Source organism: Paractinoplanes hotanensis (genome assembly GCF_023717965.1).
GTDB lineage: Bacteria > Actinomycetota > Actinomycetes > Mycobacteriales > Micromonosporaceae > Actinoplanes > Actinoplanes polyasparticus.
Map to the genome: position 1 here is coordinate 57672 of NZ_JAMQOL010000038.1, position 57671 is coordinate 115342.

The window sequence follows — 57671 nt, forward strand, 5'->3', positions numbered from 1 at the left end:
CCTGGTTCTCGACGCAGCGCTCGAAGTCCTCCTTGGCGATCACCTCCGCGATGAAGGCGCCGCCCTCGTTGACGATGAAACCCCAGATGCCGCCCTCGACGAGCTTGGCTGCGTCCTCGTACGTCCGCCGGTCTGCTTCCCCGAGGTGGGGAAGAACCTGATCGCCGGGTGGCCCGGGATCCTGAGTCGGGTACGCCAGCAGACGCACCTGGTAACGCCGGACGTCCTCCTCGGCCGCGAAGGCTGCCTTCTGGGCGTCGATGGCGTGCTGCAACGCCTGCTCGGCGGAGACCGCCGCGTTGTCCGCGGACTTCCGGGCAGCCGCCGCGGCCCGCTGCGCCTCCGCCGCCCAGGTCTCCGCGGTGGTCGCGTAGGTCCGCGCCGAGGCGGCGTCGCTCTCAGCGGCCCGCGCGTCGGTGGCGGCCCGGTTCGCGTCGGTCCGGGCGTCAGCGGCCGATCTTCCGGCGATGGCGGCATCGGCCGCCGCCGCTGAGGCCGCGTCCCGAGCCAGCCTGGCGTCGGCCTTGGCCTGGGCGTCGGCCTCGGCTGCACCAGCCGCTGCCGCCCGCGCGGCGGCGCCTTCCCGCGCCGCCTCGGCGGCCGACTTCTTGGCCTCAGCAGCGGAGGCTGCCGCGGCCGAGGCCGATCGGGCCGCGGCGGCGGCGGCCTCGAACGCCTCCTTCACGTCCTCGTTCGCATCGACAGCGGCCTGCGCCGCCCGGTCCGCCGCCGTCAGCGCCTCGTCCGCCCGCCGCTGGGCCGCGGCGGCCTGCTCGGCGCCGATCACCCGCGCCTCGGCCGCCACCGCGACGACGAAGTCGGCGTCGAGGTCGGCCGTCGTGAACGGACTGACCATGCCCAGGGCTGCGTTGTACGGCTCGGCTATGCCGGCCGACGACGCCCGGGCCGCCGTGGCCGCCGACACCGCGATGTCGGCCTGGGCCGACGCCGCGACCGCCTCGGTGGTGGCCGCCTCCGCCTCCTGCTGGGTGCGCTGCGCGGCCCACAGCGCCTGCACCGCTTCGGCCTGCGCCTGCTCGGCCAGGCGGACCGCGGCCCGGGCGGCCTCGGCCGCCTTCGTCTGCTGCGCGGTGGCTTCGGCGGCCCGCGCATCGGCCTGCAGCCGGGCCTGGTGCGTGGCCGCGGCCTCGGCCTCGGCCTTCCCGGCCGCGGCGTCGGCCCGGCGGGCCGACGCTCCGGCCTCCTCGGCGGCGGCCCAGGCCCGGTCAGCGGCCCGCGCCGCCTCGGTCGACGCGGCGCGGGCGTTGGCCGCGGCCCCGGTGGCCGTGTTGGCCGCCGCCCGCGCGGTCCGGGCCGCGGCCACCGCCGTCTCGGCGTCCCGAGCCGCCTGATCCGCCTGCCGGCGGGCTTCCGTCGCGGCGTCGCCGCTGAGACCGGCGGCCACCTGGGCGAGAACCTGAGCCCGGGTGACCTGGGCCTGTGACTTGTGTTCGGCGGCGTAGGCGGCGTCCCGGGCCGCCTTGGCCGCCCGCTCCTTCGCTTTCGCGGTCTGTTCGGCCGCGGCGGCGGCCGCGGCGGCCTGCTGGTCCCGCTGGGCGGCGGCCGCGGCGATCTCGTTCTGAGTCTGGGCCGTGCGGCGCGCGGCGGCGGCCACGGCGGCCTGGTCCGCGGCCTTCTTGCGCTGGTCGGCCGCGGTCTGGCGTTCCTGCTCGGCGATCACCCGCTGGTCCCGGGCGATCTCCGCCTCGGCCTGGGCGGTGACCCGGTGCTGCCGGGTGCGTTCGGCCGCCGCGCGGGCCTGGGCCTCGGCCGCCTGGGCCTGCTCCCGGGCCGTCCTGGCCCGGGCGGCGGCGGTCTTGGCCGCTTGCGCCTGGGCCGTCGCCGCGGCGGCCAGTCCGGCCGCCGCGGCGGCGTGCTCGCGGGCGTGCTCCTTCCACGTGGCGGCTCGCCGCTCGTGCGCCTCGGCCCGGTCGGCTGCGGTCTGCGCGTTGTTGGTGGCGATGGTGGCGTCGACCGCGTGGGCCGCGGTCGTGGCCGCACCGACCGCCGCGACGGCGGCCTGGTGCATGCCCCGGACGATCAGCGACCACTCGGCGCCGTAGTCCAGGCCGGTCTCGACCAGCGTGTCTGCCGCCGTGACGGCGGCCGCGGCCGCCGCCTGAGCGCGCTGGGCTGCCTGCTGGGCCGCGGTGAGCTGCGCTGCCGTCTCGTTCCGGGCCGCGGTGAGCTGGGTGCCCTTCTCGGTGCTGGTGCCGCCGCCGGCCAGAATCCGCTCGGCCGAGCGGGCCGCGTTGGCCGCACCGGCCATCGCGTTGGCCGCGCGCTGCAGTTCGCGAACCGCGTTGCCGTGGGCCACCAACAGGTGCCGGCGGGCCTCGGCCGCTCGGGCCGCCCGCTGAGCCAGGTCGGTCAGCTCCTCGGCGGCCTTGGTGCGAGCCTCCAGATCGGCCAGGTACTGCTCGCGAGCGGCCGCGTCGGCCTGGGCCGCGGTCAGGTAACCGCCGTTCCAGAACGCGGCCACGGCGCTGTCGTCACCGGCCAGCGCGGCTCCGGCCGCTCGCTTCATCTCCGAGCCGTCGGCCGCGGCGGCCGCCACGGCGACCAGCCGCTCGCGTAGCACCCGGCGCCGGTCGCTCTCGGCTGTGGCGGTCTGCCCGTCCCGCGTACGGGCAATGTCGGCGCCGTAGGCGAGGAAGGCCGCGCGGTCGCCGTCGGTGCCCTTCAGCACCCGGGTGACCTCGGCATTGAAGTAGCCGCCGGGCGTCCCGGTGCCGGCCAGGGCCCGGATCGCCTCGGTGTTGCGCTGCGCCGTCGCCTTCTGCCGGTCCTGGATCTGCTTCTCGAGCGGCTTGTGCGTCTCGTACAGGTAACGCTCGATCGCCCCGGGCTCGGTCGAGGCCAAGGCGGCTGTCGCGGCCGCACGGAGTTCCGGCTCCGGGTTGAGCTCGGCGATGTCGGCCACGAGGTCGCGCAGGAACGCGTTGTCGGGGAAGGTGACGCCGGTCGTGCCGTCCCACTGGCCGGTCTCCAGCGGCGGCACCTCGAGGGCCGCCTCGGCCGGGGTCCGAGCCGGCGCGGCCGTCGCCGGTGCGGCCGGTGCCACCAGCAGTCCGGTGGCGATCAGGAGGGCGGCGCCGAACGCGCCGAGGTGGCGTCTCATGCCGCACCGCCGGTTGTCCGCTGCTGGCCGGCGAGCGCCTCGGCCAGCAGATCCGACCAGTACGCGGCCTGGGCGGCAGCCTGCTCGCGCTCAGTCGCCCACGACTCGGCCGTCGTGCCGGCGCTGCCGAGGATGACGTTCCAGTTCAGCCCGGTGGCGCCGCCGGCCGCGGCAGCGACCTCGTGCCAGCCGGCGGCCTGCTCCTCGGCCACCCGCTGAGCGTCGGCCCACACCACCCGGGGTGATGCGGTCTGAGCGGCCACCTCACCCCAGGCCCGGGCGGCCACCGCGCGGGCCTGCTCGGCGGCCTCACCCGCCAGCTCCCGGGCCTGTGCCTCGGCGGTCTGGGCCGCGGTGAGCAGACCGGCGACGCCGGCCCGCCAGCGCATGTCCTCGTCGGTCACCCGGATCCGGAACGCCTCCAGGTCGAGCGCGGCCGCGTTGGACCAGTCGTAGGCGAAGAACTCGACCAGGTCGGCGTCGGTGGCGGCCGGCCGCAGGGCGTACGTGGCCGCGGCCCGCACCTGGGGGCCGGGGTCGGTGTCGCGCAGCAGCACCACGAAGTCGCGGTCGAACTGCTCGAGCGCGGCTGCCTGCGTGCCGGTGGCCTCGCGGGCCTGGCGGTCACGGGCCTTGGCCGCGGCGTATCCGGTGCGGGCGAACGCCTCCCGGGCCGCCGCGCCCCCGTCGAGGGCGTACTGCGCGGCCGCGTGGACTTCCGGCGCGAATTCGGCGGTGTGCGTGGCCAGGACGCGCAGACAGAAGTCGGTGTTGCGGGCGTCATTCAGGGCGGCGCGCTTCTTGGCGTACGGAAAACCGGATTCGATGAAACGGGTGACTGCCGCCTCCACATTGGTGCTGACGAGTGCGCCCCAGGCGGCCGCGCGCACCGACGATTGCGGGTAGTAGAGGGTGACTGTGCGGGTCATCGACCAGTTCGCCGAGTGCTGGTCGACGGCCGCCGCGGGTGCCGCGAGGCCCGTACTCAGCACGAGGGCCGCCGTCACGATCAGAATTCGCATTCTCGGTTTCATCGCACTCTCCACAGCAGACGACGAGATGGCGGCGACAGCCAAACATCGATGCCCGCGCGAATTCCGGAAATGGCCGGAAGCGGCCATCGGGCCCGTTCCGGCGCTGGACCGGAAATGTATCGGCGTCGTTATAACCGAACTCGCCGACTCCAGGAGGAATGATGAGATCGTCGAGAACGAGACGAATGGCGGCCGCCGTGGTCGCCTCGATGACAGCTCTGGTCACCGCCGTGGTCATCGGGACCACCACCACGGCGGCGAGCGCAGCCGACGGGCTCGAGTCCTCGCTGGAGGACCGGGTCCGTGCGGCCGCCGTGGTGGGCGAGGTCGCCCCGGACGACTGGCTGGTGCTGGGGGAGCGCGACTTCGTCTTCAAGATCTGGGAGTACGCCCAGGACCTGTCCGAGGTCCGCGGCGCGGCCGAGCTGGCCCTGGTCAACTGCACCACCGCGTCGTTCGTGCAGTGCACGGTGTTCATCGAGTCGGGCATCCACGACGCCAAGGCCCGCGACGTGGCCGACCAGGTGCGCGACGCGACCGCCGCCCGCGAGGCGCGGCAGATCCGGCAGCAGGCGCTGATGATGCTGGAGATCGCGGTGACGCCGGAGCTTCTGCTGCTGCCCGACCGCGACTTCGTGTTCGCCGTCTACCAGCGTGCCACCGGCGAGCGGGTGCGGGCGGCGGCGCTGACCGCGTTCGGCGGCACCGCCCAGCAGCAGCGCGACTTCATCACCACCGGCGTCGTCCAGGCCCGCGAGCAGGACCGCATCGCTGAGATCGAGGCCGACCAGGAGCGCACCGAGGCCGAGCGGCAGGCGCTCATCGGGCGCGAGGCCCGCAAGCGGGCGGCGGCCGTGCTCGGGTTCGTGGCGACCGAGGCCCAGTTGGTGATCAGCGACGAGAACTTCGTTCGCTGGGTGTGGAACACGGCGGCCGAGCCGACCGAGGTCTACGCGGCTGCCATGGCCGCGTTGCGCAGTGCCGACCCGGCCGCGTGGAAGACGTTCATCCACGCCGGGATCCACGAGGCCGACCATCGCGACCTGGAAGCCGCCTTGCGCAAGAAGGGCGAACAGGACCGGCGCCGAGTCAGCGCGATCGAGGCAGCGGCCGAGGCGGCGGGGAAGACCAACCTGGCCCGGGCCGCTCGCGCCGCGCTGGCCGGTTCGGACACCGACGTGGACTACTTCCTGCGGGTCGGCCAGTACCAGGTCTCCGACAACGAATGCGCGAACCCGGTGCTGGGCACTGATACGTCTGGGTGGGGCACGCTGAGCAGCAGCCTGACCGCGACCCGGCGGGCCGCCACCGGGCACCCGGCCGCGCAGTGGGAGTTCGCCGTGGCCAACGGCAGCGCGACCACGGCTGGCATCTACCTGCCCCAGCAGCGGGTGCTGCCCGGGTCGGTCTGGGATGTCGGTACCGACGTGCGGACGCCGGACGACCCGGCCCGGGCCCGGATGGAGATCGACTGGTACAACGCCGCGAACACCTACCTGGGTCACACCAACGGCGGGTACCTGCCGGTCGGCGGCACTGCCGCCTTCACCCGGATCTCCGGGCGGTTCACGGTTCCGGCCGCCGCGGTCCGCGCCAACGTGTTGCTGCGGGCCACCGATCTGGCCACCGGCGGTCTGTTCGCCACCACGGCCTGCGCCTACAAGAGCAATCCGACCCCGGACGTGCAGGTGACCGGCGTACCCGGGAACGGGACCGGAACGCTCAGCTGGACCACGACCCGCACCGACATCGTGGACTGGAACGTCGGGCGGGACGGCACGGACACCCGCAACAACGGGCCGTGGGCGACCGACGTGGCGGCCGGCGTGCGCAGCCAGCAGTTCAACCTGCTGCGCAACGACGCGACGTACTCGTTCATCCTGATTCCGCGCACTGCGGCCGGCCCGCTGACCCCGGTGAGTGTGAGCGTCACGCCCAGCCTCAACCCGCCGCCGGTCGACGGGGGCGGTGGAACCGGCGACGGCGTCGAGGCGGCGGTCCGCAACGGGTGGGGCACGCCGCTGGCCCAGTACAGCGACGAGTTCGGTTACACCGGGCGGCCGGATCCGGCCAAGTGGAGCGACGCCGACGAGTGCTGGTCCAACCCGCACGCGTCCGGCGGTCAGCGCTGCGCCAGCGCCACCACGGTCGACGGCAGCAAGCTGGTGATGACCGGCGCCGCCAACGGCACGACGGGCTGGCTGCAGAACGATCGGAAGACCAAGTACGGCCGGTGGGAGGCCCGGGTCCGGTCGCGCAACACCGCTTCGAGCAACGGCCGGACGTACCACCCGCTGCTCATCGTCTGGCCGGACGGCGACAAGTGGCCCGAGGAGGGTGAGTACGACTTCCTGGAGAACAGCGCGCCCGGTGCGGCCTGTGCCGTCGCCTTCCTGCACTATCCGGTGACCAGCGGAAAGACGCAGCAGGAGAAGGCCGAGGAGCGCAACTGCGGGGCGCCGCTGAGCGAGTGGCACAACGTCGCATTCGAGTGGACGGCCGACCACGTGCGTGGCTTCATCGACGGGGTCGAGTGGTTCCGTTACTCGGGCGGGGCGAGCGGGACCCGCAAGGCCATGCAGGCGATGGCGTCCGGACATCTGACGATCCAGCTGGACAACTTCGACGGCACGAACATGACCCCGGCGGTTTACGAGGCCGACTGGGTCCGCGTCTACTCGGTGTGAGTCCTGGCCTCGGCTCTTCAGGCGAGGTGGCGGGTATCGAGGATGACCACGGAAAGGCGCACCCGACCTGCAAAAATGTGGCTGTCCAGACCGCGTCCATTGCAGAACTTGGTGCGTCTTTCTGGTCTCGGTGAGCAGGCGCCGGAGACTGATGCTGCTGCGGACCCGACTCTGGCGGACGGCCGGCTAGTGATGGCGTTTCAGGCGTGGGTGAATGTGGAGCCGGCCGCTTCACGCTTTCCAGTCGGCCCGTGGTGCCTGCAAACGACGGCCAAGGGGGCGGGGCGGCTCGGTGCGCCCCGGTTGCGGGTGGTCCGGGCGAGTGGGCGGGTCAGGAGTCGCGACGTCGCTGCGAAGGGCGGCAGCAGCGACGACGAACACCCTCGGGCGGTTACTCGAGGGTGTTCGCGCAGGTTCCGGAAAGCCTGGTCGTGGTCAGTTGCCGGCTGAGAGCAGCACGGCGGCGCTTGCTCCGGCCAGATAGCCGGAGGCGACCGCGGCCGCCATGGACGGCGGGACGGAGGTGGCCGCGTCACCGGCAGCGAAGAGACCAGGGACCCCGGTCCGGAACATCCGGTCGACGGCTATCGCCTCCGCTCCAAGGTGGTCGCCCGACATCGTGACCGTCGCACCGAGGTCCTGCGCCAGGGTCGACCGCTGGTACAGAAAGGCCTTGACCAGCATGGCGGAGACCGCGAGATCCGCGCCGTCGGCGAAGACGACGGCGCTCAGGCGGGAACCTTCGCCCGTGAGCTGAGCCAGCGGTCGGACATCCCACTTGACTCCGGCGCCGGCCAGCTGGGTCTGCTCGGCCTCGGACAGATCAGAGCCATTGGTCAGCAAGGTGATGTCACCCGTGTAGGCACGCAGGTTCAGGGCGCCATGCACTCCGACAGCTCCGGACGCCAGCACAGCCGTGGGCCGGTCTCGCATCTCCCAGCCATGGCAGAACGGGCAATGGAACACGTCTCGGCCCCACCGTTCGGACAGGCCGGGGATCCGGGGGTGCCGGTAGTCCATGCCTGGTGCGAGCAGGGCAGTGCGTGCGGACTCCGAGCGGCCATCGGCGAGGGTGACCGAGAAGGTGCCGTCCTCGTGACGCTCGGCCCGCTCGACGTGCCCGTTGATGATCTCGGCCGACGGGTATCCGGCGAGTTCCGCGCGGCCCGTCGAGTAGTAGTCGGCGGGCGGCCGGCCATCGTGCCCGAGCAGACCACCGATGGTGGGAGCGCTCAGGTTGCTCTGTTGTCCGGAATCCACCACCAGGATCGAGCGGCGCGCTCGGGCGAGCGTCAGACTGGCGCTGAGGCCTGCCGAACCGGCCCCGATGACAAGGCAATCTCTCATCGCTCCACTGAACCGCTGTTCCGGTCGTCCGGAAATGCTGCGATGCCGCACGATCTTGCGCGCCGGTAGCATGGCTCCGGTGGACGCGATGAGTCAGGCGATCGCGGCGTTGCGGGTGGGCCGCGGCACCGTGCGGCGTTTCCGGCAGTCCGGCACCTGGGGTCTGAGCTACACCGGGCTCACCGGTAGTGGCTTCCACCTGGTCCTGCACGGCACCGGCTGGCTGCTCCCGGAGGCGGGGCCGGCGATCGAACTCTCGGCGGGCGACGTTGTGCTCATCACCTCCGGCGCCGACCACGGACTCGCTTCCGAGCCACGACCACTACGCGGACTCGCGCCGGTCGAGTTGGGCGATCTCGAGCCCGATCCCGCACCGGCCGACTTCGAATTCCTCTGCGGGGCCTACCGCCTGCCGCCTGGCCTCGGGGTGCACCCGTACCTGACGGTTCTGCCCGATCCGATCGTGGTCCGCCCCCTCCACGGGGACGACTCCGTGGCTGCTCTCCTCGATCGGCAACAGTCGGCGGGCCTGGTGGTCGAGGCCACCCGCCACGCCTTGCTGGACCTCGTGCTGGCGGACGCCTTGCGCCGGTGGCTGGCGACGGCGGAATGGCCCGCGACCCGTGACCCGAAGGTCACCGCGGCCATCAGCGCCATCGACGCCAGTCCGGACACCCGCTGGACGGTCCAGGATCTGAGCCGTGCGGCCGGCATGTCCCGCGCCACGTTCACCCGGCGCTTCACGTCGGCCGTCGGCCACCCCCCGGCGTCGTATCTGCTGGCCCACCGTCTGAGGCGTGCTGCCCTGCTGCTCCGGGAGACCGACGCGCCCGTCGCCGCGATCGCTCGCCGTACGGGATACCTCACCGAGGCTGCGCTGGCTCACGCTTTCCGCCGCGAATTCGGCATCGCCCCCGGCGCCTTCCGCCGCGCACAACGAGGCGCTGACGCCGAGCCCGCGAAGGAGCTGATGTGATCATGATGTGGCCGCTGGTCGCCATGCCGCCGGCCGTGCTCACTGTGCGCCGTTGGATGGCCGGCATGCACACCGCCATGGACGGCCACAACAGAAGGGAAAGGCCGGCCGACGTGTCACACCGGCCGGCCTCCGTACGACCCTCATCTTTGGACAGCGCCGCCGGGCATCATGGGGTCGATCGGCCGGATCGCGCCGCGGCACGAATCATCCGGTAGGCCGGCCACGGAATCGCGGGGCGGGTGAGGCCCCGGCGATCCAGATAGCGGTTGGTCGTACCGCGCAGGTTGCGCATGGTCCGGAGCAGATCGGCCGGGCCGCCGCCCAGCCGCCCGGCTGGTTCGATCAACCGAGACGGGCGCAGCAGCCCCTCGTCGTCCAGCGAACCCACGACCACCGCGTTATGGATGTTGTCGAGCCGGTCGTCGTGTCGATGCACGAGAAGGCTGCCCGGACCAGTCATGTCTGGGAACCGCGCCGGCGCGGCGACCTGATAGCCGTTCGCCGTGCTGGTCACCGTGGTGCGCATGAGCGTGGGCGCCCCGCTGGCGTCACAGGCGGCGAGCACCGCCGTCGGATAGGCGGACAGGACCGAGGAGCCGATGATGCCGTTGTCCTGCGGCGCTGCCGGTTCCGGCAGTTCGTTGACGGTGACTTCGGTCGGCGTCACCTTGATGAGCAGACGCATGAAGTAGAAATCGATGAACCGGTTGACCGGCCAGTCGAGGTACCGCTGGCTGCCGGGCTGCCGGCTCAGTATCATCGACCAGAATCGGCCCAGATCCCCGGTTGGTTCGGTGTGAATCTGGGCAGCGCAGGTGGCCGTTCCCCGCACGAGAATCTGCGACGGCCGGTCCAGAGCACTGGCCGTCGGGTCCGAGAACAGCAGCGCCACCCGCTCGTCGCGACGGACGTTGAACGCCTTCTGGGGGTACCCGAGCGACGTGGTCAGCAGGAAGTCGCCATCGGCGGTGCGGATGCCGGACGTGGGCCACGCGATCGGCGTGCCGTCTTTGCCGAGAGTAGCGAACTCACACGTGCGGTAAGCATCGATGATCTGGGGGAGCATGATCGACGAACATAGCCGAGCCAGGGCTCAGCATGATCGTCGGCGGACACGAATCTCGAAACTCTGCGCTGGCCGTCAATGAATTTCCCTTACGGACAACGTGGTGAGTCCAGGTTTGGCCGGACCCGCGGCTGAGCCCCGTGCAGTGATTTCTCGTCCTAGGGTCATGATCGACGTTGCCTGACGGCCCGTCGGAGCTCTCTGCTCGATCTGATCAAGGCGAGGACCTTCCGTGAACCGGGTTGGCCCTCCCTCCGTTGTGGGGGTGGAGCCTCGCCCGCAGTCCCTTCTGGAGGATCCGTGCTGCTGCAAAGGATCGTGTCTCGGAGCCGTCCGTGGGTGGCGCTCGTCGCCGTTCTCGGCCTGATCCTCGCCGTCCCCTGCCCGGCGCAGGCCGCGACCGGAAGCTTCCGGAATCCGATCGGCACCGGTCCTGACCCGACGATGACGTACTTCGACGGCGCCTACTACCTGGCGATGACCGAGGGTGACGCGATCCGCATCAGGCGCGCACCGAGCGTGGCCGGTCTGCTGACCGCTTCAGCGGTGCAGGTCTGGAGCGACAGCAACCCGTCACGCAATCAGCACCTGTGGGCTCCGGAGCTGTTCCATAGCGGCGGCCGCTGGTACCTCTACTACACCGCGGACGACGGGGTGGACGAGAACCATCGGCTCTACGTGCTGGAGTCCGACGGTGACGACCCACTCGGTCCCTATCGCTTCAAGGCCCGGCTGGTCCCGCCCAACCGCGACGTGTTCGCCATCGACCCGGGCATCATGCAGCACAACGGCCGGCTCTACCTGACATGGAGCGGCCGGAACGAGTTCCAGCACAACGGCATCAGCATCGCGCCGATGTCCGATCCGTGGACGGTGTCGGGCAACGCGGTCAGCATCGACGCGGATGGTCACTGCCCCGAGGTGCGGGAAGGCCCGGCGTTCCTCCACAGCGGCGGCCGCACGTGGATGACCTACTCGGTCTGTGACACCGGCAAGCCCGACTACGGCATCTGGATGATGAGCGTGGCGTCCGGCGCTGACCCGCTGAATCGGGCGAACTGGACCCAGCACGACGGCAATCGCTTTCCCCGGCAGGATGCGCGTGGGGTTTTCGGCCCCGGCCATCACGGGTTTTTCGCCAGCCCGGACGGCAGCGAGACGTGGATCGTCTACCACGCCAAGACCACCAGTGTCTTCACCTACACCAACCGCACCACGCGCGTTCAACGCATTTCCTTCCAGGCTGACGGAACTCCTGACCTGGGCGCGCCGCTGGCCGTCGGCGCGACCCACGATCTGCCGTCCGGTGACCCCGGCCCGTCACCGACCTGGATCAACGACACCACCGTGAGCTACGCCGGCATCTGGAACGCGGACACCAGTTGCGCCGCCCAGTGCTTCTTCGGCGACCAGCACTGGAGCGACGAGACCGGGGCGACCGCGACATACACCTTCACCGGGACCCGGATCACCCTGCTGTCCGTCCGCGATCCAGCCAGTGGCATTGCGGCGATCAGCATCGACAACGGCGCCGAGCGGCGCGTCGACCTCTACGGTGCCCTCCGCGTCGGTGAGGTCGTCAACTATCGCTCGCCACAGCTCTCATACGGCACTCACACCCTCCGGGTCCGTGTCACCGGAGCCAAGAACGCGGCTGCCACGGGCCCGCGCATCACCATTGATCGCGCCGAAGTGTCCAGCGCCTGAGTAAAGGGGTGGGGTCCCCGCCTGCGCCAACGGACAACCGGCGGCACGGAAAGTCAACGGGTGTGTCCAACGCCCGGCTGAGCAGGGAAACCGTAAGAAGTTGATAAGCACGGAGCAGGCGGTCCGATCAGTTGATTGGAATAGCCTGCGATACGCAGGCACCGAATCGATGCGGCCCCTTCATCCAGGTCGCGCGAGTGCCATTTGCCATGATTCGAAACACGTCTTGGGGTTGAGAACGGTCATGACTGTCGATGGTGCCGAACAGCCGCGCTCGACGGCTGACGAGAGGGCCACTGCGTCAGCGTGGCGCCGGCGCGCAGGGCGGGTGGTGGCGTGGCTGAACGCACCGGTGCCCCCGCCGCCTGAGGTGCTGCGCCGGGGCCCGCTGCGGGAGGACGCCTTTCCGTCGCGACTGAGGACGACACGGTTGAGCAGTCAGCTGGGGATCGCGCTCGCCGTGAGCTTCGGCGTGTGCTTCCTGACCGGTCTGATCAGTCACTTCGTCCAGCATCCGGGGACGTGGTTCTGGTGGCCGTCGCGGCCGGTGTGGCTTTATCAGGCGACCCAGGGCATCCACGTGGCGACCGGGCTGGCGACGATTCCGCTCCTGGGCGGCAAGCTGTGGTCGGTCTACCCGCGGCTGTTCGCGTGGCCGCCATTCCGCTCCAAGGCGGAGCTCGCTGAGCGGGCCGGGGTCGCAGTGCTCGTCGCCTCGTCGTTGTTCCTGTTGTTCAGCGGAATCCTGAACGTCGCGCGGTGGTACGGGCCGATGCCGTTCTTCTTCACCACCGCCCACTATCGTGTGGCCTGGCTGGCCGTGGGCGCTCTGATCGTGCACATCGCCGTGAAACTGCCGGTCATCCGGGACGCGTTGAACCGGCCGGTGCGTGACGGCCTGCAGATGTCGCGACGCGGTCTGCTCGCCGCGGTAGGCGCCGCGGCCGGTGTGATCACCCTCTCGACCGTGGGGCAGACCGTCGCGCCGTTGTCGCCGATCTCGGTGCTCGCTCCACGCCGTCCGGAGAACGGCCCTCAGGGGCTGCCGGTGAACACCACGGCCGCGTCGGCGGGAGTGCGCGACGCGGCGCTGAGCCCGGACTATCGGCTGGTCGTCGTCGGACCGGAACGCCAGGTCGCGCTGACCTTGGACGAACTGCGAGCGCTGCCACAGCACGCAGCGGTGCTGCCGATCTCCTGCGTCGAGGGGTGGAGCGCCGTGGGCACATGGTCCGGTGTGCGTCTCAAAGACCTGGCCGAGTTGGTCGGCGTCGACCCGGAACACGCGGAGGCAGAAGTGGAATCGCTACAGGCCGTGAGCCGTTATCGCACTTCAACCGTGGCCGGCCCGCACCTCCGTGATCCACTGACCCTGATCGCGCTGCGGTTACGGGGCGAGGATCTGCACCCCGATCACGGGTACCCGGCACGGCTGATCGCTCCCAACCGCCCCGGCGTCATGCAGACGAAGTGGGTCGGCAAGGTCACAGTACGGGACGTGCGATGAGACGAATCCTGATCGCGATCGGCGTGGCAATGATGGCCTACGCGGCATTCGGCGCGGTGATCGACGACGTGAACCTGGTCGGGGTTCCCATCTTCCTGGCCGCCGTCCTGGTACTGAACGACGGCATCATCCTTCCGCTGGTGATCGCGACGGGTGCGCTCGTCCAACGGGTGGCTCCGCGGGCTTGGCAGGGCTGGGCGCGGGCGGCCGCGATCATCAGCGTCAGCGTGACGATCGTGGCTCTTCCGCTCGTGCTCGGCTTCGGTCGCTCGGCGGCCAACCCGTCGGTGCTGCCCCGTTCGTACGGACGGGGCCTGCTTCTCGTCCTCACCCTGATCTGGTTGGCAGCCCTGGCGCGCGGTTTGGCGCGGCGAGGCAACCCGGCGAGGACGGCCGGCGTGCTGACCGGCCTGGGTGTCGGTGTGGCTGTCGCCGTGATCGAGCAGGCGCAGGGCGGCATGGCCGCAGCCACCGCAGATCTGACGCCGGGCAGCGCCGCAACCATCACGGTGACGGTCATCGGCGGTGGTCTGATCGGGTCCGTCCTGAGATATCGGCCGGGCCGCCTGCTCAGCCTGGTCACGACCGGTGTGCTGGCCGGACTGTTGTGGTGGGCGGTCGAATGGCTGACGGTCCTGCCCCTGCTGTCCGGCAACCAGGTGTCCTGGTCGCTCGGCGACGCTCAAGCGTCGTTCGGTTTCCTGGTCGGCACCATGATCCAGGGCGGCGTGACCGCCGGGCTGATTGCCGCCGTGAGTGTGCTCCGGCCCGTACGGGCGGCGGCCGCACCGGCGGCGCCGGAGGAGAACAGGCCACGGGTGGTGATCGTCGGTGGGGGATTCGCCGGGGTCGCCGTGGCCCGCCGGCTGCAACGACGCCGCTCGGCCCGGGCCGATGCGCCGGATGTCCTGCTCATCAGCGACAGCAACTACCAGTTGTTCACTCCGATGCTCGCCGGGGTGGCCGCCGGGACCCTCAGCCAGCAGCACATCGGAGCACCGCTACGGGCCGGCCTGCGGAGCACCAGGATCTTGCATGCCACCGTGGAGTCGGTGGACATGAGCGGACGTCAGATCACCGTTCAGCCCGAAGCCGGCGCGGCCGTCACGATGGGATACGACCATCTGGTACTCGCGGTGGGTTCGGTTCCGGACTACCGCGGCTTGGCCGGACTCGATCGGAATGCCTTCACCCTGAAGTCGCTGACCGACGCGACGCGCCTCCGTGAGCATGTTCTGCGACAACTGGAGCTGGCAGACGGCGAGCGCGACGGCGTCCGGCGGCGCCGGCTGCTGACGGTGATGGTGGCCGGGGGTGGCTTCGCCGGGACGGAACTTATCGCGGAGCTCCGTGACCTGGTTCACTCGGTTCGCCGGTTCTTCCCGCGGCTGGACCCCGAGGAACTGCGTTTCGTGCTGCTCCACAGCCAGGACCGCATCCTCCCGGAACTCGACGAGCGGCTGGCCGCCCACGCGCTGGACCGCCTGCGGGCCAAGGGCATCGAGGTCCGGCTCAACTCTCGGCTCACCGGGGTCGATGCCGACCAGGCCACTCTGGACGACGGCACGACGATCGCCACGAGCACGGTGGTGTGGACAGCCGGCAACTCCCCGAGCCCGTTGGTCCGTGAGCTCGGGTTCGACCTCGAACGAGGAGCCATTGCCTGCGAGGCCACGATGCAGGTGCGGGGGCGGAGCGAGGTGTGGGCACTCGGCGACTGTGCCGCCGTGCCCGACCTCGCCCGGCCGGGAGAATACCTGCCGCCGACGGCCCAGCATGCGTCGCGGGAAGGTGCCGCGGTCGCGGACAACATCCTCGCGGTGCTCGACGGTCGCATGGCGACACCGTTCCGCTTCCGTACGATCGCATTGCTCGTCGCTCTGGGGCACCAGGACGGTGCGGTGCAGGTCGGCCGATGGCTGCTGTCCGGCCGGCTGGCCTGGGCGCTGTGGCGCGGGGTGTACCTCACCAAGCTGCCCGGTCTGGAGAAACGCGTCCGGGTCAGCATCGACTGGCTGCTCGACCTGTTCTTCCCCCGAGACGTCATTCTCACCGAACCCCGTCGCGGCCGGGCGCCGCGGGACCGACAGGAGAGCATGGCCTCCGTGAGCGCGGGAGACGACACACGATGATTTCTTCGACAGCAGCCGTGGTCAGGCGCGGTGCGATCGCCGGTCTGGTCGGGGGGTTCGGATCCGGTCTTCCCCTCTACCACTTCGGCCTCCTTCCGACGGTGTCCGGCATGCGGTCGGCCACCGCAGGCCTGGTCGTCCACCTCGTGGTCGCGGTCGTTCTCGGCGGTGTGTTCGGTGTTCTGCTGCGTCGTCGTGGCACCGAGCCGGCCCAGGTCGTGTTCTGGGGGCTCGTCTACGGAACCTTCCAGTGGTACCTCGAGGCGCTGACAGTCCGGCCCCTGCTGCAGGGCGCGTCGATCGGGTGGGGCATCGACGCTGCCCGGGCCGCGCTGCCCGCGCTGCTCGGCGACCTGCTCTACGGCATGATCACCGCCGTGGTCTTCGTGCTGCTCCAGGAGCCACCCACCATGGCGGAGAGCAAACGGCGGATCGCCGGCTGGTCGGCGGTTCTGCTGCGTGGTGTCGTGTCGGGCGCGGCGGCCGCAGGACTGCTGACGGTGGCTCTGGGGGAGTCCTTCACCTCGATCGCATCCGGGGGCGGCGGCGTGCTCATCCTCGGGGCGGCGACCGGCCTCGGCTATGTGCTGCTCCACCCAGGGGGACCGGCCGGGACGGGTCCGGCCGCAGCCCGCGGCGCCGGGCTCGGGTTCATGGTCTGGGTCGTTCTGCCGGTCACTTTGACGCCGGTGCTCTCGGGGCGAGAGCTGCCCTGGTCGGCCGACCAGATCCGGGGCCTTTTTCCAGCGTTGCCGGGCTGCCTGCTGCTCGGCGTCCTGGCCGCGGTCCTCGCCACCTGGCTCAGTGGTCTGCGGCGGACGTTGTTCGCCGACCCGGCCGAACGCGCCGACGAGGACAGCCTGGCCGTTCGGACGACCCGGGCTCTCGTGCGCGGTGCGGTCGGCGGGGTGGCCGGTGGCCTCCTGTTCACCGTGATCATGGCCCAGATCGGATACTTCGACACGGTCGCCCAGCTCGTCGGGTCGGCCAGCACCGGCGTGGGAGTGGTCGTACATCTGCTCATCTCGGTGGTCCTCGGCGCGTCGTACGGCCTGTTCTTCCGTGGGCAGAGCGATGAACTTGCGGCCGGGATCGGCTGGGGCATCTCCTGGGGTTTCCTGTGGTGGATCCTGGGTGCTCTGACGATCCTGCCGGTGTGGCTCGGTGGCTCACCGCAATGGACCGCAGCCGCAGCCGCCGCGGCGTTCCCCAGCTTGATCGGCCATCTCTGCTACGGAAGCGCGCTGGGAGCAATTCTCTACACCCTCGAGGCCAACGACCACCCCTGGTGGATCCGGCCCGACGCGCCGCTTTCCGTCGGCGAGCGGCTGTCTCGCCGCCGCACCGAACTGGCCGGCTCCGCCCCGCCGGTGTGGGCCGCGATCGCTCTGGTGACCGTCACCTTGACCGTGGTCCTCGCACCGTGATTCCAGCCGGCATGGCCGCCATCCCCTTGCCCGCCGGCGTTGCCTCGATGACGTCTGGTACTCGACGAGTGCATCGGCCCCCGTGACAAGATGGACGGCGTGAGCGATGTGCTGCGCCGGGCTCGTGTCGAGGACCTTCCCTTGATGTGGCGGGGCGAAGCCGCTTACATGAAGCAGATCGAACCGGGGCATGAGGCCGGATGGGTTGCCGCGGCCGACCGGAACCTGGCCGGTTGGATCGCGGGCCTGGAGCGCACGCTGATCCTCGAGGCCGACGGCGAGCCGGCGGGCTACGCGGCGTGGGCTGTCACCGACGGCCGGGCGGTGCTGACCACGATCCACGTCTTCGCCGCGTTTCGGCGCGGTGGGCGCGGGGGCGCACTTCTTCAGGCGTACGTGAACGACGCCCACACCTTCGGGCACAAGGCTCTGGCGCTGGCGGTCCTCCGCGGCAACCCGGCCGAAACGCTGTACGTCCGGTACGGCTTCGAGCACACCCACGACGACGGTCGGTACAAGCATTACGCGCTCACATTGACGTGACCGAGGCCTGGATCCGGGCGTACGGGATCGCCTGAATCTCTGCGACAGTGCCCGGGGAAATCCTGCAGCCGCTCGCTGTGGAAGTCACAGTCGGGTAGTCGGTCCGCTTGGGTGATGGCCCGGAGCTACTCCACGGCTGAGGCCGTTGCCGCGGGCAGGCGAATTTCGAAGCGACACCCGCCGGTGACGTTGCGGACGCCGACGTGGCCGCCGTGGGCCTCGATCAGGCCGCGCACGATGGCCAGCCCGAGCCCGCCGCCCTTGGTCGACGGTGTGCGCCCGTGTTCCCCCCGGAACGCGACGTCGAAGATGCGGTTCAGGTCGTGCTCGGGGATGCCGCCGCAGGTGTCGGAAACGGACAGCCACACGCTGTCGCGATCGTGGCCGGCGGCGATGTGCACGGTCCCGTCGGCCGGGGTGTAGTGGATCGAGTTGATCAGCAGGTTCTGGACCACCCGGGCCAGTTCGGGCTCGCCGGCGTGGACGACCGGCCAGCCGGTCTCGGCGGCGAGCACGGTGATGCGGCGGCTGGTGGCGAGAGCGGCCACGCCCGCGATCGCGTCGGAGACCACGTCGTACAGCGGGACGGCGGTGGGTACAAGACGCAGGGCGCCCGCGTTGATGCGGGACAACTCGAAGAGGTCGTCGACCAATTGGGTCATCCGGTCGGTCTCGACGCGGATGCGGCGGTGATAGTCGGCCGTTGTCACAGGGTCGGACACGACTCCGTCCTCCAAGGCTTCGGCCATCGCGCGCAGGCCTGCCAGAGGCGTACGAAGATCATGCGAGACCCAGGCGACCAGCTTGCGTCGCCCCGCCTCGAGCCGGCGCTCGCGTGCCCGGTCCGTCCGCGCCCGCACCGCGGCGACGGCCAGCCGTCGGCCGGCGAGTCCACCCACCACGAGGCTGACCAGTGCTGACACGGCCACCGTGGCCAGTACGACACGACGTCTGTGGCCGGCCAGCATCATCGTCAGCGCAACCACGCCGACCCAGGCGATCAGGGCCAATACGGCCGCGACAAGCAAGGCGCTGTACATCAGCAGGGACCGGGTGCGGAGCAGCCGCAGGACAACGGTGCCGGCGCCGGCGACCCCAAGGTCGTGTGGGACGGCGATCGCGGCCGGTGGTTCATGGCCAACGCTGAAGGGCACAAACTGGGCTTCTACACATCCTCGGACCTGACGTCATGGCAGCACGTCGGCCATTTCGAGCGCACCGATCTCGGGCTTCTGGAGTGCCCCGACATCTTCCGCATGACCGCCGACGACGGCACCCGGCACTGGGTCCTGGCTACGAGCGCCAACGGCAAGAGCCGAGGGTTGCCCGCGACGTACGCCTACTGGACCGGTGCCTTCGACGGCAGCTCCTTCACCCCCGACCACCCGGAGCCGGAATGGCTCGACCACGGCTTCGACTTCTACGGAGCAGTCACGTATCCCGATCACACAGCATCAGGAGCGGAGAACGATTCCCTCCGCCACGCGATCGGCTGGGCCAACTTCTGGGACTACCCACACAACACCCCGACCCTCGCCACCGACCGGTACAACGGCGACGACATGATCGTGCGAGACCTCCGGCTCAAGCACGCAAACGGAAGCTACTACCTCGCCTCCGCCCCGACCGCTGCCCTCGAAAAGTACGCCCGCCGCTCCCACCAGCTCGGCGACGTGCCGGTCACGGACGTGCTCGACCTGGACGTCACCGCGCCGGCGTACGACCTGACGTGTGAGCTCGTGTGGGACCCTGCCGCTCCTCCGGCCAACGCGGGATTTGAGATCTGTCGAGCGCCCGGCGGTGGCCGTCACGTGGCCGCTGGTCTCTACCTGCGCGGACCCTTCGCCTACGTCAACCGACGCCCCACGATCAACCCGACCGGAGGCGAGAGCCGAACACCGATCGACCCCTCGACCGGCAGGCTCTCCATCCGGATCCTGGTGGACCACACCAGCGTCGAGATGTTTCTCGGAGACGGACGCGTCGTGCACTCGCACCGGGTCTTCCCTCTGGAGAGCGACAACCACATCCGCCTCTACGCCCACGAGGGCGCCGCCATCTTCCGAAACCTGACAATCCGCGAGATCGCGTAAGCATCGGGTCCACCGCCCGGCCGGTTTGGGTGGCAGCAGCGGCGACCACATCGATCCGGCCACCGGCCAGGTCACACGATGGTGCGGCCGCCGTTCACGTCCAGCACGGTGCCGGTGACGAACCGTGCCTCGTCGCTGACGAGGAACGCGATGGCTGCGGCGATGTCTTCCGGATTGGCGACGAAGCCCAGCGGGGCCTGCGCGGCGAGCTGTTGCAGGTACTCTCCCAACGCTTCGGATCCCGGAGTGCGGGTCGGGCCGGGGCTGACGGAGTTCACGCGTACGCCGGCGGGGCCGAACTCGGCTGCCCAGCTCTTGGTCAGCAGGTCCAGGGCTGCCTTGCTGGCCCCGTAGACGGACAGGCCGGGGAGCGCGATTGCGGCGGCGAGTGTGGACACGTTGACGATCGCTCCACGGCCGCGTGCGGCCATCGCGGGTGCGATGGCCGCGACGAGGTAGAACGGGGCTTTCAGGTTGGTGGCCAGCACCGCGTCGAAGGTCGACTCCTCGGTGCCGGCGGTCGGGCCACCGGCACCGATCGCCGCGTTGTTGACCAGGATGTCGAGGGTTCCGCCGGCGACCTCGGTGGCCTTGGCCGCCAGTTCGGCCGCGGACTGCGCGTCACACAGGTCCGCGCGGACGAAGTGAGCTTGTCCTCCTTCGGAGTGGATCTGCTCCACTACTTCCTGTCCTCGTTGCGTATCGCGGCCGGAGACGACGACACGGATGCCGTTGCGGGCGAGCTTGAGTGCGGTGGCGCGGCCGATTCCGCTCGTCGAGCCGGTGATGAGGGCGGTGTGGGTGCTCACGGCATCTCCTTGCTGGTGGTTTCCGACGGTCCGGGGATGTGACCGGATGACGTGGAGCTAGGGAACGGTTGGTGCTACAGGCCATGGAGGAAGGCGACGCGATCTGCGAACGCGCTCCGGGCGATGCGGGAGTGGGGTGCGAGTTGGTCGAAACCGTGGAATGCGCCGGGGCGCACCGACAGGTGCACGGGCACACCGTGTTCCATGAGTCGCGTGGCGTAGGCGACCGTCTCGGCGCAGAAGAGATCCAGCTGGCCGACTTCGAGGTAAGCCGGGGGCAGATCGTGGAGTGAGTCTGCGCGGGCGGCGGAAGCGGAGGCAGGCACGTCGCCGGTGCCGTACTTGTCGCCGAGGTAGGCCCGCCAGGCGGTGATGTTGTCGGCCACGGACCAGGCAAGGAACGGTTCGATCGCCGGGTCGGCGACCGCGGTGCGGTCATCGAGCATCGGGTAGACGAGGATTTGCGCGGCCAAGGGCCCGATCCGACGGTCGCGACACACCAGTGCCGCCGCCGAGGCCAGGCCGCCTCCGGCGGAGTCGCCCATGAGCGCGACGCGGGCCCCGGGTACGCGCTCCGCGGCGTGCTCGAGTGCCCACTGAACCGCGGTGACACAGTCTTCGACCGCTGCCGGGAACGGCGATTCGGGTGCCAGGCGGTAGTCGACCGCGATCATCGCGACCCCGGCCGCCGAGGCGTAGCGGCGGCAAACGTGGTCGTAACCGTCGAGGCCGCCGGCGATGAGACCGCCGCCATGGACATGGACGACAAGTGCGTGCGGCACGTTTTCCGGCTTGTAGAGGCGTAGCGGAATGACGTGCCCGTCCGGAGATGTCACGGTGAAATCCACGATCTCAACGTTGTCGTCGGGTGTGGCGACGGTAGCCAGCCCCTGGTAAAGGGCGTTGATGTTCGCCCGCCGCGTCTTCCAGTCGTCGACGACCGGCGGCGCGGGTGGGGCGGCGGCTGCGATCGCGCCGGCGGCCTCAAGAAGTTCGTTGTCGATACTGAGCATGCGATTCCTCGAATGTGTCGTGAATCTGCCGCGACTCGTGCTCTTGCACGGGCCGGCGAGCCGGATTCCGTCTGCTTCTCGCGTGGAACGGCACCTCGCATGCCCTCGACACGATACGTACAACGTACGTAAGCCTGACTTGCGTACGTTGTACGTGTCAAGTGATGCGGGACACCTCGGGTCGAGTTGCTGGCCCGGTACGACGCAACCGGGTGCCGTGAGGCCGGGTTCCGTTTCAGAGCCGGCTTGTCAGGGTGGCGACGCCGCTGCCGGTCAGGTCAGCGATGGCGTGGTGTCGCCCGGCGAGGACGGAGATGATGCTCTCGGCGGTGCCGACGACTTCGAGGGTTCGTTCGGACGAATGCGACCAGTTTGTGTCGGTGGCGCGGAACGCGAGACCGCGCGCTCGCGCGACCGCCGGGATGAAGGGATTGGGCACGCGCGTCTCGACGGCGAGAACCGCGTCGGTCACCTGCGGCGACAGGACGCCGGACCGGCCGAGCGCGAACGCGATGTCGAGGTGGTGGACAGCGTGGTCGCCGAGCATCAGCGGCGCCGGCAGCAGGCGTCCGATCCCCACGGGATGCGCGCGGGCGCGATCGAACGCGTCAATCAACTCCGAGGCGGCGTTCCGGGTGGCGTGCTCGCGGCTGAGGGCATCGTTCGCCGCGTCGAACGACCAGCGCCGCCGCCCCATCGCCAGCAGTAGCCGGGGCGGCGGTAAGCGCAGGCCGAGCACGAGGTGGGCGAGCACATCCTTGTTGGTCCAGCCCGCACAGAGGCTGGGCCGATCCCACTCTTCGTCGGTCAGGGTGCGAGCGAAAGCGACGAACGCTTCATTGTGGTGTCGAACAAGGTCGGGGAAGTGGGTTCCGCCTCTGCGGCCGGCCTGGAACGGCAGCCCGCTCGGGTTCGTGAAGGTCACTGAACTTCTCCTCATCATACGTACGTCGTACGTATAGTAGCCTTAGATACGTACGACGTACCTAAGGTCAGGAGTGACCCGCGTGAGAGCCCGTTTCACCCTCGCGGACATCCAGCAGCACGCGCTGGCGATCGTCGACCGGGACGGTCTGGCCGGGCTCACCATGCGCTCTCTCGCGGCGTCCCTGCAGACGGGCGCCATGACCCTCTACAACTACGTAGACAGCCGCGAAGCCCTCGAGGAACTCGTGGTCGACGCCGTCTCCGCCCTCGTCGAGATACCCGAGCCGACCGACGACTGGCTGGCCGACACACGTGCCGTGGCCACGGCCCTGTGGCGAACGTTCCGCGCGCACCCCGCGGCCATCCCGCTCGTACTCACCCGCCGCACATCCTCCCGCGCCAGCCTCGCCCCAGCCGAGGCACTCGCAGCAGCACTGGCACGCGGAGGCATGGACGGCGTCGACCTGTTCGTCGCCTTCCGCACCGTCTCGGCCTTCGTCATGGGTATCGCGCAGAACGAGCTAGCCGGCCCACTGTCGCGTGAGGACGACGCCACCTCCGCCGCACAACGCGTCGCAACGCTCGCACCCGACGCACTGCCGACCCTCACGAAAATAGCCCCGGTCGGCGCCACGTTCACCGGCCACGAATTCGAGCGAGGATTGACGATCGTGCTCAACGGCCTCGTACACACACCCCGACCGCCCGCTTCCACCGGCCAGGCATCTGGTCTTTCCTGATTGACACCTGTAGCCGGCTCTGATCACGGGAAGCACCTGCTGAGCCGCGGCGGATCCGGCCTCTCCGCAGTCCCGCGCGCACGCCCGCCGGCAATCAGCGCACCGGGCCCATCTGGACGACGCCGCGCCGCTGCGCGCGATCGCCCAGCGGGCCCGGCCGATGTCGCCGCAGCGGCGCGCGGACCGGCTCGCGAGCTGCACCTGCGGATGGCCGGCCGGGACTGGGTGCCGTAGCCGGCTGAAATCGCCAGGACCCCGGGACGAGCGGCCGGGGGCGTCGCCACTGTCCTCCCCGTTGGCCGAGCGCGCTCAGGGCGGGTCGGGGTCGCACGTCCTCACAGCGACCGCGAACTTGCGGCCCGGATCGGCTGCCTGCCACCGCTGCGGGCGGGGACACAGCCGCGTGGCTGTGTCCCCGCGCTGCTCAAGCGGTGACGGCGAGCACTGTCTGACCGATCCGCGCGGCGCCGTCGCCGTAAGCGATCAGGCCCAGGTAGCGTGCTCCGGCGGTGAGGCCGGTCCACGCCGCGGTCACGGTAACCGGCTCGCCACGGGTGACGGCCTGACTCGGCGGGGTGGCTGTCAGGTTGCCCGCCGCTGTGTCACCGACGATCCACGAGTGGTGCGGCACGTCCAGCTCGCTCGTCCCGGGTGGGGTCGCGAACTGAACCACGTAGATGTCGTAAGAGCCGGGGGCCAGCGTCACCTGTTCCTCGGCTGTCGATCCTGCGCTCGACGCAACCAGGGTGCTGGTGCCCGCCCGGTAGGCGAACAGGTCGATGTCGGTGCCTTCCGGAAGGTCGGCATCGAAGGTCGCCGCCCGGGCCAGTCGGGTGCCGGCCGGCACGGTGCGCGTCACCTTGCCGACGGCCGGTCCGGCCGCCGGCGCCCCGGTGTCGAATTCGGTCTCCGTGCCGACCAGATGCAAGCGGTCGATCGCGGAGGGGACGAGCCCGGCCGGGGTGGCCGTGAGCGTGCCGGTGTAGCCGGAGGTGACACTCAGGGCCGTCGACCCGCTGACACCGGTCGTGTCGACCTCGACCGGCGCGGCGATCGCTACCGGCCGGATCGCGATCGGGCTGCGCACGTCGGAGGAGATCAGACCGTTGGCGCCCGCCTTGTTGACCCACGTCAGGGAGCCGAAGGTCCATTGGCCGATGGGCGCCTCGGTGCGCGACACCGTCACCTTGAACGACACCGACTTGCCGGGCAGGACGACGAAGCGCTTCGGCGAGACCGTCACCGTCGTGCCGGCCGGCGCCTGGACCTTGGCCTCGTAGACCCCGGGCAACTTGCTGACGTTCTTCACCGTACGGGTGACCGTCTGCTTGCCGGCCAGGTCGCCGACCGCGATCGACGGGTAGTTGAGGTCGCTCGGGTCGATGGAGCCGTACTGGTCGCAGGCCGCGCCCACGGCTCCGTTGCCGCAGGCGAAGCGGATCCAGTCGGGGTAGGCCGAGTCGTAGACCAGACCCGGCCGGTAGGCGCGCCCCGGACGGACGTGCCCGGCGCCGTAGTCGAGCGGTGTCGCGGGGGCACCGGCCCGCTGGATCGGCTGGCCGGTGTTGTCGGTCTGCCCGGCCGTGGTCATCATCGCCGACTTGACCCACATCGGCGCCCAGCCGGGGTTCTCGCTGACCATCAGTGCGGCCAGGCCGGCGATGTGCGGGCTCGACATCGAGGTGCCGGAGTACGCGTCCCAGGTACGGCCGTTGTTGCCCGGCGGGGCGACCGGCGCCACCACGTCGACGCCGGGCGCGGTGATGTCGGGCTTGAGCAGGTCACCGTTGCCGGCCAGGGCCGGTCCGCGGGACGAGAAGGCGGCCATTTCGGGGGCACGGACCTTGAGCTGGGTGCTGGCCGAGAGCGAAGCGGTGGCACCCGGGGTGGCCGCGTACGCCTTGATCGCCAGTCCGGCCGCGCTGTTGACGTGCACGGTCGGCACGAAGTGGTAGTCGGCGTTGACCGAGTTGTCGGGGTTGTTGTAGAGGATCATTCCGGCGCCGCCGGCCTGCCGTACGGCGAGGCTCTTGTCCGTACGGCTGTTGCCGCCGCGCAGGCAGAGGACGATCTTGCCGGTCACCTTGGCCGGGTCGAGCCGGCCGGAGTAGCACAGCTGCACCTCGGTGGCCGGGGCGTCGGCCAGACCGGTCTGCACCGAGTCGATCAGCGGCGACGACGGGACGGCCGGCCCCTGCCCCATGCCCTCGTAGGTGGCGCCGTTGCCGAGCGTCACCGACTTCTCGTATCCGCGGTCGTGAGTGCTGGCCGCCACGGTGGTGATCCACGGCGAGTTGTGTGCGACCGTGCTGACGCCCGGTCCGCTGTTGCCGGCGGACGCGGCGACGAACACACCGGCGTTGGCGGCGTTCAGGAACGCCAGCTCGACCGGGTCGACGAACGACGAGGTGGAGCCGGAGATGGAGTAGTTGATGACGTCGACGCCGTCGGCCACCGCGTTGTTGATCGCCGCGACCAGGTCGGCCGTGGAGCCGCTGGAGCCACCGCCCTGGTCCCACAGGGCCTTGTAGACGGCCAGGCGGGCCGCCGGGGCCATGCCGGAAGCGTCGCCGACCTTGCGGCCTTCCATCGTGGCGTCGACGTCGTGGTTGCCGACCGCGGTGCCGGCCGTATGCGAGCCGTGGCCGTTGAAGTCGCGCGGCGACCGGAACTCGCCCGGGTTCGTCTCGTCGAGCGAGCCGGAGGTGTAGTACCGCGCCCCGATCAGCTTGTTGTTGCAGGTCACCCTGCGCGCCGGGTCGGACTCGTCGCCGCTCTGGCAGGTGCCGCGCCACTTGGCGTCGATGACGCGCTGATCCGGACGCGGGCTCGGCAGCGCGGCGAACGCGGGGTTCTCCGGCCAGATGCCGGAGTCGATCACGCCGACGATGACGCCCAGGCCGGCCTTGGCGGGGCCACCGAACTCCCGCTGCCACACGCCGCCCCGGCCGGTCAGCCCCAGCATCTCCGGCGTGGAGATCGTGTCGGCCTTGTGCACGGTGTTCTTCGAAACCGCGAGCACGTCCGGGCTGCGCCGGAGCACGTCCGCCTCGGCGGTGGACAACCGCGCCGCGTAACCGCTGAACGCGACGTCGTACTCGTAGACGGCGTCCCCGGCCGTCAGGCCCGCCCGCTTCTGGGTCCGCTGCCGCTCGGACTTCAAGTGCGCCCGGTACGCTTTGGCCGCGCTGCTGCCCAAGTCGACCTTCTCGCCGATGGCCGGCCGGGTAGCGGGGATGCCCGAGACGCCGCCGGTGTACGCGGCGACCGGTGGCGCCGCCAACTGCACGATATATACGCTGGTTGATGCTGTCGGTGCGCTCCGGGCGACGTCGGAGCCGGTGGCCACGAGGGCTGCCGACGCGGCGACGGCTATGGCGATCTGAACGGATCTTCTTGCTGACACGGGCATCCTCCGGTGTGCGAACAATCGTTCACATTGGCCGGAGCCTATGCGTATTCATCGATGGCCCGGAAGGCGTCGCGTGACTTCCCGTACGGACGGAGGATGAGCACATGGCCACGAACCTCCGCACTCTGACCGGAACCATCACGGCCGGAGCCGAACATCAATGCCTCTTGCTCGACGGCTACCTGCTGGTGGGCGGCGATCGCACGGTGATTCGAGCCGGCGTCCGTGTCACCGTGCTCGGCCGGGTCGTCCCGGACATGGTCACGTCGTGCCAGCAGGGCATTCCGTTCGTGGTGACATCGGTTCACCCGGTTGCCGAGCCGTAAGCTCATGCATAGTCATCAATAGATAATGTGGCAGATTCGCCCGGCCGATCGCCATCTCGTCGGGGAGCGAGGTCTTGGCCGTCAACTTCGGTCAGTAAGCCGGGACTGGGGCGCGCTGATCTGCTGGTTTTCTACCAACGCCGCTACTCCACCGACGCCGACACCTGCATCCGCAGTCGGGCTTCGGTGTTCGAAGCTTGAGCTTGATTGGTGCCTTTACCGGCAGTAGATGCTCCGCGGCGCGCACTGCCGATCAGCGACACGCCATGCCGACACAGGACAAAGTGCCTGACCGCCCTGCCGCCCAGCAGCCCGAACGGGCCGGCGCCACGATCAGGAAAGCAGCTCACCGTGCTGCGCATCTTGCAGGTGGTGCGGGCCGTTGACCATTTGTGCGTCGCAATGTTCCGAAAACGATTCGCGTGATGATCGGGTTGGCCCTGGTCGCTGTCGGCACCGTCATCGCCGGGTTGGTCGTCCGTACCACGCAGGGGAACGGCAGCGCATTCTGGATACCGGCGCCCTCGCCACGCCCCGTGGTGGTTCCCACCGCGGCGACCGCGCGGTACCACTTCGACGGCGTGGGCTCGGCGGCATGGTCCGACAGCTCCGGCAATGGCCACACCCTGACTCCGGTCGCCGGCGGCGACGCCGGCACCGTACGTGTACCGCGAGGGGCCGGGCGAGCCGTACGCTTTCCACCGCGCTGCGACGAACATGAGTCCTGCCCTCGGCTGGCCCTACGCGCCTCGAACGCCGACGCGCTCAACCCGGGCATCCGGCCCGTACGCTTCGGAGCATCGATCCAGCTCGAGGCAGAGAACACCAGCCGGGGCCAGAACGTTCTGCAGAAGGGCTATTCGACCGAGGGTAGCCAGTACAAGCTGCAGATCGATGGTGATGACGGCAAGCCCAGTTGCGTGCTGGTCGGCGACACCGATCCGACGATCCATCAGGCCATCGCCGACGTCACAGTCGCCGACGGGCTCTGGCACGTGCTGGAATGCCGCCGCCACGGAACAACGTTGAGCTTGCTCGTCGACGATGTCACGCGTGCCCGTGTCCCGATACCGGCCGATCTGTCGATCGCCAACGACCAGCCACTCAGCCTCGGCGCCAAAGGGGCCTACGGCGACAACGATCAGTTCCACGGACTGCTCGACGACGTCTGGATAGCGATCGGATGATCAAGGCCAACAGCTGAAGTTGCGTGACGGCCCCTGCGTGTTATAGCACTGTACGCAGGCCGCGTCCGCTGATGGAACTGAGCAGTTGAACCATCTCGGCGGCAGATCTACTTCGCCGAAACCGCGCTCAACTGGGGGCGCGTACGGCGACCATAGGATCATGAAGCCAACTCGGGTCACACCGACCGGTGTTGAGCGAACCTTCCGCGAGGACGAGATCATCGTTACGAAGACGGACACCCGCGGCGTGATCACGTACGCCAACGACGTCTTCCTGAGAGTCTCGGCTCTCGACGAGAGCGACGCCACCGGCAAGCCTCACAATCTCATCCGGCACCCTGACATGCCGCGCGCAGTGTTCGAGCTTCTGTGGGACACCGTGAAAGACGGCCGTGAATTGTTCGCGTACGTGCTCAACTTGGCTGCCGACGGGGCGCATTACCGGGTCTTCGCTCATGTCACGCCGTCTTTCGACCAGGATGACCGGATCGTGGGGTACCACTCCAGCCGGCGCAGGCCCAAGCCGGCTGGAATCGCAGCGGCATCGGAACTCTACGCACAGTTGCGGGCCGAGGAACGCCGCCATGCCAGTCCGCCTGCGGAACTGGAAGCCGGCCGGCGGATGCTGCACGAAACGCTCTCCGGCCTCGGTTTGACGTACGACGAGTTCGTCTGGGACCTCACGAACGGTGTCGGTCGATGAGCCGCCGCGAGCGACCGCCGGCGCCGGCGGTGAGCGATGGCGATGTGCTGCGTCTGATCGGCGAGTTGTGCGACCGGGCAACGGCCGGTGACCTGGAGGCTCGGCTTGCGGCGGTGGACGGGTCCGACGTCGCCCGTGCGACACGTGTCAAGGTGAACGGGCTCCTAGATATCACCGATGGGTTCGTCCGCGAGTCCAGCGCCTCACTGGCAGCGGCTGCCGAAGGTCGGTTCTACCGCCGATTCTTGACTGACGGCTTGTCGGGCGTCTTCCGTAAGGCCGCAGCGCAGATCTCCCGGTCGAGTCAGCAGATGAACATGGCCGCCGCGCAGGTTGTAGAGGCGGAGCGGTCGCGTCTTGCCCTGGCTGACGAGCTGGAATCTGCCGTCCTGACCGTATCTGAGCAGGTCGCCACCGCGGCGACGCAGATGGGGGCGTCGGCGAACGGACTGGCTGACTTCGCTCGCGACGCGGTGACGGATGCGGAACGCGGCCTGGAGACGGTCACCTCCCTGCGCGCGGCCTCAGATCAGATCCGGCAAGCGGTCGACTTGATCAACTCCGTGGCCGCCCAGACCAGGCTGCTGGCATTGAACGCCACCATCGAGGCGGCGCGGGCCGGCGAGTTGGGGCGCGGGTTCAGCGTGGTGGCCGGCGAAGTCAAGTCGCTGGCCAATGAGACCAGCTCCTCCAGCGAGGAGATCCGGGGACAGGTGACCATGGTTCAGCATGCGGCCACCGACGCTGTGTCCGTGCTGGAGGCGGTCACCGCCAGCATTCGCGAGATGAGCGGCCTCGTCGACGGGATCGCCCGGGCTGTCGACGGGGGCGTCGGATCCGACACGTCGGGGCTGTCGCAGCTCGCTGAAGTGCTCCGGAACGAGGTACTTCGGTTCGTCACATCTGTGCGTACGTTGTAGGGCGCGTATCCCACCTCGCGACGAACACGAAGCCGGGACCGCTGTTCGGTGGTCCCGGCTGATCGCTCGGCGGCTCGGACGAGCCAGGTGTCCATCCGGACCGCCGCTGCGCAACTTCCGGTTGGAGTTTGTATTTGAACTATCCCGTTGTGCCCGGTGCTGCGCCTTGAGAGCCCCTATCCTCTACTGGAGGCGCGTCCTTGTGTCGCGAGATCCAGATCGGTAACCGGCGGAGGCCTGACGTGAACCATGCAATCGACCGTCAGCAGGCTCTGTTCCAGGCCGCCGAAGCCGCGAGGTACGCACCGTCCGTTCACAACACTCAGCCGTGGCGTTGGGTCGTGTCCGCGGATCGACTGGAACTGTTCGCGGCCGCCGAGCGGCAACTGCATACTCAGGACCCAGACGGTCACATGTTGCAACTCAGCTGCGGTACCGCCCTGCACCACGCCAGGCTGGCGCTGGCCGCTGAGGGTTGGCAGCATGAGGTCGAGCGGCCGGCTGACAGTCCGCTGGCGGTGATCCGCCCGACGCGGCACACGCCGGCTCGGCCGGAGGCGGCGCGGCACTTCCAGACACTGCACGTGCGGCACACCGACCGGCGAACGGTGAGCGACGAGCCCGTTGGCACGGACACCGTAGAGGCGTTGATCCACGCTGTTGAGCGGGAGGGCGCCCGGCTGCACCTGCTCAACCGCGACGGGGTCATCGAGCTGGCCGTCCTGGTTGAGCATGCACAGAGGGCTCAGGCAACCGATGTGCGTCTGCAGGTCGAAACGGCTGCCTGGGTCGGTGGTGAGCGAGCGGACAACGCTGGGGTGCCCAGTAGCGTCCTTCCAGCAGAGCAGCCACGAACGACGGTCGCCGAACGGGACTTCGGCACGTCAGGAACCCTCCAGGCGGGCGAAGGCCACGACACTGCGGCTACCTACGCTGTTCTTTACGGAAGCGGCGACGAACCCGCCGACTGGCTCCGCGCCGGCGAGGCACTCAGCGCTCTCTGGCTTACCGCCACCGAGCGCAGCGCCGGCGTGCTTCCCAACAGCAGCCCGGTTGAAGTTCCGTTCATCCGGCACGAACTGCGTCGCTTGATCGGCGACCTCGGCTTTCCGTACCTTGTCCTGCGTCTAGGGACCTTTGGATCCGAGCATGCCGGTCCGGACCGGACGCCCCGGCTCCCCGTCGAACAGATCATCGAAGTGCGATCCTGACGCCTGGTACGACGTACTCCGCCGTCACCGGTCGAGGTATAGAGGCGTGGGTCTGATCGTGCCGCCCACCCGGCGAACCTGCGCGCCGGTGGCACCTACCGACGGCACCGTGGGCGCGGTCGTACCCGGCTGCGCCGAACCCTGACCTGAGACGACCTATGAGCTGGCCGATCGCGTGCAGTCAGCAGCCGTACGGCTCCGGCACGAGCATGCCGTCGTTGACAATCAACGACGTCGCGCTCGGCAACACCGCTATCGGGTGGTGGAATCGTAACGAACGCTTGGTGATTCGCTCGACTCGCCGACTCCGACAAAGAGCAGGAAGACCGGCCCGGAGGTGAGCCACCAACACGCCGCCGAAAGGCTCAGAAGCGGTCGAACTTTGCTTCCAGGTCGGCCGGCGGCGCGCCTGCGCCGCTCAACGCGGGTGCAGTGTTCTCGTTGTAACCGCCGTTGTCCTGGCCGGGTCGGTAGGTGCTGTTGGACCAGGCCATGCCGGCGCGCGCGCCGGCATGTTCTGTCATGCGCCGGGTCGACGACCGGCCGGGCGAACCGGTGTTGAAGAAGTCCATCAGCGCGGTGAGCTGGGCGGTCTGCGCCGACATCTGCTCGGCAGTGGCGGCGAGTTCCTCGCTGGACGATGCGGTCTGCTCGGTGACCTTGCCGATCTGGGTCATCGCGATGTTGATCTGCCGTACCCCGGTGGACTGTTCCCCGCTTGCTGCGGCGATCTCCTGCACGAGGTCGGAGGTGCGGATGATGCTGGGGATGATGGTGGAGAGCAGATCACCAGCGCGTTCGGCGGTCTGCACACTGCCGGCCGCCAACTCGCTGATCTCCTGAGCGGCGATCTGGCTGCGCTCGGCGAGTTTGCCGACCTCGCTGGCCACCACGGCGAAACCCTTGCCGTGCTCGCCGGCGCGGGCCGCCTCGATCGTGGCGTTGAGCGCCAGCATGTTGGTCTGGAACGCGATGTCGTCGATGATGCCGATCTTGCTGGTGATCTCCTTCATGGCGGCCACGGTCCGCTGCACGGCGTCGCCGCCCTCCTGGGCCTCGGCCGCCGTGGTGGTCGCGATGCCCTCGGTCGCGGTGGCGTTCTCGCTGTTCTGGCTGATGCCCGCGGTCATCTGCTCGATGCTCGCGGTCGTCTCCTCCACGCTGGCGGCCTGCTCGGTGGCAGCCTGCGACAGGCTCTGCGACGCGCCACTGATCTGCAGAGACGCGCTGTTGAGCTGTGCCGCCGATTCCACGACGGTGCTGACCGTGTCGCCGAGGCGCCCGAGCGCGCTGTTGAGGGCGGTGCCCATTCGGCCGACCTCGTCGCGGCCGGACACGGCGACCCGCTGGTCCAGCCGGCCCTGTGCGAGCGCGGTCAGCACGGTGACCGTCTCGTTCAGCGGCCGTGCGACGGCGCGGGTGATGAGCTGGACCACGGTGAAGGTGAGGATGAGCGCCACCACGATCAGGATGATCATTATCAACCGCGCAGCGGAGTAGGCGCTTGCGGAGTCGTCCAACGAGTTCTTCGCCGCTGCGTTGTTGCGGGTGATGAGGTTCTCCACCGCAGTGTCGATGGCGTCGGCCACCGGCGTCACTTCGTTCTCGGCAACCCGGTTGTATTCGGTCAGACGGCTCGCCACGGCGAGCGGCTTCAGCTTGTCGTTGACCAGCTTCTTGTACGCGGTCCAACTGGCCAGGAAAGCTATCTCATCGGTGTCGGCCGTAGAGGTGCTGGAGAAGGTCGCCCAAGCTTGGTCGAGTCCCGCGATCGACGTGTCCAGGGTCGCGACGGCGGCGTCCGTCTCCGCCCCGGCACTCGCCATGGCGACGGTGCGTAGCTGCAGCCGGACGTCGACATAGTCGGCTGCCACCTCGCCGAGGGCGCGCACGTCGTGCAGGTTGTTGCTGTAGAGGTTCGCCAACCTGTCCTGGGTTTGGGCGAGTTGAACAATTCCCACCAGCCCGATGGCGACCAGCAGCACACACACCACGGCCGCGAGGCCGCGCAGTTTCCAGGCGATCGGCATGTCCCGGAAACCGGATCGACCGCGGTGCTGGCGTGTTTCCGGCGACTCTGCCATGGAACGAAATCCCCCATCCGGCACATCTGCTGCCATCAAACCCAGCCGGGCCTCCGCCACGACCGGGCCAGCTTATCGACGTGTGGGTTCGGGAAATGCCGGAATGAATGCAATGTCCGACCGCTTCTCGCGGACCGGCCCGTCGGAAACAGACACCCGGCCGTATTCGGCACCGAGTCCCGGATTCTCGGGGGCCCAGCCGAGTAAATCTGATCGAATGCGAGAGAGGCGCAGGGTGAAGGGGGCCAACTGTGAACACGGTTACCGAGGCCGGGCGGTACCTGACGTTCACGCTCAACGGCGAGGCTTATGCCCTCGACATCTTCCACGTGACGGAGATTCTCGAGTACCGATCGCTGACCGTGGTGCCGATGATGCCGGACTTCATCCGGGGCGTGATCAACCTTCGCGGGCGAGCGGTGCCGGTCATCGACCTCGCGATCCGTTTCGGCCGTGGTAACACCGTCATCGGGCGCCGCACCAGCATCATCATCGTGCACATTCACGATCCGTCGCTGGCCGAGCTGGCCGAGGTCGATGCCGAAGACAAGGACGTGGCCCAAGGCCAGGACATCGGCGTCCTCGTCGACTCCGTCACCAAGGTTGTCACCCTGTCGTCAGACGACATCGAACCGGCGCCCGCATTCGGCGCCGGGATCCGCGCCGACTACATCAGCGGCATGGCCCGCCGTGACGACGACTTCCTCATCCTGCTGGACATCAGCCACGTGCTGTCCATCAGCGACATGGTCCGGCTCAGCGATCTCGCCCAGCAGCCGACGGATGACCGTTCGCCGGCCGAAGGCGGTGGCATGCCGGCCGGGCCGGGAGAGTCGTGACAGCCCCGAACCTTCACCTGCGGACGATCAGCCGCGATGACTTCCGGTACATCACCGGCGTGCTGCACGAGCACACCGGCATCTGGCTCGCACCCGGCAAGGAGGCCCTCGTCTCCGGCCGGCTGGACAAACGGATCCGGGCGCTCGGCCTGACCTGCTACTCGGACTACGTACGCCTGCTGCGTGACCGTCCCGACGAGGCGGAACTGCATCACCTGATCAACCTGCTCACCACGAACGAAACCTACTTCTTCCGCGAGGCGCAGCACTTCGACTACCTGCGCCGCGAGGTGCTTCCAGCACGCCGGACCGGACGTACGTTCCGGTTGTGGAGTGCGGCCAGCTCGACCGGCGAGGAGGCCTACACAGCGGCCATGGTGCTGGCCGACACGCTGCCCGCCGGCGCATGGGAGATCGTCGGTACGGACATCTCCACCCGGGTGGTGGAGAGCGCCCGGGCGGCGCTCTACCCGATCGAGGCGGCCGAGCGTATCCCCCGGCAGTTGCTGCGCCGTTTCTGCTTGAAGGGCCGCGAGGAGTACGAGGGCTTGATGACGGTCACCACCGAGCTGCGGTCCCGGGTTCAGTTCCACCGCCGCAACCTCATCGAGGATTTCCGCCGGCTCGGCCAATTCGACGTGATCATGCTCCGCAACGTGATGATCTACTTCGACCTGGAGACGAAGCGCTCGCTGATTCCGCGGCTGCAGGAGATGCTGGTCCCCGGCGGTCACCTGATCATCGGCAGCTCCGAGTCACTCAACTCGATCCCGTCACAGCTGCGCATGGTGGAACCGTCGATCTACCGGCTGGACGGCGGTGCCCGTGGCTGACATCTTCCTGCATCCCGGCGACTACCACTTCGGTAACGCCGGCACGCGCCTCCAGACGGTGCTGGGCTCGTGCGTCTCGATCACGGCCTGGCACAGCGCCCTGCGGATCGGGGGCATGTGCCATTACATGCTGCCGGGCCGGCGCCCCGGCGATCCGGGTCCGCCGGACCCCCGCTACGCGGACGGCGCGATCGAACTGTTCCTGCGCGACGTGCGCCGAGCGAACACCACCCCGAGCCAGTACGAGGTGAAGATGTTCGGCGGGGGCGAGCAGTTCCCGGAGCTCGACATTCCGGCCCCGCTCGACGTCGCCGGCCACAACATCGAGGCCGGGATGGCGCTGCTCGAACGGCACGGTTTCGCCCTGACCGTACGCGATCTGGGTGGCACCGGTGCACGGCGGTTGATCTTCGACATCGGCACCGGCGACGTATGGCTACGAGCGCCGGACCGGGCCCGCGGCCGCGACGGGAACACGGCATGACCGGGCGCATCGGGGTACTGATCGTGGACGACTCGGCGGTCGTCCGGCAGGTGCTGTCCGCCCGCCTGCGCAAGAACCCCGGCATCGAGGTCGTCGGAGCCGTACCCGACCCGGTCTTCGCCATGGAACACATGAACAAGGCCTGGCCGGACGTCGTAGTTCTGGACCTCGAGATGCCCCGGATGGACGGGCTCACCTTCCTGCGCAAGATCATGGAGGTCCGGCCGACGCCGGTGGTGATCTGCTCGACGTTGACCCGCCGCAGCGCCGACATCTCGCTGGAGGCGCTGGCCGCCGGTGCCGTGTCGGTCATCGCGAAGCCGGTGACCGGGTTGAAGAAGTTCATCGAGGACGACGGCGGCGACATCGTGGCCGCGGTCCGGGCGGCCGCCGCCTCCGGGCAGCGCCGAACAGCCGGGACGGCCCCGGCCGGTGGGCCGGCGCCGGCCGCTCCCCCCGCGGCTTTACGGACCCGGTCGACGGCGGCGCCGGAGGAGCGGATGATCGCTATCGGCACGTCCACCGGCGGCACGCAGGCGCTGGAGGTGGTGCTGCCCGCGCTCGCGCCCGGGGGGCCGGGGGTGGTCGTGGTGCAGCATATGCCCGAGAAGTTCACCGCGGCGTTCGCCGCCCGGCTTGACACCATGTGCCGAGTGCGTGTCCGGGAGGCGCAGGACGGCGATCCGGTTCTGCCGGGCCACGTGCTGATCGCCCCGGGCGGCCGCCATCTCGAGGTTTTGAGGCCGGACAACCGTTTCCGGGTACGGGTCTTCGACGGACCACCGGTCAACCGCCATCGGCCGTCGGTGGATGTGCTGTTCCGGTCGGTCGCGAAGGCCGCCGGCCCCGACGCGCTCGGCGTGATCATGACGGGTATGGGCGACGACGGCGCGCGCGGACTGCTCGAAATGCGCCAGGCCGGCGCCTTCACGGTGGCGCAGGACGAGGCGACCTGTGTGGTGCACGGAATGCCCCGGGAAGCGGTCGCGCTCGGCGCCGTGAACCGCGAGTCATCCCTTGCCCTGATCGCGGAGGTGATCCACCAGCATGGTTGAAACACTTGTCGCAGTAATCGCACTGGCTGCCGGATTCGGGGCCGGTTATGTGGCGCGAGGCCGCCGCGCCGGCGCTCGCACGGACACCGGGCCGCTACCGCCGGACCGGTACGCCGAAAGTGTCACCGAGTTCGCCGGCGCGGTCGCCCCGGTGTGGTCGGCGCAGATCGACTCGTCACGCACCCAGATGGAAACGGCCGTGGGACAGCTCACCGACACTTTCGGCGGCATCGTCGAGCATCTCGACTCGGTGCTGACGTCGTCGTCAGAGGCACTGCACGATGGGCAGGGCGGTGCCTTCGACCGCAGCCGGCAGCGGCTCGGCGACGTGGTGGACACGCTCGACCAGGCGCTGACCGCCAAGCGTGAGTCCCTGGGAGAGCTCCACTCGCTGCTCAGCCTCAACGAGGAACTGCGGCAGATGTCGGGTGAGGTGACCCGGATCGCCGCACAGACGAACCTGCTGGCCCTCAACGCCGCCATCGAAGCCCAGCGCGCGGGTGCGGTGGGCGCGTCGTTCGGCGTGGTGGCTCTGGAGGTCCGCCAGCTGGCCGACCGGTCGCAGACCACCAGCGCACGCATGTCCGAGAACGTGGACCGGGTCGCCAAGGCGATCACCTCGGTGCTGGCCACAGCGGAGGCCAGCGCCGAACGCGAAGGCACCGCGGTGGCGCACGCCAACGGAGAGGTCCAGGCCGTTCTCGACGACCTGATGGCCATGCTGTCGCGAATGCGTGACTCCTCCCAGCAGCTGGAACAGGCCGCTGTCGGAATCCGTGGGGAGATCGGCGAGTCGCTGGTCAGCCTTCAGTTCCAGGACCGGGTCAACCAGATGCTGGAGCACCTGCGGGACAACATCATCCGTTTTCCCGAGCTGGCTGCCGACGCGGCGACCGGCACGGCGCTGCTGGACGCCCGCGTGCTCCTCGACGATCTCGCGGCGAAATACACGATGGTCGAGGAACACCGGGCACACACCTCCGGCACGGCGGCGAAGGTATCCGAATCCGAAATCACGTTCTTCTAGGAGACGACGATGGCCAAGACCATTCTCATCGTGGATGACTCCGCGTCGGTACGACAGGTCGTCAGCATCGCACTGAAGGGTGCCGGCTACGAGGTGATCACGGGTACGGACGGCAAGGACGCGCTGACCAAGCTCAACGGGCAGCGCATCCACCTGATCATCTCGGACGTGAACATGCCGAACATGGACGGCATCACCTTCGTGGCCGAGGCGAAGAAGCTGCCCGCCTACAAGTTCACCCCGATCATCATGCTGACAACGGAATCCCAGGAGGACAAGAAACGTCAGGCCCAGGCAGCCGGCGCCAAGGCGTGGGTGACCAAACCGTTCCAGCCCGAGCAGATGCTCGGCGCGGTGGCGAAGCTGGTCCAACCGTGACAGCACCACGCCGGTTCGTCGTCGACGAGGAACTGACCATCGTGACAGCGGCCGACCACCGGGAGCGCCTGCTGGCGTTCCTGGGCGACGGCAACGCCCTGCGCATCGACCTGTCCGGGGTGGCGGATGTCGACACCGCCGGCCTGCAGGTGCTCGTGATGGCGCGCGCCGAAGGCGTACGCCTCGGTCTACCGGTGGAATTCGCCGAGCCCAGCGCGGCGGTCACCGAGGCCCTGGCGTTGACCCGGTTGGAGCTCTGATGGCACTCGACGACGATATGCGCGAAGCGCTCGACATGTTCGTCACCGAGGCGCGGGATCTGGTGCAGGGGCTGGAGGACGGACTGCTGGAGCTCGAGGACCAGCCGTCCGGCGGGGAGACCGTCAACGCGGTGTTCCGGGCCGCGCACACACTCAAGGGCTCCTCCGGCCTGTTCGGGTTGCGGCACCTGGTCGCCTTCACCCACGTCGTGGAGACCGTGCTGGGCTCCGTCCGTGAGGGAACGCTCGACGTCACGCCCGGACTGGTCAGCGCGCTGCTGCCCTGCACCGACCACATCTCCGCGATAGTCGAGGGGTTGGCGCGCGGGCAGCTCGAACCCGACGCCGCGCAGGCCGCCGACGGCACGCGGCTGCTGTCCGGGCTGGAGCCGTACCTCGCGGACGATGGCACCACGGCACAGACCGCATCGGCACCCGGCGCCGATGCGGAGCCTCAGGAGCGGGCCTGGCGGCTCGAGCTGCACTTCGGCGAGGACTGCCTGCGCAACGGCATGGACCCGCTGTCGTTCCTGCGCTACCTGACCACCCTCGGCACGGTGACCGACGTCGTCACGGTCACCGACCGGCTGCCGGACGCCGCCGACATGGACCCGGAGTCCTGCTACTTCAGCTTCGAGGTCGATCTCGTCACCGCGGCCCCGAAGAGCGAGATCGAGGCGGTCTTCGACTTCGTCCGCGACGACAGCGACATCCGGATCACCCCGGCGGACAGCCAGCTCGACACGTACGTACGGGCCATCCGCGCCATGCCGGAGAACGACCGCATCGGCGACGTGCTGGTCACCAGCGGCGCGGTCACCGAGCTGGAAATGGCCGAGGCGCTACGCATCCAGCAGGAGCGAGCCGTACGGCAGGGAACTCAGCCCGTGCCTGTCGGCGAGATCCTGATCGAGCAGGGGATCGTTCAGCGTGCCATCGTGGACGCTGCGCTGACTCGCCAGCGGCGGACCTCCGAGACCCGCTCGCAGGACACCCGGACGATCCGGATCGACGCCGCCCGCCTGGACAAGCTCATCGACCTGGTCGGCGAATTGGTGATCGCCCAGTCGAGCACCGGCATGCCGAACAGCTCGGGGACGGACACGTCCGCCGAGGCTCAGAGCGAGGTGATGCGGCTGGTCGACGAGGTGCGGCACAGCGCACTGTCGCTGCGCATGGTGCCGATCGGCACCACGTTGCGCCGCTTCGAGCGGGTGGTCCGCGACGTCTGCATGGAGCTGGGCAAGGAAGTGTCCCTGGTGATCAGCGGTGGGGATGCCGAGATGGACAAAGCCCTGGTGGAGCGGATCAGCGATCCGCTGCTGCATCTGGTGCGCAACTCCCTGGACCACGGGATCGAACCGGCCGGGGAGCGGCGCAAGCACGGCAAGGCGCAGCAGGGCACGCTGCGGCTCAACGCCTATCACGACGCCGGGAACATCGTGATCGAAGTCGCCGACGACGGCCGGGGCCTCGACCGGGACCGCATTCTCGCCAAGGCGGTCGAACGGGAACTGGTCGCGCCCGGCACCGCCCTGACCGACTCCGAGGTCTACAACCTGATCTTCGAGCCAGGCTTCTCCACCGCGGAGACCGTCTCCAACCTCTCCGGCCGCGGCGTCGGCATGGACGTGGTGAAGCGCAACGTCACCGCACTGCGCGGCAGCATCGAGGTTGAGACGGCCCGCGGCATCGGCACCACGATCCGTATCCGGCTTCCCCTCACCCTGGCCATCATCGACGGCTTCCTGGTCGGCGTCGGCTCATCCTCGTTCATCGTGCCACTCGACCGGGTCACCGAATGCGTCGAGCTACCGCCCGGCCCGCTCGTCCGCGACTGCATGAACCTGCGCGGCGAAGTGCTGCCGTTCATCCGGCTCCGGCAGATCTTCGGGATTCCCGGCCACGAGGCACGGCGGCAGAACGTCGTGATCGTCGAGCAGTTCGGACAGCGCACCGGCCTCGTCGTGGACAGCCTGCTCGGCGAGTTGCAGACCGTGATCAAGCCACTCGGCATCCTTTTCAGCCGGGTGAAGTGCATCAGCGGATCGACCATCCTCGGCGACGGCGAGATCGCCCTGATCCTCGACGTAGGCTCGCTGATCGCTGACCACTCCGATCGCGAACTGCTCCGTCAGGCCGTCCCGGTCGGCTGAAGCATGCGCCGGCTCGACGCGAGCCGGTGCCCGAGTGAAACGTAGTCGGTCCGCAGGCATGGCAGTTGACGCCTCGATCAGTGAGCATCGGGTTGCGATTTCCGGCCATTTGCTGACCCGTGTCGAGCGCCGGATCAACAGCCGCCACTTCGCCGCGCTCGCCCGGGCCACCCGGGCGCTTCGTAATCGATCTTGTTGGCTAGGTCGCCTGTGTCGCTGTGGCCCACTCATGGCCTGCCTGTCCGGCTCGGGACCATAGTCCCGACCCGCTGAGAATGGTTCATGGGTGGCGTACACCCGGGCGATCAGGTGAGCACGACGGCGGGCCCGGCTCGCGGTCGCCAGCGCACCCGACCCGACAGGCGGCCCGATGAACACGACGAGCTCTCATCCGGCGCCGGTCGCCGGATTCGACTGGCGACCCCGTACGGACGCCTTGGGGGACGACCTGCCCCAGTTCTTGGCGCTCGTTGCCGAGGTTTGCGAGGGTGCGACGGCCGCAGTGACGCTCGCCGGGTTCCAGGGTCACCTGGAACTCCTCGGCGAAGGTCGGGAGGCCCAGGGTTCGCGGCATCGCTGGCAGGTGGATGCGATCAACCGCAACATCGGGCGACTCTGTGAAACGGTCGATCGCCTGCTGCTCATGCCGCAACCACCGTTCGACCAACGATCGCTGTCGACGGGACTTCGGTCCTGAACAGGCGGGCATCAGCTCTCTGCATTTATCGGACCGTCGAACGGAGGCTCGCTCAGGGCGCCCGAGCGGGCGGCAGGACACAGCCCCGAGCAGCTTCGGATGCTGCCTCAAACGTCCAAGGAACACGGCGCCATCGCCGACGCGGAACCAGCGCCGGCCACGCCACGAGCGCGCGCATCTTGATGACCGCGGCGTTGCCGCTACCCGCCGGCACGACGGTGCTCGACGCCATCGCCGCCATGCGTCAGGGTCGCAGCCATCTGGCCCTGGTCACCGAGCCCGGCGCGGTGATCGGCCTTGTCGCACTGGAGGACCTCCTGGAACAGGTCATCGGCGAGTTCGACGACGAGACCGACCCCGTCGTGACCGCGGCGCGCCGCGCCGGCCGACGCTAACAGTGATCGATCTGAGTGCCGTGAGGCAGCGCGCCAGCTTGCCGCCGGGGTTCGCGTTGTCGCACTGTGCTCCGGCGGGGTCATCCGGCGGTGTGAGCGGGCTGGGCGCGGCGCCGGTGTGAGAGGTCGGTGTGCCGATCGTGGCCGGCGTGGGTCGCGGGATCGACATGCACGGTGACCCCTGCCAGTCGCGGTATGCGGTGGGTCAGCTGGTGGTCGGCGTCGGCTGCGATCTCGTGGGCGGCGACGACGGTGAGGTTCTCGTTGACCACGATGCCGGCCTCGGCCTGCAGGCGGTGCCCGACCCAGCGCAGCCGGACGCCGGTGACACCCTGCACGCCGGCCACCGTGAGCAGTTGGGTTTCGATCTGGTCGACCAGAGCGGGGTCGACGCGGTCCATCAGCCGGTGGTACACCTCGCGGGCGGCGTCCTTGAGCACGAACAGGATCGCGGCGGTGATGGTCAGGCCGACCACCGGGTCGGCCCAGTTCCAGCCGAGCCAGGCGCCACCGGCGGCGAGGACCACGGCCAGTGAGGTGAAGCCGTCGGTGCGGGCGTGCAGGCCGTCGGCGACCAGCGCGGCGGATCCGATCCGGCGTCCGACGGTGATCCGGTAGCGGGCCACGAGCTCGTTGCCGAGGAAGCCGATGACGCCGGCGACGAAGACCCACGGGATGTGCGTCATCGTTCGGGGGTTCAGGAGCCGGTCGATCGCGGTCCAGGCGGCGAGCACTGCGGAGCCGAGGATGACCAGCACGATGACGATGCCGGCGAGGTCTTCGGCGCGGCCGAATCCGTAGGTGTACGCGCGGGTCGCAGCGCGCCGGCCGAGGATGAAGGCGATGCCGAGCGGTACCGCGGTGAGGGCGTCGGCGACGTTGTGCAGGGTGTCGCCCAGTAGGGCGACCGAACCGGAGAACAGCACGATCGCGGCTTGCAGGGCGGCGGTGACGCCCAGCGCGACCAGGGAGATCCACAGCGCCCGCATGCCCTCGCGCGAGGACTCCAGCGCGGAGTCCACCTTGTCCGCGCTGTCGTGAGAGTGCGGGGTCAGAGTGTGGCGCAGCCGATGCCACACCCCGTGGTCATGGTCATGGTGGCGGTGAGGCTGCTCGGACATTACGGATCCTCGCTCATGTCGGTGGTGCGGCCACCACGACAATAGGTGCTCATGTACGCACGCGACAACAAGGCAAGTGCGAATGACCTGCAGTAACGCAAGGTTGGCCGGCGGTTGTGGGCCTACTATCGTGTGCACATGTTCGCAACTGACAGCGGCCGCGACCGGGACGGACGAGCCACGCGGCCGCCCGAGGCGAGCGTCGTGGACGCCGCCGTGGTGGCGCTGTCGATGCTCGGCGATCCCACCCGGTTACGGCTGGCGATCTGTCTGGCCGGCGGCGAGCAGGACGTGACCACCCTGACCGAGGCAGTTGGCGCCGCCCGGCCCGCAGTCTCCCAGCATCTGGCGAAGATGCGCCTCGCAGGCCTGGTCGTGATGCGCCGCGACGGCCGCCGGGCGGTCTACGCGCTGGCCGACCAGCACGTGCGCAGGCTGGTGACCGAGTCTGTCTATACCGCCGAGCACCGGGTTCTCGACCGGCCGGGCCACCACGCCCGGTCCCTGACGGCAGAGACCGGGCGAAGCGATCGAACGGGTCAGGTCGCCGACTCGTAGATCGTCCAGTGCCGGGCGCTCGCCGTGCGGCGCAGCACCGGACAGGCCTCGAGCACGTCGGCATGGACCGGGTTGAAGTAGGCGAGGATCACCCTGCGCGGTTCATCGTCGAGCGACTTCATGAGGTTGTTGGCGACGGCCTTCAACGTGTCGGCGCCGAACGGGTTGAACAGGAAGATCACCGACGGTGTGCCCGGAAACTGGAAGTCGACGGCGTCGATGGTGTGCACTGTGATGGCGGGCGCGTCCGGCACGGCCGCGGCATAGGCGTACGCGTTGGCTCGGGCGATGTCGCCGAGCCGGGTGTCGAACTCGACTCCGGTGACCTCCAGGAACCTGTGCTGGGCGGCCAGGGCAAGGGTGCGGCCCTTCCCGCAGCCGAGATCGACGTACGCATAATCACGAGGATCGTCGAGCGGCAGCCGGCGTAGCAGTCGCTCGAAGTGATGTATCGGGATGGGTGAATATCTCACCGCGTCGTCGAAGGCGGCGGCGCCCGGGTCGGGGTGCGGGACGCTGGTGTCGGCTCGGGTGTCGAGGTTCCACCTTCTTTCCAGGCGCTGCTCGCGCCACCGGCGGGCGGGCCGGGCCGCGAGCTCGCCGAACAGGTATGCGCCCTCGGTGAGCGCGGTGGACCAGCCGCCTCGGCGGTGGGCCTGCTGGACCGTGCGTTTCAGCGCGCCGGCGCGCCGGTTGACCACCATGGTGGCCCGGCGCACGAGAGAAGGTTGGCGTTGTGCTGGCATGTCTGCTCCTCTGCCGTGGCGTCGAGCCACGGAGGTCCGCAGGATGGCGGCGAGGGCCGCCGGATGACGTCGTGACAACCTGCGAGCGGCGCACCGTGTGCGACGGGTGCAGGGGGTACGCCACACCGCAGCGTGCTGCGGGGGCCCGATGTGTCGGTGTGACGTCAGCGGACAGGCGGGCGCGGCCGGCGACAGCGCAGGCCCAGATCAGACGGCACGGGCGCGGTGCCTGCTGGTCGCGCTGGGCAGGACGCGTGTGTGGGTCGGCGAGGCTCAACGCCGGGGGGATGACCAGCGAGCGGACGCAGTCGGTGAACCGTGCCCAGTGCGGCGACGAGACGGCCCCTGTCGAGCATGTGCTGCCCACCATCCGATCGGGCCGTCCGACTGTGACGTGACTACGGCCAGCATCTCAAGGGCGGCAGCGTACGCCCAGTAGCAGGTGTCACGTCGAACGCGAAGAAGGATCGCTTCTGTCGTGCTCGCCGGCATCGTCACACCAGCCGGCGTACGCCTGCCGCGAACTCGGCAGGCTGGCTCAGGTGCAGAAACGCGCTTTCCCGGCCGGCTGCTCCACGCGTGGCGGCGGCGGACATCGCGACGGTGACCGAAGCGATCAAGCGCGGCGAGGGCCCGGCGATCCAGCTCTCGTATGCCGCGAGCAGCCCCGGATCACGCCTCGGCTCGGCAAAGGAACGGAACTCCGGGGGAACATCGTCGAGGCGTGCGGCCGCGATCAGATCGTCAACGGTCCAGGCGGTCTGGTCGGCGGGCCGGTCCACGGCGAGCACGTTGTGGCAGGCGTACGCCTCGGCGAACGCGACTGCGAGCCGCGCCGAGGTGCCGTGCGCGACCAGAACCGGCGCCTGCCGCAGACCGAGATCGTGCACGATGCCGGCCAAGTCCTCGGCGATCCGCTCGGCCGAGTAGTCGAACCGTGGCGGCGACTGGCCGTGACCGGGCAGGTCGGGGGCGATGACAGCGCAATGCGTGGCGAGCTCAGCGGCGGCCGGCCACCACATGGTCCGGTCGAAGAGCAGTCCGTGCAGCAGGACAACCGGGCGTCCGGTGGTGCCCCACCGGTCATAGACGATCATGTCTTGCGGGTTGGCTGTGGTGTGCGTGGTACGGCGAGGCGGTTGCGGATCCATGGTGTCGTCCTCAGGGCGCGCGAAGACGCGCGAACGGGCGCCGACAGGGGCGCGGGTGAGTAGAGGTCGGGAAAACCCGGCTTCTACACCCGGAGGACTCCGAGCCTTGCCAGATTCTCCGCCGCGGAACGGGACAGGTCGTGGGTGACGGAGTCGATCCGGACCGAAGGCGTCTCGGGGCCGGACGGCAAGGTGCACAGGATCGTCGCTGCCGCGCACGGGCGCAGGGCCTGGCTCAGCGTGGGCGTCCAGTCGCCGCCGTGGTGATGCTCGTGGTCGGCCGGATGCACGGCGATCGAGATCGCCGCCGTCTCGGCGACGGGCTGAGCTGTCGCGTGATGGGCACTGCCGGCCGAGACGAGCAGGCCGGCGCCGAGCGCCAGCAGCATGGTGAGCGCCACGAGGACCCGCCGCGGGAACGGCGCGCGGGTCGGGCTCATCGTCACAGCGTACGTCCTCCCGCCTCTCGCATCGGAAAGTCGGGTACCCACAGCTCAGTAGCCGGCGCCGATCCTCCGGCGAGGACGCGACCGAGTTTCGGGGAGCTTTCGCGTGCGGGCCCGCCGGCCAACGCCGAGAACAACGTGACCGTCCGGCAACGTCGAGCCGCACCAGCAGCCCCGTCAGTGACGCGTGGGGTCACTCGGAAAGGTCACCTCGCCCGGTCAGCCGATGGTGGTACGACCAGTCCGGTCTCGTAGGCGATCACGACCAGCTGGGCCCGGTCGTGGGCGCCGAGCTTGGCCATGGTCCGGTTGACGTGGGTCTTGATCGTGTGCGGGCTGACCACCAGACGCTCGGCGATCTCGTCGTTGGACAGGCCCGACCCGACCAGGGCCAGCACCTCGCGCTCGCGAACGGTCAGGTCGGCCAGCCGGGCCGGCGGGACGAGCCGTCCGGGGTCGGGGCGGGCGAGGAAACGGGCGATCAGGCTGCGCGTCGCCGCCGGGCTCAGCAGGGCCTCACCCCGATGCACGGTGCGGATCGCGTCCAGGAGCTGTTCCGGTTCGGCGCTCTTGCCGAGGAAGCCGCTGGCGCCGCTGCGCAGGGCTTCGAAGACGTACTCGTCGATCTCGAACGTGGTCAGGATCAGCACGTGGACGCCGGCCAGGTCGTCGTCCGCGGTGATCAGCCGGGTGGCGCCGAGGCCGTCGAGCTCGGGCATCCGGATGTCCATGAGGACGACGTCGGCGCGAGTCGTGCGGGCCAGGGTGACCGCCTCGGCCCCGGTGCGGGCCTCGCCGACCACCGACAGATCGGGAGCCGATCGCACCAGCGTGGCGAAGCCGCCGCGGACCACGGGCTGGTCGTCGGCGATGAGAACCCGGATCTGCTCGGTCATGAAGTTGCCGCCGGCAGCGTCGCGGTCACCAGGAATCCGCCGTCCGGACGGGGACCGGCCTCCAGCGATCCGCCGACTGCGGCAACTCGTTCGCGCATGCCGGCGATGCCGTGCCCGGACGCGGCCCGTACGAGCGGTCCGCCGTTCACGATGGCGAGGCGCAGGGCGTCGCGCCCGAAGCCCATGGTGATATGCACGGGCTCTCCGGTGGCGTGCTTGCAGGCATTGGTCAACGCCTCCTGGATCACCCGGTACGCCGTGACGTCGGCCGGCCGGGGGAGCGCAGCCGGCGGGCCGTCGCGGTGCAGGTCGACGTGCAGGCCGGTGCGCCGGAAGGAGGCGAGAAGGTCGTCGAGCCCGTCCAGACCGGCGGCCGGTTCGGTCGGTGCGGTGGCATCGCCGGGCTGGCGCAGCAGGCCGACCGAGTCGCGCAGGTCCTCGAGAGCCGCTCGGCTGCCGTCGCGGACGTGGCGCAGCGCCTCGCGTACCTCCGGCGCCGGGTCGGTCAGCAGGTAAGCCGCGACACCCGCCTGCACGTTGATCAGGGCGAGCTGATGGCCGACGCTGTCGTGCAGGTCCCGGGCGATGCGCAGCCTCTCCTCGGCGACCCGCCGCTGGGCGTCCACTTCACGGCTGTGCTCGGTCTCGTGGACCCGGCGGACCACCTCGGCCAGATAACGCCGGCGATGCCGGGACGCGGTTCCAGCCGCGACCGAGAGCGCGCCCAGAGCGACCAGGGTCAGGTTCTCCGGACCCAGGACGCGGTGCGGCGCACCGAAGGTGTGGAACGCCCCGACCGCCAGCACGACTGCGCCGCCGAGCAGCAACGACCGGCGGCGATCCGAACGCTCCGCAACGGTGTAGAGCGCCACCAGCGGCGCGCTCAGCGCCAGGATGCCATTGCCGCCGCGATAGCGGAACATGTACGCCTCGGCGGCGACGGTGCTGACCAGGAGCACCGTGTACGGGAACCGGCGGCGCAGCAGAAGCGGCGCCGCGGCAGCGGCGGCGAGCAGCACGGACATCCCGTCGTGCAGGTGATCCCCGTCGGCCCGGCCGAGCAGGGTGGCGACGAAGACCGCACCGGCCACGGCGCCGTCCGCGAGGGCCTTCATGAACCTCACCGTAGGCGTGCGGGCGGCTCCGCACGATACCGCCGATGCTGTACGCCGAAGATGCCGCCGCTGGGTGACGAAATCGCCCCACCTGTTCGGACACAGTCCTGGTCATGACCACAGTGACAGTGACCGGCCTGACCAAGCGGTTCGGCGCCTTCGAAGCCGTCCGTGATCTCGACTTCGAAGTCACGCCCGGGATCACCGGCTTCCTCGGCCCCAACGGCGCCGGCAAGACCACCACCCTGCGCATCCTGCTCGGCCTGATCCGCCCGACCGCCGGCGCAGCCACCATCGACGGCAGGCCCTACGCCGCCTTGGCGCACCCCCGCCGGACCGTCGGCGCGGTGCTCGAAGCCGGCGGCTTCCATCCCGGCCGCACCGCCCGCCGCCACCTGCTGATCCTGACCACTGGAGCCGGACTGCCCGCCTCCCGCGTCGACGAGGTGCTCGACCAGGTCGGCCTCGCCGACGCCGCGCACCGCCGTGTCGGCGGGTTCTCCCTCGGCATGCGCCAGCGGCTCGGCCTGGCCGGCGCGCTGCTCGGCGACCCCGGCGTGCTGATCCTCGACGAACCCGCCAACGGCCTCGACCCGGCCGGGATGGCCTGGCTCCGGCGTCTGCTGCGGGACCTGGCCGACCAGGGCCGCACAGTGATCATCTCCAGCCACGTGCTGGCCGAGGTCGCCCAGACCGCCGACCGCGCGGTCGTGATCAGCGGCGGCCGGTTGCGCTACTCCGGGCTCCTCGACGGGCTGGCCGCCGACGGGCTCGAAGCCGCGTTCCTCCGCCTCACCGAGGAGGCGCCGCGATGATCGTCCGCGCCGAGGTCCGCAAACTGCTCACCACCCGTACGCCCCTGCTGTTGTTCGCCGCGGCGCAACTGCTTGTCGTCGCCGGCATCAGCGGCGTCATGGCCGAGCGCGACGACATCGCCGCCACCGAGACCCAGCGCGCCGCCGTCTCGCACACCGGCCTGGTGTCGCTGTTCGCGCTCGTCCTCGGTGTCATGGCCGTCGCCGGCGAATACCGGCACCGCACGATTTCCGACACGTACCTCACGGCGCCCGACCGCGCCCGCGTCGTACTGGCCAAGCTCGGCGTCTACTCGATCGCCGGCCTGTTCTTCGGCGTGGCCGCCGCCGTGACCGCCCTGGCCGCCGCCGCTATCTGGCTGACTGCCCGGGACGAGTCGTTGGCCATCACCTCCGGCGACCTCTGGCAGACCATCGCCGGCGGCATCCTGTGGAACGCCCTGTTCGGCGCGATCGGCGTCGGTGTCGGCGCGCTGATCACCAACCTGATGGGCGCTCTCGCTGCCGCCCTGGCTTGGGTCGCCCTGGTCGAGGGCATCGTGGCCCAGCTCGTCGGCGACGCCGCAGACTGGCTCCCGTTCGCACTCGGCTCCGCCCTCGACACCCTGCCGACCGCTACCGGCGGCCCTCCGCAGTGGCTGGCAGGACTCGCACTGGCGGGGTACGCCGTGGTCTTCGCCGCAGCCGCCATCCTCACCACGGTGCGGCGCGACGTCGTCTGAAGGCACCACGTCCGGCTCTGCGGTGTAGCCATGGGCCAGCTATCGCCTTGGACGCCTCGCCCGAAGCAACTCCTCGCCACCGTGCGGAAGGTCGCTCGGGTCCTCACGTAGGTAGAGCGTGGGCATCCGGTCTGCCGTCGGTCGAGATCCAGAGGTTGCCGGAGCGGGCCTGCTGCCGTCAAGAAAGGCAGCCCGAACCAATCCGATCGTCGCTGTCGAAAATGAACAACGTTGTCAAGGGTTTGTAGCGTGTCGGCGTGAGCAACGCCCGCACCTGGTGGCCGATCGCCCTTGCCCTGGTGGCGGCGGTCACGCTGCTGTACGGGGTCGTTCTGCCGGGCGGCTACTTGACCTGGTTGTGGGTGGCCACGGTCCTGTGGGCGGTAGCCGCTGTGGGGTGGTTGAGGTCACTGGCCGGCCGGTCCTGGCCGGTCCGGTCGATCGTGCCGGTGGTGTCCGTCGTCACGATGGTGGTGGCATGCTCGGGCGTGGCCGGCCGGCTGCTGTTTCCCCTGCACCGTTCGGGCTTGGAGCGGCTGGCGACGTCGCCGCTCGGCGGAAGCCACGGCCTGTATCACTTCTCGGCCGTATGGAGCCATGGCGGTTGCGTCACGTACGTGACCGCGGACAGCGGCATGTCGCAGTTCTCCGGTCTGGTGCGGTGCACGTCCGGCGTGAAGCCGTCGCCCCGTCTGGGAGACACCGCGGGCGACGCCGTGTTCGAGCCGCTGGGCAACGACTGGTACGCCTTCATCGTCCCGCGTTCCGGCTCGGACGTCTGGGGCTTCAACCCGTTCGCCGTCGAAGCCACCGCCCAGGCCTAGATCTGTTTCGTAGTGGGGGTGGGAGCGAGCCGCGGTTCAGACTTCGTCTGGTGGTGGCCTGCTCCGCGGAAGAGGAAGAGGAAGCGGGCCGGAGCCGTTTCGGTGCTACCCGTTCTCCGGACGGTCGGTGCGCCAGCCGCGGAGCAACGTGCTCAGCGCCTGCTGGGCGAGTCGCCGGGCGCGTTCATGGCCGACGGTGCTGAGGCGGCCGAGTGACGCTATGCCGTACAGCGTGCCCCAGACGATGTCGCAGGCATCGTCGAGATCGGCCAGGACCACGCCGTGGGTGTCCGACCAGGTGGTGAGCAACTCTTTCAGGACGCCGATGGCGGGGGCCGCCGCGCGCCGGCGTTCTTCCGCGTCGACGGCATCGTCGTTCATGGCCTGATACAGGTGCGGGTGCTCGCCGGCGAACCGGACGTACTCGGAGGCCAGCTGCATCATGCGCCGGTCGATGTCGGGTTCCCGGGCGGCCTGTTCGAGCTCGGCCATCATCAGGCGGTGGCCGTGAGCGACCAGTTCCAGCACGAGGGCGTCCTTGTTGGCGAAGTGCTGATAGACGACCGGTGCGGTGTATTCGACGTCGGTGGCGATGCGCCGGATGGTCAGCGCCGGGGCGCCCTCAGTCTCCAGGACGTGCAACGCGGTCTCGATGATCCGTTCCCGCGTGCTCGCGCGTTCACGGGCCCGTCTGGTGCCGGTCGGCACAGTTGCCACCTCGCTTCGAACGTGTTCCGGACGCCGAGCCGCGGCGCCGTCACGGCACAACCATCTTAACAACGTTAGGCATATTTCCTAGTGGACGGTTTGCTGTCCCTCGCGCGGGGTCACGATACCCACCATCCCCATCGATCTTTGGGTGCTGGTTTCCGGGCGTCCTACCGGGCTGCCGTGGAACCGTTAGTGAGACGCGCCGAGCCCGTCGCCGGGCTGGACGACCGCGCGCCCGTCGTGCTTGAACTCGTGCAGCCCAGCCCGCACCTCTCGGCAGTTCGCCTTGCTGCTGATCGTCCCGCCGGCAGGAGCCATGCGGTAGATGACGTGGGCGCTTGCAGCCGCCGAGAACGGCGTCGCACTGCAGCGGTTGGCGCTGGTGCCGGAGTCGGAATGGCCGACCGTGGTCGGGGCGCTCATCGATGGCCTGGACCCGGTTGTCGTGCACGCCCCGACTGCCCCCGACGCCATCGTCCGGTCGATCGCGGCCGTTTCATCGTCAGACGCGCGTGTGATTACCGATCTCAGCGCGAATGGCCGTGTCGAGATCTGTGGCGGTCAGGCCGAAAGTGCGAGCTGTTTCCGTCGCGTCCATCAAGAACGGCGCGTACCACTGATAGTCCATTTCGGCCATCTCACGGGCGATCGGTACCACCAGCCCAGCCGTACGCATCACGAAGCGCGGCATCTGCACCAACCTGATGGCCGGCTTGCCCGCGGCGACAGCGTAACGCCGCGCCAGTTCCCGGATGGTGATGGCCGGTGGCGACGGCACGTGCCAGGCGCGTCCCCACGCGCGCTCGTCCAGGGCGAGCGTGGTGAGGGCCCGGGCCATGTCGGTGTTGACGGTGAACGTGTGCGGCATGTCGAGGTGGCCGGTGATCCAAGCCGCCTTGCCCTTGTCCAGCGCCGGTTTGATCAGCAGGGGGTATATACCGTTCGCGTCCTTGCCGATGTAGTCGGAGCCGCGGACGTCGACGGTGCGGATGCCGGCGGCAAGGGCCTGTTCCCACAACCGTTTGCGCAGGCGGCCCTTGTGTCCCGAGGCGGCCATGGGAGTGTGCTCGTTCATCCGGCCGCCGGGCTGCGGGCCGTACGCGTACATGCTGCCGGTCAGCGCCAGCACCGCGTTGTCGGCCTTTGCGGCGGCGATCGCCGCTGTCTGCAGCGGCGGCAGCAGGCGTTCCCACGAGGTGTACGACGGAGGGTTCGCGGCGTGGTAGATGACCTTGGCGCCGCGGGCCAGCTCGGTCAGGCGGGACGGGCCCGAGGCATCCGCCGCCACCCGTTCGATCAGCGGGTGCTCGGGGCCGGACCCGCCGCGCGTGATGATCCGGACGCTCTCTCCGCGCTCGACGAGCAGGCGGGCGACGTTGGCGCCGATGGAACCGGCGCCGATGATGACATGTTCGGCCATGACAGACCTTCTCCTTCTGCTGAGCGTCCGGAGTGGTCGGGCACTCCGGGTAAGAGGTGGATCCGGGTCAGTCGTCCAAGCCGGAGGTTGCGCCAGCTCTCCAGCGCCTCCCCGATTTCCTGGGCCGTCGCGCTGGGCTTCATGATGGCCCGGTTATGTGATAAGTCATCGCTTCACTCCTGTCTGCCTAACCTCGGTAGAACTTCTAACGCCGTTAACTTAAGCGGGCCGGAACGGCACTGTCAAGGGCGGCGGCAGGTGGCGCCCTGGAGCCGCCCCTCTTCAGACTGCGCATGTCTCGCGAGCATGATCGCTGCAACGCGACGATGCCTCGCAGCGGTGGCCGCTTTCCGCCGCTCGGGAACGCTCCTCACCCTCCCGTCAAGAGCTCCACCTGTGGTTTGTCACAACCGAGGTGCGCCGGCCGACTTCCTGGCGACAGGTCATTTCGAGAGGAGCTCATGGGATGCGCATAGTCGTCTTCGGCGCGAACGGTGGCACCGGTCGCCGCCTGATACAGCAGGCACTGGACCGGGGCCATGACGTGCGGGCGGTGACCCGGCAGCCGCGTTCGTTCCCGGTCGCGGGCGCCGGCCTGGAGGTCGTGGAGGCCGATGTCACCGTCGATGCCCCGGTCGAGGGCGCCGACGTGGTGTTGTCGACGCTCGGAGCGCCGTACACCCGACGGCCGGTGACGCTCTACAGCCGGGGCACAGCGATGATCCTGGCCGCGATGCGCCGTGTGGATGTGCGCCGGCTCGTCGTGGTCAGTTCCGGCGCCACCGAGCCGCACCATCACGCCGAGGGTGGCTTCCTCCTCAACCGGGTCATCCAGCCGCTGGTGACCGCCACCATCGGCAAGTCCACCTATGTTGACATGCGGGCTATGGAGGCGCTGGTGCGCGACAGCGGCCTGGACTGGACGATCGTGCGTCCGTCGGGCCTGTTCGACAGTGACAGCGTCACGCGTTACCGGCTCTCCGAGAATCGCTCGGACGGTGTCTTCACCAGCCGGGCCGATCTGGCGGCTTGCCTGCTGGACCAGGCTGCGGACAGGACATGGATCGGGCGGACCGCGGCCGTCACCACCGCGGAGGGCGCTCCGACGCTGTCAGCGGTACTTCGGCGCGAAGCCTTCGGGAGATGAGCCGATGAACGACCACCAGTGGTTCGCCGAGCAGCTGGCACTGCACCGCCCGCGTCTGCGGGCAGTCGCCTACCGGTTGCTGGGGTCGATGACCGAGGCCGACGACGCGCTGCAGGAGGCATGGCTCCGCACCACGCGCGCCGATCGGGCCGCCGTCAGCAACCCCGCGGCATGGCTGACCACACTCGTCGGGCGGGTGTGCATCGACATGCTGCGGGCCCGGCACGCCCGCCCGGAGCAGCTGACCGGATCCTGGGAGCCGCTGATCAGTGAGCACGGCAACCCGGAGGACGCCAGTCTGCACGCTGACGCGGTCGGCATCGCGTTGCTGGTGGTACTGGACAGCCTCGAGCCCGCCGAGCGGCTGGCTGTCGTGCTGCATGACATGTTCGGTGTGCCGTTCGACCAGGTGGCTGCCGTCCTCGGGCGAACTCCGGCGGCGACCAGGCAGCTGGCCAGCCGGGCCCGGCGGCGCCTGCGTGAACAGTCCCCACCGTCCCAGGCCGGTCTGCCCGCGCAGCGGCGAGTCGTCGATGCGTTCCTGGCCGCCGCTCGCACCGGGAATTTCGACGCGCTTCTGGCACTACTGGACCCGGACGTGGTGTTCCGATCCGACCACGGACGCCGGGTACGACGCGCGCCCGCGCTGCTCACCGGCATCCATGCCGTGGCCGCCCGGGCCGCCGAAGCGGGGCCACGATTCGCCCGCCTGTGTGCTCCCGCCCTGATCAATGGGGCCGCGGGAGTCGTCGCCCGGGACCTCGGCGGCAAAACGGTCGCTGTCATCGGATTCACCTTCCGGGACGACCGCATCGCCACGATCGACATGATCCTCGACCCGGACAAGCTGCCTTCAGAGCCGACGGCCAAGTCGAGGTGACGACACCGGTGTCGTAGGCATCGCCTCGGCCCCGATGTCCGGGGCTCTCAACGGAAGCGCTGGGCAGGTCGCCGGTTTCACCGCGGCCGGACCGGTCAAACCTCGGCGCGGTGACGGATCAACGACAGATCGCAACTCATTGATACATGTACATGTTTCGCTTCCTCCGGTCATCTCACGGGGGAGGAAAATGATCATGTCGTATGCGCACAGGTTTGCGCGGGCTCGATGGTTGGTGGGGTTCATCGCCTTCCTGCTCGTCGCCACCCTCGCACCACCCGCCGACAAGCCGGCCCGGGCGGCCGAGCCCAGCGGCGACGTCCCGAAGGTCACCGCCGGCGCGGCGCCGCAGCAGCGCGGGCTGCCCGGCGGCGCCGCCCGCACCACCGCGGTCGCCGAGAAGGATCGACCGCCGATCGTCCCGCCGCTGGTCGAGGCGAGTGACGCGGCCGAGAAGGTGAGCAAGGCCGAGATCTCCCGGGCGGTGGCCGCCGCGCCGGGCGAGGTCTTCGTCGACGTGCTGCTGCGGCCCGGGTTCGTGATCGGGGACACCTCGCTGGTCGCCTACTTCAACCTCAAGGACCGCGGGTTCGAGTCGTGGCGGGTCGACCTCTACGACGCCGAGTCGCAGACGAAACAGGAATCCGTGGTGCTCGGGCTGGACAAGCTCGGCAACGACGGCTGCGGGGAACTGCGCGCCTTCTGCAAGTCGCTCGGGACGGACGAGGGCTGGCAGCTCGACGCGACCAGGAACTACTTCGTCACCGTCACCGGCATCTACCCCGACGGTGAGGTGTCGTCGGCCAACTCGGAGGACGCGCAACCGCGCACGACCGTGGACCCGCCGGCCATTCCGGACCGGCAGGCGGCCGGCTGCGGCTGCTCGGTCGCGCTGGGCATGACCAACGCCGGCCAGGCCGTACGGGCGATCGGCGTGAACACCGGCACCGGTGGCTTCACGCGCACCGAGACCGACCTGTCGATGAACTCGTTCGGGGTCCCGTTCACCTCCGGTCGCGCCTACGCGTCGCTGAACACCGGCGCCTCCGCGTTCGGGCCGGGCTGGGCCTGGGTGTACGACCTGAAGGTCACCCCGGTCGACGGCGGCGTGCTGGTGCGGGCCGAGGACGGCTCCGACACCCTGTTCAAGGCTGACGGCGACAGCTTCGTACGCCCGCCGGGTGTTCGCTCGACGCTGCGGAAGACGGCCGACGGCTGGGCGTTGACGACCCGCGACAACTTCGTGTTCTCCTTCGACGCGCAGGGCCGGCTGGTCTCGATCCTCAACCCGCGCCAGGTGGGCCTGCGGTTCGCGCACACCGACACCGGCGTCACCGTGACCGACGCGTCCGGGCGCAAGGCGATCGTCAGGATCACCGCTGGGCTGATCGACTCGATCACCCTGCCCGACGGCCGCAAGACGCTCTTCTTCTACACCAACGGCCTGCTCACCAAGGTGCGCGACGCCGTCGGTGAGGACTGGCAGTACAAGTACAACGCCGCTCGCCTGCTGACCCAGGTGATCGACCCGCGCAAGGTCGTGACGCTCACCAACGAGTACGGCGAGACCGGCCGGATCGTGCGCCAGCTCGACGCGCTGGGCGCCGCCACCACGTTCGAGTGGAACGCCGGCAAGCAGGAGGCCAAGACCACCGACGCCGACAACGTGGTGGTCTGGGACGGCTACAAGGGCAACGTGCTGCTCTACACCCAGCGCGGCAACGGCGACACCAACAGCCACCGGTACGACGGCACGCTCAACCGCAACCTGGTCGTCAACGGCAATCAGAACCAGCACGAGTCGAGCTACGACGCCGCCGGGAACCTGATCGAGCAGTTCGCGCCCGGTCGCAAGTTCAGCCAGAAAACCCAGTACGACGCCCGCAACAACCCGACCACCCACGTCGACGGTGACGGCCAGACGTGGAAGGACGAGTACAACCAGTTCGACGAGTTGGTCAAGAGCACTGATCCCGAGAACCACTCGATCACCTACACGTACGACTCCCGGGGCCTGCCCTTGACCGTGACCGACCAGCGGGGCAAGGTCACCCGCTACGAGAACATCGCGGACGGTCAGGCCAACGCGGGTCTGGCGAGCGCGTCGATCTCGCCCGAGGGACGCCGGGTCGCGTTCGGCTACGACAAGGTCGGCCGGCAGGTCAGCGTCACCGACCCGCGCGGCACGGTGGCCGGGGCGAAACCGGAGAACTACACCACCCGTACGGTCTACGACAACCTCGACCGCACGGTGGCGGTCCACGCGCCGGGCAAGCGCAACCCGGACCGCAGCGAGTACGACTCCGCCGGGCAGCTGAGGAAGTCGACGTCCGCCGGTGGTGTGGCGGTCTCGTACGCGTACTTCGACAACGGTCTGCCCAAGGCCACGTTCGAGGCGCGCCGCACGATGCTCTACACGTACACCGCGGCCGGGCGCCGGCTGACCGCCGCGACCGACATGAAGCACGAGGCCGACCTGGTCACCAGCTGGACGTACAACGCCAAGGGTCTGGTCGCCGCGGTCACCTCGCCGCGCGGCAACGTGCCCGGGGCGGTCAAGGCCGACTTCACCACCAGCTACGTCTACGACCACAACGACAACCTGATCCAGGTGCGCCGGCCCTACCCGAACGGGCAGGTCGCGGTGAAGGACTTCCGGGTCGACGACCTGGACCGCAGCGTCGAGACGGTCGACGAGTTCGGCAAGGCGTCGTCGACGACGCGGGCGAACACGGGCCTGGTCACCCAGACGCGGGACAGCCTGGGCCGCACGTCGTCGATGACCTACGACAAGTCGGGACGGCAGACCGGGATCACCGACACGGGCGGGGCGCAGACCAAGACCGAGTACGACGAGGCCGGCAACAAGATCAAGGTGATCTCGGCGACCGGCGGCGTCACGACGTACGAGTACACCGACGACGGTCAGATGGCCGCGGTGACCGAGCCGCGGGGCAACGTCGAGGGCGCCGACAAGGAACGCTTCACCGCGCACTACGAGTACGACCTGGCCGGCAACCCGGTCCGGACGATCGACGCGCTCGACAACGTCAGCACGACGAAGTTCGACGCGCTGAACCGTGAGGTGTCGACGACCGACGCCAACGGGCACACCACGCGCTACACCTACACCGACGACGACCAGCCGCGTACGGTCACCGCGCCGAACGCCGAGTTCGACTCCGACGATCCGGAGGAGGAGTCGACCGTCTATTCGTACGGGCAGGACGGTTCGCTCTCCTCGGTCACCGACCCGCGCGGCAACCGGACGTCGATCTACTACGACGACGCGGGACGGCTGATCCGCAGCACGGACCCGCTCGAGCGCAGCACCTACACCAAGTACGACCCCGACAGCAACCGGATCCAGACGCTGACGCTCGGCGAGGACGAGGAGTTCGACGACCTCGGCGCCGGCCAGATCGCCGCCCGGACCATTTTCGACGAGTACGACATCGTCAACCGGCTCGCCAAGCGGACCCAGGGCGCCGGCGGCCCGGTCTACACCTTCGGCTACGACGCGAAGGACCGGATCACCTCGTACGGGGATCCGGCCGGGGTGCGGGAGGTCGCCTACGACGACGAGGACCAGATCAAGACGGTCACCCGCAAGGAGGCCGGCCGGCCCGACGAGAAGTACGGCTACGACTACGACGCCCGCGGCAACATCACCAACCGGCAGTACCCGGACGGCACGACCGTGTCGTACGGCTACGACGCGGCCAGCCGGATCACCTCGCTGACCGCGGCCGGCTCCACGTGGGGCTTCGGTTACGACGTCTCCGGCCGGCGGACCACCACCACGCTGCCGGTGTCGACCGGTCTGGCCGAGAAGAGGGTGTACGACGATGCGGGCCGGCTCACCTCGATCGGCACCGAGCGCACCGGTGACGCGGTGCCGGGCGTGCAGGACCCGGTCGGCCGATACGACCTGACGCTCGACAAGGTCGGCAACCCGAGCCGGGTGGTGACCACCCGCGGCGGGATCGCCGAGTCGGTCGCCTACACCTACGACGAGGC

General features: G+C 69.4%; 48 protein-coding genes and 2 pseudogenes (2 of these 50 cut by a window edge). 32 read left to right on the forward strand and 18 right to left on the reverse strand.

Features of this window, described 5'->3' with window-relative positions:
- Together LXN57_RS26485 and LXN57_RS26490 are read right to left on the reverse strand one after the other, a co-directional pair.
- A protein-coding gene (locus LXN57_RS26485; protein WP_251800926.1) for a DddA-like double-stranded DNA deaminase toxin crosses the window boundary here: on the reverse strand, window positions 1-3121 show its 5' portion. The gene continues 623 nt to the left of window position 1, outside the view; only the first 3121 of its 3744 coding nucleotides appear in the window; the start codon lies at window positions 3119-3121; the stop codon falls past the left edge of the window.
- Window positions 3118-4155, reverse strand: a complete 1038-nt coding sequence (locus tag LXN57_RS26490) for a hypothetical protein (protein WP_251800927.1) — start codon at window positions 4153-4155, stop codon at window positions 3118-3120. The genes LXN57_RS26485 and LXN57_RS26490 overlap by 4 nt, the downstream gene beginning before the upstream one ends.
- A gap of 161 nt (window positions 4156-4316) precedes the next feature.
- Between LXN57_RS26490 and LXN57_RS26495 the strand changes: the two genes are divergently transcribed.
- Window positions 4317-6842: a glycoside hydrolase family 16 protein gene (locus tag LXN57_RS26495; RefSeq protein ID WP_251800928.1), complete on the forward strand. Its 2526-nt coding sequence runs from the start codon at window positions 4317-4319 to the stop codon at window positions 6840-6842.
- 435 nt (window positions 6843-7277) lie between these two features.
- Here LXN57_RS26495 and LXN57_RS26500 read toward each other — a convergent pair whose 3' ends face one another.
- On the reverse strand, window positions 7278-8189 hold the full coding sequence (locus LXN57_RS26500; protein WP_251800929.1) for an NAD(P)/FAD-dependent oxidoreductase: 912 nt from the start codon (window positions 8187-8189) through the stop codon (window positions 7278-7280).
- A gap of 88 nt (window positions 8190-8277) precedes the next feature.
- Here LXN57_RS26500 and LXN57_RS26505 point away from each other — a divergent pair, with 88 nt between their 5' ends.
- Window positions 8278-9165: an AraC family transcriptional regulator gene (locus LXN57_RS26505; protein ID WP_251801069.1), complete on the forward strand. Its 888-nt coding sequence runs from the start codon at window positions 8278-8280 to the stop codon at window positions 9163-9165.
- 169 nt (window positions 9166-9334) lie between these two features.
- Here the strand turns inward: LXN57_RS26505 and LXN57_RS26510 are convergent, their stop codons facing one another.
- Window positions 9335-10234 carry a pyridoxamine 5'-phosphate oxidase family protein gene (locus LXN57_RS26510; protein WP_251800930.1) on the reverse strand — a complete coding sequence of 300 codons (900 nt, stop codon included), beginning with the start codon at window positions 10232-10234 and terminating at the stop codon, window positions 9335-9337.
- Window positions 10235-10534: 300 nt separating this feature from the next.
- On the opposite strand from LXN57_RS26510, the gene LXN57_RS26515 reads away from it, so the two are divergent.
- From LXN57_RS26515 to LXN57_RS26535, 5 genes are all read left to right on the forward strand, one after another.
- Entirely contained in the window at window positions 10535-11941 is a 1407-nt protein-coding gene (locus tag LXN57_RS26515; RefSeq protein WP_251800931.1) for a glycoside hydrolase family 43 protein, read from the forward strand.
- A 430-nt stretch (window positions 11942-12371) separates the two neighbouring features.
- Window positions 12372-13448, forward strand: a complete 1077-nt coding sequence (locus LXN57_RS26520; RefSeq protein ID WP_251800932.1) for a molybdopterin-dependent oxidoreductase — start codon at window positions 12372-12374, stop codon at window positions 13446-13448.
- Complete coding sequence (locus LXN57_RS26525) at window positions 13445-15580, forward strand: NAD(P)/FAD-dependent oxidoreductase (protein ID WP_251800933.1); 2136 nt, start codon at window positions 13445-13447, stop codon at window positions 15578-15580. Before LXN57_RS26520 ends, LXN57_RS26525 begins: the two co-directional genes overlap by 4 nt.
- A 110-nt stretch (window positions 15581-15690) precedes the next feature.
- Window positions 15691-17007 (forward strand): hypothetical protein, encoded by a 1317-nt coding sequence (locus LXN57_RS26530; RefSeq protein ID WP_251800934.1) that lies wholly within the window; start codon window positions 15691-15693, stop codon window positions 17005-17007.
- 99 nt (window positions 17008-17106) lie between these two features.
- On the forward strand, window positions 17107-17550 hold the full coding sequence (locus LXN57_RS26535) for a GNAT family N-acetyltransferase (protein ID WP_251800935.1): 444 nt from the start codon (window positions 17107-17109) through the stop codon (window positions 17548-17550).
- Window positions 17551-17675: 125 nt separating this feature from the next.
- On the opposite strand, the gene LXN57_RS26540 is transcribed toward LXN57_RS26535, so the two are convergent.
- Complete coding sequence (locus LXN57_RS26540) at window positions 17676-18704, reverse strand: sensor histidine kinase (protein ID WP_438872917.1); 1029 nt, start codon at window positions 18702-18704, stop codon at window positions 17676-17678.
- Between LXN57_RS26540 and LXN57_RS26545 the strand changes: the two genes are divergently transcribed.
- Window positions 18654-19643: a glycoside hydrolase family 32 protein gene (locus tag LXN57_RS26545; protein WP_251800936.1), complete on the forward strand. Its 990-nt coding sequence runs from the start codon at window positions 18654-18656 to the stop codon at window positions 19641-19643. The genes LXN57_RS26540 and LXN57_RS26545 overlap by 51 nt on opposite strands.
- 71 nt (window positions 19644-19714) lie before the next feature.
- Here LXN57_RS26545 and LXN57_RS26550 read toward each other — a convergent pair whose 3' ends face one another.
- From LXN57_RS26550 to LXN57_RS26560, 3 genes are all read right to left on the reverse strand, one after another.
- Window positions 19715-20452 (reverse strand): SDR family NAD(P)-dependent oxidoreductase, encoded by a 738-nt coding sequence (locus tag LXN57_RS26550; protein WP_251800937.1) that lies wholly within the window; start codon window positions 20450-20452, stop codon window positions 19715-19717.
- A 74-nt stretch (window positions 20453-20526) separates the two neighbouring features.
- Window positions 20527-21465: an alpha/beta hydrolase gene (locus tag LXN57_RS26555; protein WP_251800938.1), complete on the reverse strand. Its 939-nt coding sequence runs from the start codon at window positions 21463-21465 to the stop codon at window positions 20527-20529.
- Between the two features lie 235 nt (window positions 21466-21700).
- Window positions 21701-22390: a maleylpyruvate isomerase family mycothiol-dependent enzyme gene (locus LXN57_RS26560; RefSeq protein ID WP_251800939.1), complete on the reverse strand. Its 690-nt coding sequence runs from the start codon at window positions 22388-22390 to the stop codon at window positions 21701-21703.
- Window positions 22391-22472: 82 nt separating this feature from the next.
- Here LXN57_RS26560 and LXN57_RS26565 point away from each other — a divergent pair, with 82 nt between their 5' ends.
- Complete coding sequence (locus tag LXN57_RS26565) at window positions 22473-23132, forward strand: TetR/AcrR family transcriptional regulator (RefSeq protein ID WP_251800940.1); 660 nt, start codon at window positions 22473-22475, stop codon at window positions 23130-23132.
- A 424-nt stretch (window positions 23133-23556) separates the two neighbouring features.
- On the opposite strand, the gene LXN57_RS26570 is transcribed toward LXN57_RS26565, so the two are convergent.
- Complete coding sequence (locus LXN57_RS26570) at window positions 23557-26421, reverse strand: S8 family peptidase (RefSeq protein ID WP_251800941.1); 2865 nt, start codon at window positions 26419-26421, stop codon at window positions 23557-23559.
- A 245-nt stretch (window positions 26422-26666) separates the two neighbouring features.
- Between LXN57_RS26570 and LXN57_RS26575 the strand changes: the two are divergent.
- The 5 genes and pseudogenes from LXN57_RS26575 to LXN57_RS26595 all read left to right on the forward strand — a co-directional run.
- A pseudogene (locus LXN57_RS26575) lies at window positions 26667-26870 on the forward strand (hypothetical protein); the annotation flags it as partial.
- Window positions 26871-27340: 470 nt separating this feature from the next.
- Window positions 27341-28057, forward strand: coding sequence for a LamG-like jellyroll fold domain-containing protein (locus LXN57_RS26580; RefSeq protein WP_251800942.1), 717 nt, complete (start codon window positions 27341-27343; stop codon window positions 28055-28057).
- 160 nt (window positions 28058-28217) lie between these two features.
- Entirely contained in the window at window positions 28218-28760 is a 543-nt protein-coding gene (locus LXN57_RS26585) for a PAS domain-containing protein (RefSeq protein WP_251800943.1), read from the forward strand.
- A complete protein-coding gene (locus LXN57_RS26590; RefSeq protein ID WP_251800944.1) occupies window positions 28757-29680 on the forward strand; it encodes a methyl-accepting chemotaxis protein in 924 nt (307 codons plus the stop codon). Before LXN57_RS26585 ends, LXN57_RS26590 begins: the two co-directional genes overlap by 4 nt.
- Window positions 29681-29922: 242 nt before the next feature.
- Window positions 29923-30891, forward strand: a complete 969-nt coding sequence (locus tag LXN57_RS26595) for an Acg family FMN-binding oxidoreductase (protein WP_251800945.1) — start codon at window positions 29923-29925, stop codon at window positions 30889-30891.
- 365 nt (window positions 30892-31256) lie between these two features.
- On the opposite strand, the gene LXN57_RS26600 is transcribed toward LXN57_RS26595, so the two are convergent.
- Window positions 31257-32921, reverse strand: coding sequence for a methyl-accepting chemotaxis protein (locus LXN57_RS26600; RefSeq protein ID WP_251800946.1), 1665 nt, complete (start codon window positions 32919-32921; stop codon window positions 31257-31259).
- A 305-nt stretch (window positions 32922-33226) separates the two neighbouring features.
- Between LXN57_RS26600 and LXN57_RS26605 the strand changes: the two genes are divergently transcribed.
- From LXN57_RS26605 to LXN57_RS26650, 10 genes are all read left to right on the forward strand, one after another.
- Window positions 33227-33814 (forward strand): chemotaxis protein CheW, encoded by a 588-nt coding sequence (locus tag LXN57_RS26605; protein ID WP_251800947.1) that lies wholly within the window; start codon window positions 33227-33229, stop codon window positions 33812-33814.
- A complete protein-coding gene (locus LXN57_RS26610) occupies window positions 33811-34647 on the forward strand; it encodes a CheR family methyltransferase (protein ID WP_251800948.1) in 837 nt (278 codons plus the stop codon). The genes LXN57_RS26605 and LXN57_RS26610 overlap by 4 nt, the downstream gene beginning before the upstream one ends.
- Window positions 34640-35131, forward strand: a complete 492-nt coding sequence (locus LXN57_RS26615) for a chemotaxis protein CheD (protein WP_251800949.1) — start codon at window positions 34640-34642, stop codon at window positions 35129-35131. Before LXN57_RS26610 ends, LXN57_RS26615 begins: the two co-directional genes overlap by 8 nt.
- Window positions 35128-36186 carry a protein-glutamate methylesterase/protein-glutamine glutaminase gene (locus LXN57_RS26620; protein WP_251800950.1) on the forward strand — a complete coding sequence of 353 codons (1059 nt, stop codon included), beginning with the start codon at window positions 35128-35130 and terminating at the stop codon, window positions 36184-36186. Before LXN57_RS26615 ends, LXN57_RS26620 begins: the two co-directional genes overlap by 4 nt.
- Window positions 36179-37213: a methyl-accepting chemotaxis protein gene (locus LXN57_RS26625; protein ID WP_251800951.1), complete on the forward strand. Its 1035-nt coding sequence runs from the start codon at window positions 36179-36181 to the stop codon at window positions 37211-37213. Before LXN57_RS26620 ends, LXN57_RS26625 begins: the two co-directional genes overlap by 8 nt.
- A gap of 9 nt (window positions 37214-37222) precedes the next feature.
- Window positions 37223-37591 carry a response regulator gene (locus LXN57_RS26630; RefSeq protein ID WP_133871332.1) on the forward strand — a complete coding sequence of 123 codons (369 nt, stop codon included), beginning with the start codon at window positions 37223-37225 and terminating at the stop codon, window positions 37589-37591.
- Window positions 37588-37851: an STAS domain-containing protein gene (locus LXN57_RS26635; protein ID WP_251800952.1), complete on the forward strand. Its 264-nt coding sequence runs from the start codon at window positions 37588-37590 to the stop codon at window positions 37849-37851. Before LXN57_RS26630 ends, LXN57_RS26635 begins: the two co-directional genes overlap by 4 nt.
- A complete protein-coding gene (locus tag LXN57_RS26640) occupies window positions 37851-40007 on the forward strand; it encodes a chemotaxis protein CheA (RefSeq protein WP_251800953.1) in 2157 nt (718 codons plus the stop codon). Before LXN57_RS26635 ends, LXN57_RS26640 begins: the two co-directional genes overlap by 1 nt.
- 370 nt (window positions 40008-40377) lie before the next feature.
- Window positions 40378-40704, forward strand: a complete 327-nt coding sequence (locus LXN57_RS26645) for a hypothetical protein (protein ID WP_251800954.1) — start codon at window positions 40378-40380, stop codon at window positions 40702-40704.
- A gap of 182 nt (window positions 40705-40886) precedes the next feature.
- Window positions 40887-41099: a CBS domain-containing protein gene (locus LXN57_RS26650; protein ID WP_438872918.1), complete on the forward strand. Its 213-nt coding sequence runs from the start codon at window positions 40887-40889 to the stop codon at window positions 41097-41099.
- Between the two features lie 80 nt (window positions 41100-41179).
- On the opposite strand, the gene LXN57_RS26655 is transcribed toward LXN57_RS26650, so the two are convergent.
- Complete coding sequence (locus tag LXN57_RS26655; protein ID WP_251800955.1) at window positions 41180-42220, reverse strand: cation diffusion facilitator family transporter; 1041 nt, start codon at window positions 42218-42220, stop codon at window positions 41180-41182.
- A gap of 138 nt (window positions 42221-42358) precedes the next feature.
- On the opposite strand from LXN57_RS26655, the gene LXN57_RS26660 reads away from it, so the two are divergent.
- Window positions 42359-42778 carry an ArsR/SmtB family transcription factor gene (locus tag LXN57_RS26660; RefSeq protein ID WP_251800956.1) on the forward strand — a complete coding sequence of 140 codons (420 nt, stop codon included), beginning with the start codon at window positions 42359-42361 and terminating at the stop codon, window positions 42776-42778.
- Here the strand turns inward: LXN57_RS26660 and LXN57_RS26665 are convergent.
- From LXN57_RS26665 to LXN57_RS26685, 5 genes are all read right to left on the reverse strand, one after another.
- On the reverse strand, window positions 42760-43524 hold the full coding sequence (locus LXN57_RS26665) for a class I SAM-dependent methyltransferase (protein ID WP_251800957.1): 765 nt from the start codon (window positions 43522-43524) through the stop codon (window positions 42760-42762). The genes LXN57_RS26660 and LXN57_RS26665 overlap by 19 nt on opposite strands.
- A 494-nt stretch (window positions 43525-44018) precedes the next feature.
- A complete protein-coding gene (locus LXN57_RS26670) occupies window positions 44019-44675 on the reverse strand; it encodes an alpha/beta fold hydrolase (RefSeq protein ID WP_251800958.1) in 657 nt (218 codons plus the stop codon).
- An 83-nt stretch (window positions 44676-44758) separates the two neighbouring features.
- Window positions 44759-45115: a hypothetical protein gene (locus LXN57_RS26675; RefSeq protein ID WP_251800959.1), complete on the reverse strand. Its 357-nt coding sequence runs from the start codon at window positions 45113-45115 to the stop codon at window positions 44759-44761.
- Between the two features lie 212 nt (window positions 45116-45327).
- The gene (locus LXN57_RS26680) at window positions 45328-46017 is read right to left on the reverse strand and encodes a response regulator transcription factor (RefSeq protein ID WP_251800960.1); all 690 of its coding nucleotides are present in this window, start codon (window positions 46015-46017) and stop codon (window positions 45328-45330) included.
- Window positions 46014-47132: a sensor histidine kinase gene (locus tag LXN57_RS26685; protein ID WP_251800961.1), complete on the reverse strand. Its 1119-nt coding sequence runs from the start codon at window positions 47130-47132 to the stop codon at window positions 46014-46016. The genes LXN57_RS26680 and LXN57_RS26685 overlap by 4 nt, the downstream gene beginning before the upstream one ends.
- 113 nt (window positions 47133-47245) lie before the next feature.
- Here LXN57_RS26685 and LXN57_RS26690 point away from each other — a divergent pair, with 113 nt between their 5' ends.
- From LXN57_RS26690 to LXN57_RS26700, 3 genes are all read left to right on the forward strand, one after another.
- Window positions 47246-47947, forward strand: coding sequence for an ABC transporter ATP-binding protein (locus tag LXN57_RS26690; RefSeq protein WP_251800962.1), 702 nt, complete (start codon window positions 47246-47248; stop codon window positions 47945-47947).
- Window positions 47944-48669, forward strand: coding sequence for a hypothetical protein (locus LXN57_RS26695; protein WP_251800963.1), 726 nt, complete (start codon window positions 47944-47946; stop codon window positions 48667-48669). The genes LXN57_RS26690 and LXN57_RS26695 overlap by 4 nt, the downstream gene beginning before the upstream one ends.
- A 257-nt stretch (window positions 48670-48926) precedes the next feature.
- Complete coding sequence (locus LXN57_RS26700) at window positions 48927-49493, forward strand: hypothetical protein (RefSeq protein ID WP_251800964.1); 567 nt, start codon at window positions 48927-48929, stop codon at window positions 49491-49493.
- A 105-nt stretch (window positions 49494-49598) separates the two neighbouring features.
- Here LXN57_RS26700 and LXN57_RS26705 read toward each other — a convergent pair whose 3' ends face one another.
- Complete coding sequence (locus LXN57_RS26705) at window positions 49599-50201, reverse strand: TetR/AcrR family transcriptional regulator (protein ID WP_251800965.1); 603 nt, start codon at window positions 50199-50201, stop codon at window positions 49599-49601.
- A gap of 328 nt (window positions 50202-50529) precedes the next feature.
- On the opposite strand from LXN57_RS26705, the pseudogene LXN57_RS48710 reads away from it, so the two are divergent.
- Window positions 50530-50631 (forward strand): annotated as a pseudogene (locus tag LXN57_RS48710) (hypothetical protein); the annotation flags it as partial.
- A gap of 75 nt (window positions 50632-50706) precedes the next feature.
- On the opposite strand, the gene LXN57_RS26715 reads toward LXN57_RS48710, so the two are convergent.
- The gene (locus tag LXN57_RS26715; protein WP_251800967.1) at window positions 50707-51624 is read right to left on the reverse strand and encodes an NAD-dependent epimerase/dehydratase family protein; all 918 of its coding nucleotides are present in this window, start codon (window positions 51622-51624) and stop codon (window positions 50707-50709) included.
- Window positions 51625-52090: 466 nt separating this feature from the next.
- On the opposite strand from LXN57_RS26715, the gene LXN57_RS26720 reads away from it, so the two are divergent.
- The 3 genes from LXN57_RS26720 to LXN57_RS26730 form a co-directional block, all read left to right on the forward strand.
- Window positions 52091-52771, forward strand: a complete 681-nt coding sequence (locus LXN57_RS26720) for an NAD(P)-dependent oxidoreductase (protein WP_251801071.1) — start codon at window positions 52091-52093, stop codon at window positions 52769-52771.
- Window positions 52772-52775: 4 nt separating this feature from the next.
- Complete coding sequence (locus LXN57_RS26725) at window positions 52776-53651, forward strand: sigma-70 family RNA polymerase sigma factor (protein WP_251800968.1); 876 nt, start codon at window positions 52776-52778, stop codon at window positions 53649-53651.
- Window positions 53652-53886: 235 nt separating this feature from the next.
- Window positions 53887-57671, forward strand: the 5' portion of a protein-coding gene (locus tag LXN57_RS26730) for an RHS repeat-associated core domain-containing protein (RefSeq protein WP_251800969.1). The gene runs 2266 nt beyond the window's last position; 3785 of the gene's 6051 nt are visible here — the first part of the coding sequence; the start codon lies at window positions 53887-53889; its stop codon lies beyond the right edge, outside the window.

What these genes read in the sequence shown, in the direction of transcription:
- LXN57_RS26555 (WP_251800938.1), bottom strand. Translation starts at nt 21,465, where the DNA reads ATGCTCAGTATCGACAACGAACTTCTTGAGGCCGCCGGCGCGATCGCA.
- LXN57_RS26655 (WP_251800955.1), bottom strand. Translation starts at nt 42,220, where the DNA reads ATGTCCGAGCAGCCTCACCGCCACCATGACCATGACCACGGGGTGTGG.
- LXN57_RS26725 (WP_251800968.1), top strand. Translation starts at nt 52,776, where the DNA reads ATGAACGACCACCAGTGGTTCGCCGAGCAGCTGGCACTGCACCGCCCG.
- LXN57_RS26645 (WP_251800954.1), top strand. Translation starts at nt 40,378, where the DNA reads ATGAACACGACGAGCTCTCATCCGGCGCCGGTCGCCGGATTCGACTGG.
- LXN57_RS26670 (WP_251800958.1), bottom strand. Translation starts at nt 44,675, where the DNA reads ATGGATCCGCAACCGCCTCGCCGTACCACGCACACCACAGCCAACCCG.
- LXN57_RS26525 (WP_251800933.1), top strand. Translation starts at nt 13,445, where the DNA reads ATGAGACGAATCCTGATCGCGATCGGCGTGGCAATGATGGCCTACGCG.
- LXN57_RS26675 (WP_251800959.1), bottom strand. Translation starts at nt 45,115, where the DNA reads ATGAGCCCGACCCGCGCGCCGTTCCCGCGGCGGGTCCTCGTGGCGCTC.
- LXN57_RS26695 (WP_251800963.1), top strand. Translation starts at nt 47,944, where the DNA reads ATGATCGTCCGCGCCGAGGTCCGCAAACTGCTCACCACCCGTACGCCC.
- LXN57_RS26720 (WP_251801071.1), top strand. Translation starts at nt 52,091, where the DNA reads ATGCGCATAGTCGTCTTCGGCGCGAACGGTGGCACCGGTCGCCGCCTG.
- LXN57_RS26660 (WP_251800956.1), top strand. Translation starts at nt 42,359, where the DNA reads ATGTTCGCAACTGACAGCGGCCGCGACCGGGACGGACGAGCCACGCGG.
- LXN57_RS26625 (WP_251800951.1), top strand. Translation starts at nt 36,179, where the DNA reads ATGGTTGAAACACTTGTCGCAGTAATCGCACTGGCTGCCGGATTCGGG.
- LXN57_RS26510 (WP_251800930.1), bottom strand. Translation starts at nt 10,234, where the DNA reads ATGCTCCCCCAGATCATCGATGCTTACCGCACGTGTGAGTTCGCTACT.
- LXN57_RS26600 (WP_251800946.1), bottom strand. Translation starts at nt 32,921, where the DNA reads ATGCCGATCGCCTGGAAACTGCGCGGCCTCGCGGCCGTGGTGTGTGTG.
- LXN57_RS26495 (WP_251800928.1), top strand. Translation starts at nt 4,317, where the DNA reads ATGAGATCGTCGAGAACGAGACGAATGGCGGCCGCCGTGGTCGCCTCG.
- LXN57_RS26530 (WP_251800934.1), top strand. Translation starts at nt 15,691, where the DNA reads ATGCGGTCGGCCACCGCAGGCCTGGTCGTCCACCTCGTGGTCGCGGTC.
- LXN57_RS26690 (WP_251800962.1), top strand. Translation starts at nt 47,246, where the DNA reads ATGACCACAGTGACAGTGACCGGCCTGACCAAGCGGTTCGGCGCCTTC.
- LXN57_RS26665 (WP_251800957.1), bottom strand. Translation starts at nt 43,524, where the DNA reads ATGCCAGCACAACGCCAACCTTCTCTCGTGCGCCGGGCCACCATGGTG.
- LXN57_RS26685 (WP_251800961.1), bottom strand. Translation starts at nt 47,132, where the DNA reads ATGAAGGCCCTCGCGGACGGCGCCGTGGCCGGTGCGGTCTTCGTCGCC.
- LXN57_RS26505 (WP_251801069.1), top strand. Translation starts at nt 8,278, where the DNA reads ATGAGTCAGGCGATCGCGGCGTTGCGGGTGGGCCGCGGCACCGTGCGG.
- LXN57_RS26680 (WP_251800960.1), bottom strand. Translation starts at nt 46,017, where the DNA reads ATGACCGAGCAGATCCGGGTTCTCATCGCCGACGACCAGCCCGTGGTC.
- LXN57_RS26590 (WP_251800944.1), top strand. Translation starts at nt 28,757, where the DNA reads ATGAGCCGCCGCGAGCGACCGCCGGCGCCGGCGGTGAGCGATGGCGAT.
- LXN57_RS26490 (WP_251800927.1), bottom strand. Translation starts at nt 4,155, where the DNA reads ATGAAACCGAGAATGCGAATTCTGATCGTGACGGCGGCCCTCGTGCTG.
- LXN57_RS26620 (WP_251800950.1), top strand. Translation starts at nt 35,128, where the DNA reads ATGACCGGGCGCATCGGGGTACTGATCGTGGACGACTCGGCGGTCGTC.
- LXN57_RS26650 (WP_438872918.1), top strand. Translation starts at nt 40,887, where the DNA reads ATGACCGCGGCGTTGCCGCTACCCGCCGGCACGACGGTGCTCGACGCC.
- LXN57_RS26640 (WP_251800953.1), top strand. Translation starts at nt 37,851, where the DNA reads ATGGCACTCGACGACGATATGCGCGAAGCGCTCGACATGTTCGTCACC.
- LXN57_RS26500 (WP_251800929.1), bottom strand. Translation starts at nt 8,189, where the DNA reads ATGAGAGATTGCCTTGTCATCGGGGCCGGTTCGGCAGGCCTCAGCGCC.
- LXN57_RS26715 (WP_251800967.1), bottom strand. Translation starts at nt 51,624, where the DNA reads ATGGCCGAACATGTCATCATCGGCGCCGGTTCCATCGGCGCCAACGTC.
- LXN57_RS26585 (WP_251800943.1), top strand. Translation starts at nt 28,218, where the DNA reads ATGAAGCCAACTCGGGTCACACCGACCGGTGTTGAGCGAACCTTCCGC.
- LXN57_RS26630 (WP_133871332.1), top strand. Translation starts at nt 37,223, where the DNA reads ATGGCCAAGACCATTCTCATCGTGGATGACTCCGCGTCGGTACGACAG.